Origin of the sequence: Proteus sp. STS61-E, from assembly GCF_040932335.1 — a bacterium.
Classification (GTDB): domain Bacteria; phylum Pseudomonadota; class Gammaproteobacteria; order Enterobacterales; family Enterobacteriaceae; genus Proteus; species Proteus mirabilis_B.
The window spans coordinates 1-57,671 of sequence record NZ_JBFQGE010000002.1 but is presented as its reverse complement, the minus strand read 5'-3'; the positions used below and the strand labels follow the sequence as shown (position 1 = coordinate 57,671).

Here is a 57,671-nt window from a genome sequence, read left to right as displayed (position 1 = left end):
TTCACAGATCATGGCTAATTGGCGATGGCTATCAATAAAGCCATGCTCTGCAGCACCAATGATAAAGTAAAAACCTTTCTTTTGGGCGTCAGATAATTCAATGATCTGCTTGGGTGCTATTTTTATCCGTGATAAAAGCTCTTGTACGGTTTCGCGTCGACCTTCACTTTCAACAGAAAAAATCACACTGCCTGAAAATTGTTCTTGGAATCGGCGTAAGTTATCTAAAGGTGATTTGCTTTGGGCGTTTATCGATAAATCAGGAAGAGGTTGATAGCCTAAATTGGTCTGTCCGGCTTTTTCTGGCAATGTTTCTGTTTTAAGTTGAATACGAGGCCACTGTTTTAGCTCTTTATTAAATTTATCAACATTCAGCCAAATATCATCCGGTGGTAACAGCGGTCGCATAGGATCAATGCGGCGGCTTTCAAAACGTTGATTGATGTCTTGCCAAAATTTTTCTGCAAAATCTTGCAGATCTTGCGTCACTATCAATGTGTTTTTAGGGAAATAAGCAAATAAGTTAGATAAAGGCTGTTCAAAAAATAGGGATTGCCAATATTCAATTCCCGTTGGCAATATGTGTTTACTGACTTGCTGATAAATATGTTCAGGATCACGTCTTACATCAAACCGTTCACGCCATTGGCTACGGAAAATTTCTATCGCATTTGCATCTGTTGGGAATTCATGGGCAGGCAGTAAATTAATTTGATCAACTTCTGCTAATGTCCGCTGTGTGTCGACGTCAAAAGTACGCAGGCTATCTATTTCATCATCGAAAAAATCAATACGATAAGGAAATTCACTTCCCATCGGAAATAAGTCTAATAATGCACCACGCGTTGCGTATTCCCCATGCTCTAAAACTTGTTCGACATGGCGATATCCCGCTCCATCTAATGTTTTACGTAAATTATCACGAGAAAGTATCTCTCCTTTTTGCATTACCAACGCATGACTTGCGAGATAATCTGTAGGGCAGACTTTCTGCATTAACGTATTGACAGGTAAGATTAAAATTCCCTTGAGAAGTGATGGAATACGGTATAGCGTAGAAAGGCGGTTTGAGATAATTTCTTGATGAGGCGAAAAACTGTCGTATGGCAGTGTTTCCCAATCCGATAATGTCTCTACTGGATAATCACAAAACTGACGGATTTCATCTTGTAAACGTAATGCATTTTGCATATCACGAGTAACAAGAACGACTAATCCAGAGTGACGTTTGATGATCTCTGCACATTCTAGAGCACAAGCGGCACCAGTCAGTTGACCTAGCTGACGAGTATCCCCTTGTTTTATAGGAAGTTGATAACGATATTCTGAGGACATAAGCGTGTAATGTGAACTCTTTGTTGTAGTTAACTCCCAACACATCTTTAGCTTAATGGCTAAAGCTTAAACTGGCGGGCAGGTTAAGATAAAAGAAAAAACCACAGTTTGGGAATAGAGTGGTTCCATTCAGTAAGACTACCCTTTATTATCCCTGAACACTTCGCATTAGCAACAGGAACAGCACAGATTTCATGTACAATTCTGTCTCATTTTATATAGGGCTCCGTTATATGCGGGGTCGTGCGGTCGATAAGTTCGGTCGCTTCGTCTCATGGCTATCCGCTTTAGGGATTATGTTAGGTGTAGCGGCACTGATCACAGTGACTTCTGTCATGAATGGCTTTGAACGTTCATTGCAAGAAAGCATTCTTGCTTACATTCCACAAGCAATAGTGACATCACCTAACGGGCAATTACCCCGAGATTCAAATATAGCTGAAAGTTTACTGACGCGTGAAGGTATCATAAACGTTACCCCTTTAGTAGAAGGCGATGTTGTTTTGCAAAGTAAAGACAATATCAGCGTTGGTGTCATGCTGGGTATAGAAAAAGAGCAAGATGAACCTTTAACGCAACATATTCGTTATGGGGATTTTTCTATGTTGAAAGCAGGCGATTATGGTGTGATTTTAGGAAGTGGCATTGCTAAACAGTTAAAAGCAAAAGAGGGTGATAGCATCCGCCTTATTGTGCCAAGTGTAAGCCAATTAACGCCAATGGGAAGATTACCTAGCCAACGGTTATTTACCGTTAAAGGTATTTTTCAAAGTGGTGGTGATGCAGATGCCTCACAAATTTTAGTGAATCAGCAAGATGCAGTGCGTTTAATGCGTTATCAGCCGGGTAATATTACCGGATGGCGTCTTTTCTTTTCTGATCCTCTTAATATTGAAAAATACAGTGCGCAGCCTTTAGATAAAAATCTAAGTTGGAGAGATTGGCGCGAACGTAAAGGTGAATTTTTCCAGGCCGTTAAAATGGAAAAAAATATGATGGGATTATTATTAAGCTTAATTATCGCAGTGGCAGCTTTTAATATTATTACCTCACTTTCTTTGTTGGTTATGGAAAAGCAAGGTGAAGTTGCTATTTTGCAAACGATGGGCTTAAAACGTTCTCAGATTATGTCCATCTTTATGCTACAAGGTGCAGGTGCAGGTATTTTAGGGGCAGTAGCTGGTGGTTTATTAGGCGCATTACTCTCAAGCCAACTGAACGTTATTATGCCAGCAGTAGGACTCATCCCTCAAGGTGTGGAATTACCCACAACACTTGATTGGGGACGTGTCTTTATGATTGGTTTCTCCGCTATTATCATTTCCCTTTTATCCACTTTATACCCGTCTTGGCGGGCCGCGGCTATTCAGCCAGCAGAGGCGCTACGTTATGAGTAATTCTTCTTTGAATAAACAGCCAATGGCATCAGAAAAACAAATGCAAATTAACAAAGATGGCTTATTGGATTGCCACGCCCTATGTAAACAATACCAAGATGGTTCTATTTCCACACAAGTGCTGAAATCAGTCTCTTTTAAAATGGATAAGGGCGATTTTCTTGCCATCGTGGGAAGCTCAGGCTCAGGAAAAAGTACCTTATTACATTTATTGGGTGGGCTGGATTCTCCAACATCAGGTGAAGTCTTTTTTAAAGGGCAATCACTTAATAAATTATCCTCTTCTGAAAAAGCGGATCTGCGTAATAGCCAATTGGGTTTTATCTATCAATTTCATCATCTATTACCGGATTTTACAGCGCTTGAAAATGTTGCTATGCCGCTGATGATTGGTGGTACAAGCGCTTCAATTGCAAAAGAAAAAGCGATGTCTTTACTTGAAGCCGTTGGGCTAAAAGATCGCGCTCATCATCGTCCTTCAGAGCTTTCTGGTGGTGAAAGACAACGTGTTGCGATTGCAAGAGCATTAGTAAACGATCCTGCATTAGTTCTTGCTGATGAACCGACGGGTAATCTTGATCAGAAAAATGCAGAAGGGATTTTCGAATTGTTGATTAAGTTAAACAGAGAAAAACAAACTGCTTTTCTAGTCGTAACGCATGATTTGTCATTGGCGGCTCGTTTTCAGCGCCAACTTGAAATGAAAGATGGTCAACTACAGTCACAAAACGCAATTTCAGGAGTGAAATAATGGCGCAATTGCCACTTGCATTAGTGACCGCATTACGTTTTTCAAGAGGACGAAAACGTGCGGGAATGGTTTCTTTAATTTCAGTTATTTCAACACTGGGCATTATGCTTGGTGTTGCTGTCTTAATTATTGGCCTAAGTGCCATGAATGGATTTGAACGTGAATTAAAAAATCGCATTTTATCGGTGGTGCCTCACGGGCAAATTTATTCAGTAGAACAGCCATTTGTACAATGGCAATCAGCATTACCTCGTATTGAAAACACTCAAGGTGTTGTCGCGGCTGCTCCTTATATTTTACTCACTGGATTGTTAGAAAAAGGAACAGAGTTAAAGGCTGTGCAAGTTATGGGTGTTTCACCTGAAAAGCAGGGTGATATCAGCCTGTTACCTCGATATGTCCAAAACAATGCATGGCAAGATTTTAAGGCTGGTAAGCAACAAATTATTATTGGTCAAGGTGTTGCTGATGCACTAAAAATCAAACAGGATGATTGGCTCACCGTATTAATTCCAAATAATGATGATCCCACAAAGCTTTTACAACCTAAACGTATTCGCTTACAAGTCAGTGGTATATTTAAACTTAGTGGTATGCTCGATCATCAATTAGCGTTAATTCCTTTAGCGGATGCCCAGCAATATATGGATTATGGGCAAGGCATTACTGGGATTGAAGTGAAAACGGTAGATCCTTTTTTCGCCAATGAAATTATTCATAATGCAGGTTTAAACAGTAAAGAATATGTTTATGCCAAAAGTTGGATAAGTGATTATGGCTATATGTATAGCGATATTCAGATGATCCGCAGCATTATGTATTTATCGATGATCTTAGTAATTGGTGTCGCTTGTTTTAATATTGTCTCAACATTAATAATGGCAGTAAGAGATAAAAGTAGTGATATTGCTATTTTACGAACATTAGGCGCACGAGATAGCCATATTCGTAATATCTTTTTATGGTACGGCTTATTATCAGGCATGATTGGCTGTGTCGCTGGTGTAATATTTGGTGTGTTAGTTGCTTATAATTTAACGCCATTAGTGTCTGTTATTGAATCATTAACGGGACATAGTGTGTTGTCTGGTGATGTTTATTTCGTTGATTTTCTACCTTCAGAAGTTCATTTAATTGACGTTTTCTCTGTATTTATTACCACTGTGATCTTAAGCCTGATTGCAAGTTGGTATCCTGCTCGTCGAGCCACTAAACTAGATCCTGCAAGAATTTTAAGTGGGCAATAAGTTTATTGACATACAAAGAAGAAAAAACGCTTAAACTAGTGAAGATAAAAAACGCGATATTTAAATTTGAAAACCAAGGATTGTAATAATGAAACTTAAACTTCGTCATCGTCGGCTTAGGAAGTTTCGTAAAATTAAGAATTTACGCAGACAACATTCACGTTGTCGCTATTTTCATCTAACCCATAAAACGGAACATGAAATGAATTTACCCAAAGTTGTCGTATTAACAGGGGCTGGCATTTCGGCTGAATCAGGAATTAAAACATTCCGATCAGAAGATGGATTGTGGGAAGAGCATCGCGTTGAAGATGTTGCAACACCTGAAGGTTATCAACGCAATCCCCAATTGGTTCAGCAGTTTTACAATGAACGTCGTCGCCAATTGCAACAACCCTCTATTCAACCCAATGAAGCGCATTATGCATTAGCGAAACTAGAGCAACGCTTAGGCAAAGAGAATTTTTTACTGGTAACTCAAAATATTGATAATCTGCATGAAAAAGCAGGTAGTAAACATATTTTGCATATGCATGGTGAATTGCTAAAAGTACGCTGCCCTCAATCTCGCCAAGTATTTGAATGGAAAGGGGACTTAGAAACAACAGATCGTTGCCATTGTTGTCAATTCCCATCACCATTACGCCCTCATATTGTTTGGTTTGGTGAAATGCCAATCGGCATGGAAGAGATTTATCGCGCTTTGGCTGAGGCTGATATTTTTATCTCTATCGGTACATCTGGAAATGTTTATCCAGCAGCGGGTTTTGTCCATGAAGCTCGGTTAACGGGCGCTCATACTGTTGAGTTAAATCTTGAACCCAGTTTGGTTGAAAGTCAGTTTGAAGAGAAACATTATGGCCCTGCGAGTCAGGTAGTTGATGAATATGTTCATAAATTGTTTGAATTAATTAATGATCCTAAAGCTGATTTGACGCAATAATTATTTTATAGAGTTCCCTATTATTGTTCTTAGAGAGATCTTAGGGGGCAAAATGGATAAATTATTAGAACGTTTTTTTGAATATATTAATTTTGATACACAATCAAAACCATCTTCAAAAATGTCACCAAGCAGTGATGGACAATTAAAACTAGCCAAGGCATTGGCTCAAGAATTAAAAAAACTGGGCTTTTCTGATGTAACGCTCAGTGATAAAGGATGTGTAATGGCGAGTTTACCATCCAATGTATCTTGGCCTGTGCCAGTTATTGGCTTTATTTCGCATCTTGACACAGCGCCGGATTTTTCTGGTAAGCATGTAAAACCACAAGTGCTTGAAGATTATCGTGGCGGTGATATTGCTTTAGGTATTGGTGATGAAGTGTTATCACCAGTAATGTTCCCAATCTTACATTCAATGATTGGTAAAACATTAATTACGACGGATGGCAAAACATTACTGGGTGCGGACGATAAAGCGGGTATTGCTGAAATTATTACTGCGATGGTGCGCTTAAAAGAAACAAATCGACCTCACGGGGATATTCGAATTGCTTTCACTCCTGATGAAGAGATTGGGCGTGGTGCGCATTATGTCGATTTAAAAGCATTTGGCGCAAGTTGGGCTTATACCGTTGATGGTGGTGGTGTTGGCGAACTGGAATATGAAAACTTCAACGCCGCATCCGTAAATATCAAAATTGTAGGTAACAATGTTCACCCAGGCAGTGCAAAAGGGGTGATGGTTAACGCATTAGGATTAGCAACGCGCATTCATCAAGAATTACCAGTTGATGAAACACCAGAAAATACCGACGGTTATGAAGGTTTTTACCATCTGCAAAGTATCAAAGGTTCGGTAGAAAGAGCGGAAATGCATTATATTATCCGTGATTTTAACCGTAACTTATTTGAAAAACGCAAACAGAATATGATTGCGATTGCAGAGAGAGTGGGTAAAGGCTTACATCCTGATTGCTATATTGAGCTAACAATTGATGATAGCTATTACAATATGCATGATAAAGTTGTTCAATTCCCTCACATCATTGAAATAGCCAAACAAGCAATGATTGATTGTGATATTGAGCCAAATATCAAGCCTATTCGTGGTGGTACAGACGGTGCTCAACTTTCTTATCGCGGATTACCTTGCCCTAATATTTTTACCGGCGGTTATAATTTCCATGGTAAGCATGAATTTATCTCTTTAGAAGGTATGGAAGCAGCGGTGAGTGTGATCATGCGTATCGCTGAAATTACAGCTGAAAGAGAAAAGGCTAAAGTGATTAATTAGTCGCTTATTGAGCTTCGAAAAATAAAATAATAGCCGATATTTCGGCTATTATTTTTTAGATACGCTTATTAATTACATTTCTGGGCTACATTATTAGCCACATTATTAGCTTAGATGATTTATTTACGCTCTTTGTAATCTTGCTCAACAGAAGATTTCCAATCTTCACTTAACTCTTTACCCTCAATTTTAGACTGAACGGCTTTATTAACCGATTCATAGGCATTTCCATAGCCTTTAGCATCTTGAATATATTGAGTTGAGTTGGATGATTTAATACCGATACTTTCCGCTGCACTTATCGCATCAAAATTGGCACCTAGAAAGATAAACTCCCAACCTTTCTCTTTTTCTGCTGAAGTAATTAATGATTTCACTTTTTCTAGCGAATATTCACGGCTACTATTTTCTTCGCCATCAGTGATGATCACCATCATGACATTTTTATAAGGTGAATTTGGTTTATTCCCTTCAGTGATCGCATTCCCCACCGCATCTAATAATGCGGTATTACCTGATGCAAAATAATCGTTAGCAGTTAGATCTTCTATCTTATTAATATCAATGCGGTTATGTAACTTTTTAGCCTTACTATCAAATAAGATAGTGGTGATATAGACTTTTTCTGGGCGATTTTTATTTTCAGCTAAAATGGTATTGAATCCGCCAATAGTGTCTTTTTCATACCCTTGCATTGAACCACTTTTATCTAACACAAAAATGATATCCGTTTGTGCTGGTGGCGCTTTCATACTTGCTATTTCTACTGTTTCTGCAAATACCATGGTCGGTAAAATAAAAGCAGCAATTAAAACAATAAACTTTTTCATAGACGACTCCATTGTCGAAAAAAGAAGTAAAGCAGTAAAAATCTAATTTTATCTTAGGGGGAATTGATAAAATAAAATAGGAGAAATGACTGAAAAATAGACAATACATTAATGAGTAAATGTACTTAATTAAAAATAGAATGATCTTGTAATGATGGGCTTACATATTATTTAATATTAAACTTTTAATATAGACTTAATATTAATAACTCTTTGATAAATTGATTTTGTTGAATATCTCTTATAATCACAGTGAGGTGAATAAATATAATATAAGGATATTGAATGGAAACCATAACAGGAGAAGTATTAAAACCTGTAATAGAAGAACAATTAAGTTCTCATAAAAAAGAAGTGATTAAAAAATCTGATCGACAGTCATTTATTATTATTTTGAGCTATTTTCTAATAACTCATTTAATCTCACTTTCTCTTTATGCAACAAATAGTAAGCATACGTTATTGCTTTTTTTCTTACAGAGTACATTTTTTGTTGCTATTCCTTTTCTCTTTCGTAATACAAGAGTACTTTTAAAAGAAGCAATAAATTATTTAATTCGTTAAATTTTAAAATAAGAAATATTTAAAATATCTAATAATAAAAAAGCCCTGTAATAAATGACAGGGCTTTATGGTTTATAATAGAATGAAAATTTTCATAACCAAAATCTTACTCTAAATTAAATTGCATTTATAATAATTTATTTTTTCACGAATTATAAACTAAATCACCAATAGATAAAAATCTCTTTTTAAATATTGTATTGTTTTCATAATCTGTGTATTTTAATAAAAAAAGGAGGTTTTATGGCTAATATTATATATCTTAAGTTAAATGGGAAAAAACAAGGTCTAATATCTAGAGCTTGTTCATCTATTGATTCTATTGGTAACAAGTATCAAAATAAACATATAGATGAGATATTAATATATGAATTATCTACGAGTCTTTACAGAGATCAAAATACATCATTTCAGCCTATTGATATAAAAAAACCTATAGATAAATCATCGCCACTTTTAGCTCAATCTTTAACAGAAAATGAAAAATTATCGTGTGAGTTCAATTTTTATAGAACTGCTTTAAATGGAGGACTGGAACTCTATTATAGAATCAAATTATCAAATGCAGAAATTGTACACTTAACATGTTATTATCCGAATTCTTCAACTCATAATGAATATCAACCACAAGAAAGTGTATCATTTAGATATGAATCTATAACATGGGAACATGTAATCGCAGGAACAAGTGCATATAGTATTTGGGAAGACAGGATTAATTAATGAAAAGTATTACTAAATTATTGCTTGAATCTGGGATAAAAAAAGAGATATAAAAGCATTGAGAAATGAATGTTTTTTTTCTGGGGTAGACTTTGAAATAGCTATAGAAAAATTAGCTAAAATATCATTTATAAGTGTAATAGGATATTTATTACTGGTGTTATTTTTATTATCCATTTTTAATTTTTTAGTTGATGATGGTTTTAGTGTCCAATCTTATTTATTACAAATATTATTGTTTGTATTAGTTCCTTTTTTATTTAGTAATGCAAGAGCTTCAATGAAAGAAGCTCTATTTTATAGTAAATTATTACTGAGAAAATAAAACTTTAAGATTTAGTGCATCGTTAAAAGTTTCTATTATTATTGCTGGTTTTGACATTGATGATAATCCAATTTTAAAGTCAGCTTCTAATGCTCGAAATAATCGTCCTGTATGTGTAGAATCATAATTTTTTAATATAAATGGACCAAGTTTAAATGTAGAGTTCAGTGAATTATTATTTACTATGGGATATTTTCCAAAAACTCCTTTCATTGAAAGGAGAAAATCAACAGAAACATATATTTTGTCTCCAGTTGTATCATTAAAACCCAACATATTTGAGGCACCTCTATAAAAATCTCGAACATATCCAGATGCATCTGCATTGTTATATTGAAAATATTGAATACTTTCATATATATTGTTCATTCCGTGACTAACAAGAAGAAAACCATAAGCCGGAGCACCAAATGTATAACCAGGAGGGGCGAACATTAAAGGAGTTCCTAATGCCACTTGTCCTATACCTCCAACAAACGCGGCACCTTTTATAATCCAGTTTCTTATTTTTTCTCTTTCTTCAAGTTCTATATATAAATATCTGACAAAATAATTATTTATCATACTCATATATTCATTTTTTAAAGATTCATCTTCTTTTTTTAATTCATTTATCGCTATTATTTTTTCTTCATGAGATTTATATGAGTCTTGTACTGTTCTGTATTTATACACAACTCATCAATTTCCTTCATAAATTTATGTTTTATTATTTCGTTATTTATATAGAATGCGGATGCTTTTAGTGCATTATCGCTTATACTTGATGAATACGCTCTTAATAAAGTGGTATAGTATGCTCTATCAGCATAGTCATTATTATATAAAAAACTCATAAATACTCCCATGTATAAGAAATGTTTATGAAATCATATCAGGTTTAAACTTCAATTAAATAAAATTTTATATTTATCATTAAAATAAAATTAAAAACAAACTTATTCTTAAATTTAAAAACTATAATATAAGATCTTTTTATAAAAAAGAAAGGATAATATGTATATTACATAATGAATGTGAATGATTTATTTTTCACATAAATTGAATTTTTCCAAAAGGATATTATGTTGAAAACATATAAACTAATTATTTCATTCTTAAATAATTATTCTATTTATTATTGAAAATAGTTACATGAAATAATATATTAAGTGAGTTTTGTTATCGAGAAGTGTTTTTATGAAAGATTATCTTATTATCAATAAAAAAGCCCTACCATTAATATGATAGGGCTTATAACTTATTATTGAAAATTAGTGATAATTAATCTTCAAAATACCAATAACCTTGATTAACTAACTGAGTTAATAAACGCACAAATTTTGGATCAGCTAATGCATCGCCCAAGTGTTGTTTATCAATATAATCATATTGGCAAAGTGCATCCACCGCTTCTATATGATCAGTATCCATCAATTGGCCATTTACAAAACAGTTATCGCCAACACGTAACGCACGAAGGCCATTTAAACGATGAAGTTGCTCACCTTGTTGCAGTAAATCGTGAATCTCTGCATTTTCATATAAAGGCTCTGGAACTGCGAGATCAAGTTCATGGCGAGATTGAGAAATAAATTCACCAAACCAATGACGAAATACTTCTGGTTGAGCAAGTAAATCTTCCATCATGTCATGAAGTTTATTTAACTCTTGATGTTGCACTAATGCTGGGTTTTCACGCGGTGTTAGATCTGGGTCGCTATAACGATAGCTGCCTAAATCATTTGCTAACACATAGTCAGCAAAACCACTGAAAAGTTCACGAGCATTAGGCGCTCTGAATCCGACAGAGTAGTTTAGCGATTCTTCAATCGCATAGCCTTCATGTGGGAATCCAGGTGGGATATAAAGAATATCACCCGGTTCTAATTCTTCATCAATAATTGCTTCAAAAGGATCAACTTGCAGCAGATCAGGGTGAGGGCAGTGTTGTTTCATTGGGATTTTTTCACCCACACGCCAGCGACGACGACCTTGTCCCTGAATAATAAAGACATCATATTGATCGAGATGTGGGCCTACACCACCACCGGGAACAGAATAAGAGATCATTAAATCATCAATACGCCAATCGGGTAACACTCGAAATGGCTTCATTAATGCCGCACTAGGAAAATGCCAGTGATCGACGGCTTGTACAAGTAAAGACCAATCTTTATCACCAAGTCCTTCAAAGTGCTCAAAAGGCCCGTGTTTGACTCCCCACTGTCCGTCTTGACAGCTAACAAGACGGCTATCTACTTCATCTTCCATTGCAAGACCAGCAAGTTCGTCAGGAGATAAAGGATCAACAAAACGAGAGAAGCCGTTTTTAATTAATAAAGGGCGTTTTTGCCAATGGCTTTCAAGGAATGATTGCCAATCTAAATTAAGTTTATAGTCCATTGTGTATATCCTGAATTCGGGAAGCCTGAAGCCATAGTATAATGAATTCTAACTTCCTGCTAAACATTCCTTTGAGCAATGTGAGTAATAGCGAGTAACACGATAATAACTGAACAGATATCATACATAACGCCGTATATTTGGCGGTAATGAAAAAAAAGAAAGAAGTTTCTTATCAATTGTGATTATTCACGCTCATTGGTAAGTTGCTGCTCAGCAAAGGTGACAGTGATACGAGCACCACCTAAAGGACTATCGGTAATAGTAATTTCACCACTGTATTGTTCAATAATATCTACCGCGATAGATAATCCTAAACCTTGACCCGGCCGCAGCGTGTCTGCTCTAGTTCCTCTCTGGAAAATAGCCTCTCTTTTTTCGGGGCTGACACCCGGACCATCATCATCGACAATAATTATTACGCTGTTTTCATTATTGCTAACATTGATTTCAACGAATTCTAAGCAGTATTTACAGGCGTTATCCAGAATATTGCCCATCACTTCCATAAAGTCATTTTTCTCACCTAACCACATGATTTCAGGTGAAACATTGAGTGTTAAATCAACACCTTTTGACTGATAAACTTTACTTAATGCACTACAAAGATTATCAAGTAATCCTGACAGTGAATGAAGTTTTCGCGTGGTAATATCGTGATCACCATGAATGGATGCGCGATGTAGGTAATAACCCACTTGTTGTGAAATTCGTTCAATTTGGTCGAGCATAATAGGTTCAGCTTGCTCTATCGTCATCTGCTTACCTGATCGTAAAGAGCGCAATGTTGATTGCAATACGGCAAGTGGCGTTTTTAAGCTGTGGGTAAGATCAGATAAACTGGTGCGATATTTACTGTAACGACTGCGTTCATTACGCAATAACACATTTAAATTACGGACTAAACCTTTTAACTCTGTTGGCGGGTTTTCATCCAAATCATTGCGAGTGCCTTTTTCTAATGCGCTGATTTGTTCAATAACTTGTTTTATGGGCCTTAAACTCCAATGTGCAGCCAACCAAATTAAGGGTACAACTAAAAATAGATTCGCAAGAATGATATATAAGAACCAGTCCCAAACTTGACTGACTTTTTGCATACGCTGAGGAATAGGATCGATAACTGCGATTGCCATATAAGGCATATTATCAGCTGCAGGATAATGATTAATCACAACAGAGTGAGTTAAAAACTCATTACTAGAATATTCGTCAAGGCGTTTGAGATAAACACGATATTGCGGTAACTGCTTTAACATTAAACGTGTTGTTTTGACATCAACAGCGATTTCAAATAGGCCTTCTTCATGTCGCCATTTATGTTTAATGCTATCAGGAATAGCTTTCGGCAAGTCGGGGGGCGTCCATAATACACTGCCTTTATCATCAAAAATAACCACCAGCGAGGTATTGTTATGATTAAGATTTGTTGGGAACTCAATATTCAGTTTGCTCTTATCCCACTGCGCTAAGCTGTAGTAAAGATTACTTTGACTACGCATCAACATAAAAGTGGTTTTATCCACACTGACAATCGAACCAACGATGGCAACTAACCCATAAGAGAGTGTAAGTGCCAAAATAATGGCACTCGTTGCAAGTAAAAAACGAGTTCGTAATGAGAGTGGAGAGCGCTGTTTTTTTTGCATATTAAGGTTTCATATCAAAACGGTAGCCTTGTCCGCGTACTGTAACCACCACGTCATCAGGGTATTTTTCTAAGATTTTTTTACGTAGTCTGCCCATCAGTACATCAATAGTGTGACTCTCTTTTAATTCAGCATCTGGATATAACTGACGCATTAATGCATCTTTACTAACAACTTTATTTTGATTGCGCATCAATGTTTCTAAAATTGTATATTCAAATGCGGTTAACTTAATCTGTTCTCCTGAAATCATGAACTCTTTACGTGACAAATCCAATTCAAAAGGTTCAATAGCAAGAGTTTGCGATGCAATTCCCATGTTTCTTCGCATTAATGCCTGAATACGTGCAACAATTTCCTCAAAATGAAAGGGCTTTGTCACATAGTCATCAGCACCTGCATTTAATGCTGAGACTTTTTCTTGCCAACTTTCACGCGCCGTTAAGACCATTATGGGTAGGGTAATATTATTTTCTCGCCATCTACGAATAAGGCTAATACCATCTTCATCTGGCAATCCTAAATCTACAATGGCAACATCAGGTGTACCTTCTGCTATAAAACTATCTGCTTCTTTGGCATCTTCTGCTGCATCAACCTGATGTCCAGCATCACGAAATTGCACAGATAAGTGATGGCGAAGTAAGATATTATCTTCAATAATTAAGATCCGCATTATTCCACCTTGAGTACAATCAGCAAAGTTCACTGTTGTAAAATAAATGTAGGAAATGATAGTCAAACTATCATATAAAATATGGGCTTATCATAGACAATCTATCGCTTAAAAAACACTGTATCCAGCAAAGTGTTTAAGTTATAGATAGTTTTCTCTGTGTTTTGGTTATAAAAAAAGGCAGAAATTATCTGCCTTTTTAGAGAGGTAAATTAGTTTAATTTATCAACAAGTTCAGTTGCGAAACCAATATAGCTTTCAGGTTTCATTGCTTTTAAGCGTGTTTTTTCATCTTCTGGTAGTTCTAAACCATCAATGAAAACGACCATATCTTGTTCTGTGATGCGTTTACCACGAGTAAGCTCTTTTAGCTTTTCGTAAGGCTTTTCAATGCCATAACGACGCATTACAGTTTGAATCGGCTCTGCTAACACTTCCCAGTTGCAGTCTAATTCTTCACGAAGATGATTTTCATTCACTTCAAGCTTATTAAGACCTTTCATGGTTGATTGATAAGCAATCAGTGCATAACCGATACCAACACCTAAATTACGCAGTACTGTTGAGTCTGTTAAATCACGTTGCCAGCGAGAAACAGGTAACTTGCTAGAAAGATGTCCCATAACGGCATTTGCTAACCCTAAGTTTCCTTCAGAGTTTTCAAAATCAATTGGGTTTACTTTGTGAGGCATGGTTGATGAGCCAATTTCACCCGCAATCGTTTTTTGTTTAAAGTGATTCAGTGCAACGTAACCCCAAATATCACGGTCAAAATCGATCAAGATAGTATTGAAACGGCTAATACAATCAAAAAGCTCCGCAATATAATCGTGAGGTTCAATTTGAGTTGTGTACGGGTTCCATGTAATGCCCAGTGAAGTGACAAATTCTTCACTAAATTGATGCCAATTTACTTCAGGATACGCAGCTAAGTGAGCATTGTAGTTACCTACTGCACCGTTGATTTTACCTAAGATCTCAACTTGTGTTAGTTGACGATATTGGCGTTCCATACGGTAGGCAACGTTAGCAAACTCTTTACCAATTGTAGACGGTGTTGCTGGTTGACCATGAGTACGAGAAAGCAATGGTAAATCACGGTATTCTTGAGCCATTTTACTAATGGTATCAATAATTTCACGCCATGCAGGTAATAAGATCTCTTGGCGTGCTGTTTCCAGCATAATGGCATGAGACAGGTTATTAATATCTTCAGAAGTACAAGCAAAGTGGATAAATTCAGAAACCTGATGTAAAGCAGGGATGGTCGCCACTTTTTCTTTTAAGAAATATTCTACGGCTTTTACATCATGGTTAGTGGTGCGTTCGATAGTTTTAATACGTGCTGCATCTTCTTCATTGAAGTTAGCAACAATCGCATCAAGGTAATCGTTTGCGTTTTTTTCAAAGGCTGGAACTTCTTTAATGTCGGCGCAAGATGCCAGCTTTTGCAGCCAGCGAACTTCTACCTGTACACGGAATTTCAGAAGACCGAATTCACTAAAAATAGAACGTAACGACGAAGTTTTACTACCGTAACGACCGTCAATCGGTGAAATCGCTGTCAGCGAAGATAATTCCATTGTTGGCAACTCCCAGGTTGAATTTAAAGTATTAACATTGAGCGAGAAAATCATCAGCTTGTCGCAGAATAGTCTTTTGATGCAGTAAAAAATCAAAACGACGACCACCTACTTGACGCCAGAGCACAGCACTACGAATACCAGTTAATAATAACGCTCTAACTTTAGCTTGAATAATAGGGTTCTTTAACAGATCTATTGCGCCGTGAACCTGAATGCGAGGGCCAACAGGGCTAACTGCATCAACATAAACACCCGCAAGTGCATTAAATACACCTTCAGACATAGGTTCGAAATAACTTTTTTGGCGCTCTAATTGAGAAATTTTTTGCGATAAATGAGAGCTATAATCATCATTTCTATTGATAAGACGCTCTAAATTGATTAAGCCTTGCTGATAAGTCATCAATTCAAGCGTTAGCTTTTCTCTTCTTACCGCCTGATGAATGGCCTTCAGTGTTTGAAAGCCTAATTTTAAGTGGCTGATTTGATTGCCATAAACATCTAGTGTTGAAGTTGGGTTGAGATTAAAAACACTGTTAACCATTACTTCAACATCGTTCTCGTTCGCACTACCTTGGTAAGCAATTTGCTGAACGAGACGACTTGCTTGGCAGATACCTGCCAATGCAAGTGTTATATCACGAAAATCTTTAGCCACATCTACTCCTGAATACGTGTTTCAATGATCCCGCCACCTAAACAGACTTCGTCTTGATAAAAGACGGCTGATTGCCCCGGGGTTACAGCAGCAACAGGATAATCAAAGCGGACTTCAATTTTATCTTCACCTAGAGGTGTTACTGTACACGCAATATCAGGTTGGCGATATCGTGTTTTAACAGTACAGCGGAAAGCTTCAGTTATAGGTTCTCTTGATACCCAGTGTAACTGCTGAGCAATTAGACCAACAGACATTAATCTTGGATGTTCATGACCTTGAGCGACAACAAGAATGTTGTTTTCAACATCTTTATCAACCACATACCAAGGATCTTCTCCGCCATCTTTAGTACCACCAATACCTAAACCTTTACGCTGACCTAATGTGTGATACATCAAACCTTGGTGTTCACCAATAGTTTCACCATCAACAGTCACGATAGCACCGGGTTTTGCAGGCAAATAGCGCGATAAGAAATCGGTAAATTTACGTTCGCCGATAAAACAAATACCTGTTGAATCTTTTTTCTTTGCTGTTGCTAAATCAAGCTTTTCAGCAATTTTTCTGACTTCAGGTTTTTCCATTTCACCAACAGGGAAAAGGCTTTGTGCAATTTGCTCATGACTTAATGTGTATAAGAAATAGCTTTGGTCTTTGTTATTATCAACACCGCGAAGTAATTGACTTTTACCATCAATATCACGACGACGAACGTAGTGGCCTGTTGCAATGTAATCAGCACCTAAATCTTCAGCTGCATATTCTAAAAATGCTTTAAATTTTATTTCTTTATTGCACAGAATATCTGGGTTTGGGGTGCGACCAGCTTTATATTCGGATAAAAAGTGTTCAAAAACATTATCCCAATATTCAGCAGCAAAATTGATGGTATAAAGCTCAATACCAAGTTTATCGCACACCGCTTGCGCATCGGCAAGATCGGTAGAGGCTGAGCAATATTCTGTATCGTCGTCTTCTTCCCAGTTCTTCATAAACAGACCAACGACCTGATATCCCTGTTCCTTAAGAAGATAGGCTGAGACGGATGAATCTACGCCACCGGACATTCCTACGATGACTTTTTTTTGGCTGTTATCTGACATGACTGGATCTCACTGCGGAAAAATAAGCGCCATACTTTACCATATCACTGACACAGGTGCATCAAGTCTTACTCTGTTTTTGATGCTTTGTTTTTTCCTTTTCTATTATTTAGTTAAAGGGGGTTCCAAAGCTACTCAAGATAGAGAGGGGATAGCGTTCACCTTGTTGATAACATAACAGGCTTTCCCTCACCAGTGGTGAGCGTAGTTGCTGGCTATGAATAATTTCATCAGCACTAACCCAGTGACAACAATTAATATCGCTATCTTGAGGCAGTGTTTCAAATTGCTCTTGCGCCTCAATAAGAAAAAGGAAACGTAGGAAAGGGGTTTTATCTGGCGCAATCCATTGATGTAATTTAAGAAAGTGTTGAACAGGGAGTGTTAACCCTGTTTCTTCCCATAATTCACGCTGAACAGCCTGAATAAGTGTTTCATTGGCTTCTAGGTGCCCAGCAGGTTGATTCCATGTTGCTTTTCCATTGACCGTTTCTTCAACAACAAGAAATTTATTTTTTGCATGAACGATACACGCGACAGTCACATGAGGTTTAAACAAAATCAATCTCCTTCCATTCACCGGGTAATAAGTTATCCAATGTAATATTTCCCATACTAAAGCGGATCAAACGCAATGTTGGATAACCGATATGGGCGGTCATTCGTCTCACTTGACGGTTTTTACCTTCAAATAACGTTATTTTTAACCAAGTTGTCGGGATAGTTTGACGTTCTCTAATTGGAGGGTTTCTCTCCCATAGCCATTCTGGCTGTTCAACTATTTCGACTTGTGCAGGTAAAGTTTTGCCATCTTTAAGCTCTAATCCATCTCTAAATTGTTGTAATGAGACAGTGTTTGGAACGCCTTCAACCTGAGCATAGTAGATTTTTCCTGTTTTTTTACCCGGCTGTGTTAATTTTGCTTGTAGCTTCCCATCATTTGTTAAGACTAAAAGTCCTTCACTGTCTCTATCTAAACGTCCTGCTGCATAAATATCACGGATAGGAATAAAATCCTTTAGTGTTTTTCTGCCATTTTCATCCGTAAATTGCACAAGAACATCGAAGGGCTTGTTGAAGATAACGACTTTACGCTCACCTCTTGGGCGCACTGGTTTTCTTTGTGCTGATGGAGTGTGGTGTTTTCTCGATTTAGCGCTATTTTTAAGTTGATTTGCCATAGTTAATTTTTGTAAAAAATGGGAGATTGATTATACCTTAAAAGAGAAGCGATTGGCGTTAGCTGAATAATCAAGTAGTATTGACAGGTCTCTTACAAAAAATTAACAAAGCGTGCGCTTACATGAAAGGAGAGGTAAATGGAAAGCAAAGTAGTTGTTCCGGCTAATGGCGCTAAAATTACACTAGATGCTAAAGGTAAGCTTGTTGTTCCAAATAATCCGGTTATCCCTTATATCGAAGGGGACGGTATCGGTATCGATGTCACGCCAGCAATGTTAAAAGTTGTTGATGCAGCAGTTGAGAAAGCTTACGGTAAAGAACGTAAGATTGAGTGGATGGAAGTCTACACCGGCGAAAAATCAACGCAGGTTTATGGTAAAGATGTTTGGCTACCAGAAGAAACCTTAGATCTTATCCGTGAATATCGTGTTTCTATTAAAGGTCCTCTTACTACCCCAGTTGGTGGTGGTATCCGTTCATTAAACGTTGCATTACGTCAACAACTAGACCTCTATATTTGCCTACGTCCAGTACGTTATTACAAAGGCACTCCAAGCCCAGTTAAACAACCTGAACTAACTGATATGGTTATCTTCCGTGAAAACTCAGAAGATATCTATGCTGGTATTGAGTGGAAAGCGGGCTCTGCAGAGGCAGATAAAGTTATTAAATTCCTACAAAATGAAATGGGTGTAACCAAAATTCGCTTCCCACAAGATTGCGGTATTGGTATCAAACCTTGCTCAGAAGAAGGAACTAAGCGTTTAGTTCGTGCTGCAATTGAATACGCTATCGATAACGATCGTGATTCAGTTACATTGGTACACAAAGGTAATATTATGAAATTTACCGAAGGTGCCTTTAAAGACTGGGGTTATGAGTTAGCACGCGAAGAATTCGGTGGTGAATTATTAGATGGCGGTCCTTGGGTTAAAATCAAGAATCCAAAATCAGGTAAAGAGATCATCGTTAAAGATGTTATCGCTGATGCATTTTTACAACAAATTCTGTTACGCCCAGCAGAGTATGATGTAATCGCATGTATGAACCTAAATGGTGACTATATTTCTGACGCATTAGCAGCTCAAGTTGGTGGTATCGGTATTGCTCCGGGCGCAAATATTGGTGATGAGTGCGCTTTATTTGAAGCAACACACGGTACAGCACCAAAATATGCAGGTCAGGACAAAGTTAACCCAGGCTCTATCATTCTTTCCGCAGAGATGATGTTACGCCATATGGGCTGGACAGAAGCCGCTGACTTAATCATTAAAGGTATGGAAGGCGCGATTGCCGCTAAGACTGTCACTTATGATTTCGAACGTCAGTTAGAAGGCGCTAAATTGCTGAAATGTAGCGAGTTTGGTGACGCAATTATCAAACACATGTAATATAATTAGCGTTGCGAATTGATTACGGGAACTTAAGGGTTCCCGTTTTTGTTACAGGCTTTCTTATGAGTTTGTGTAACGTGTTGATGCGTGTTTTTGTGTTAAAAATAACCAGATGTAGCAAAAGCAAACAAACAATGAATAAAATGTCAGCGTTAAAATCAAGCAATAGAAATAGGCGATAAGGTTTTATTTACGGTGAAATGGAAAAGAAGAAAAATAATCTGCAAACTGCATGATAAAAGTGGCGAAAATTATCATTTGCAGATTATCTGATGGATTAAAATAAGGTCAGAAATAAAGTTAACACGCGATGGTTATCCATTCCTTGCCTCTAACATTGTTATAACGATCAGTTTGTGCACGAGTCGCATGCCCTAATAAAGCTTGTGTATCGATACCCTGCTTTCGATACAAACGTTCTGATAATGAACGTTGTTCATGAAAGGAGGCTGGCATTCCTTCCCCCCAATCAATATCGGTTTTATTTCTCGCTTTGGTAAAATTCGTTGTCATCGTATTTGCTGTGACAGAGCCTCCTCGTTGTCCTTGCGATGTGGTTCGAAAATAGTGAATTAAGTAGTGGCTCACCACTCGATCACGACAGCGCTCAATGATTTCTTTAAGTGAAACATTAATTGCCTGATTGCGTAAAGAAAGGGGAATGGCCACTTTAGCGCCCGTTTTACCTTGAACAACATGCAAATGATCATCCCAGATATCTTGAAAGCGCATCCGTGAGATATCGCTAATACGTTGACCTGTTACGAGTGCAAGGAGCATCGCATTGCCCATATAACGATGTTGCTTGTCAGCTAAATCATAAATTTGATGCCACTCATCTAAAGTTAATCTTTGGCGCTTAATCCGAGTTTTTGGCCTTTTGGTTGCCAATGCGGGGTTATAACCTGGTGGAACTTCACCTGCATGTTGCGCCTCTTTAAAAATATCACTAAAAACTGATCTAACAACTTGTGCCATACGCGATTGTCCTACGGCTTTATACTCATCGAGAATACTAACCAAATCTCGAGTGCCCACTTTTGCTAGTGGAAGTAAAGCCAGTTTTTGGCGCATGAGGGCGATGGGCTTTTTCTTTTGCCGATAGGTGGCAAGTTGTATCTCTCCTTGATCTAAACGTTCCTTTTGGATATTCCAATAACGATCTAACCATGTAGCAACTGTAATTGACTCATCTTTGTCAGTTGCAATACGATCACTAATGGCTAAAATTTGGCGCGTTCTTTGTTCTGCAATACGGCTATTGGCTTCGATGGCAATTAATTGCGCTTGAGTTTCATCAGCGCCCAAGGAATGAAATTTACCCGTTATAGGGTGGCGATATCGCCAATACATTTTTCGCATTCTTGGATGATACGTTGTATATAAATTTGGGATATCAATGTTTTTCTCACGAGGTCGTCCGGTCATCTTTTAGTATCTTCCTTAATATTGGATCATCAAAGGTATTGATTGAAGGGGTAGCTAACATGCCGACTAAATCAGCATCTTCTCTTACTCGCCACATACCACCTTCTTTCCTTGCAGGTGGACAGAAAAAACCTAGTCGTGCATAGCGACTTAACGTGGTGAGAGACGGCGGACGACTTTTGTATCGTTTCTCAGCCCATTCTTTTAATGTTAATACTTGCATTATTCTTTCCTTGTATTATTAAAAATGAATTAATAATGATTACTCCCTTATTTCAAATAAATGAATACTGTATTTATTTGATGGCTAATTAATACGTAATTATATTTTTCATCTTTTATTTCCTTATGGTTTAAATGAGTGAGTGTTTGTTGCTTGCGATTAATTGTACTCTATGTTTCTTTATAGGCAATAACACTGTGAGGGGAAGTACATATTGAGCTGAAGTGATCCAGCTCAATAAATTAAACGAAATAAGTTAAAGTGTTTGAATAATTTGTATCACATAACCAATAATTTGATAATCATGAGTTAATAATATAGGTGTAAAGGCGGAGTTTAATGAAACCAAATAAAGATGAGGTGGTTCTGATATTAATTTCTTAATTACCACATCATGGGTGATGTTATTTTTCGCGATGATTATCTTTCCATATAATTCAATATTATTTTTAAATTCTGGCTCGATAATAATGGTTGAACCTTTTGGTATAGAGGGGAGTGAGTAAGGGTTAGTCATTGATTCACCTTGATACACAAGCCCATAAGCTTGCTCAGAAACAGGTACTGTCGCATAACACCAAGTTTGAATATCACTCAATCTTAATGTCTCATAACGTGTTTTCCAATCAAGGGTTTGCTCTAGGGTGATAACGGGAATTTGACGAATATTCATTGTCTTACGTGTGATTATTAACGCATCAGCATCGGATGATGTTCCACCATAAAGTAACCATTCGGGTGAAACTTCAAGCACTTTAGCCAGCATTTGTAAGTTTTCACCGTCGGGCTCTGTGACTTGAGTTTCCCATTTTGTAATAGAAACTCGGCTGACACTTAACATCTTTGCTAATGATTCTTGCGTTAAGGCTAATTGTAATCGACGCTCTCTAATTCGGGTATGCATTTTGTTTCTCATGTAATTCCCATTTCCTTTTATTTAAGTAAAAATGATTTGCGTGTCCATTCTCGATTTGTTAATTTTAATGGCATAAATAGATAACGGATTAATTTAATATATGTAGCTATAATTTAAATTAATTCTATTAATTAGATTAATGATGGTTTCAAAGCTAATAATTTGTTTTCTATTTTTTTAAATGAATGAGTTAAAATTAACGTAACGGAATATTTTACAAAACAAAGTTCGGATTACCATCTTTTGTTATTTCTTCTATTAAATTATTTTTAATTTAATGCCTACTTAGTTTTAAAAAGAGTGAAAAAGGAATTTATATGAAGTTATTAATGGAAAAAACACGCCCTCAGATAGTGATACCCGAATTAGCTGTTCAAATTGGATTATATGAGGCGGTTGTTTTACAACAATTACATTACTGGATCACCGAAACCACATCAGGTATTGAATATGAAGGGCGACGGTGGATCTACAATACATTATCTAATTGGCATTTACAGTTTCCCTACTTATCGCTTTCAACGTTAAAACGCGTATTTACTCATCTTAGAACTGCAGGGTTGATAGAAGTAAAACAGCTTAACAAACATCTTCATGATCGCACTAATTTCTATAGCATTAATTATCAACATAAGATCTTAAAAGCAGAAGATGAAGGTAAAAATGTGGCTGGAGAGGGTGAAAAGAGTAAAACCAAAATTAGTACATTCGATGAGAGCAAACAGGAACAATGGAAGGGATGCAAAAGCCAGGCACAGAGTGGTTCAAATAGGGCTCATCTTACAGAGAGTACAACAAAGATTACTACAAAGAGTAACCTTAAAAGATCTTGTTCAGATTGCTCATTGTTAAATCGTGAACGGCCTGAAATAGAAGTTATTCGCTATTTTAATAAAACAACCCACTCTCATTATCGAGAATGTCAAACCACATTGGGTTATATTCGAGCTAGGCTGGCTGATGGTTTTCAAGTTGATGAATTAATTTTAATTACGGATTATCTAACAGCAAAATGGCTCAACGATAATAAAATGCAGGATTATTTAAGACCTAAAACCCTGTTCCATAAAAACAATTGTGCAGAGTATCTTGATAAAGCTAAAAAATGGCACTTAAAGGGCCGCCCCGCTTACCAAAATGGACGGTGCTTAAAGGATGGCGATATCCCCATTGAAATCGATTGTGTTGAAAGAGATAACACATTTAGTTTGTTATTTAGCTCAGGATGGAAACCCAAGACAGCTCTTCAAATTCTAGCTAAAAAATGTGCCTTACAACGTGGTTTAGGGCGAATGCATATTCATAATGCAAAAATGCTTTGGAAAGAAATTTGGTATCAATCAGCACAGTTAATTGCTCGTTCAACATATCAAGATAGTATTGCGTAAAGGTCTTTGCGAAATGAGAGATATACAGCAAGTATTAGAACGATGGGGAGCTTGGGCATCAGATGTGCAAAGTGGTGTGGATTATTCTCACATTGCAGCTGGTTTTAAAGGAAGACTACCTTATCAAACCTCATCACGTATAAGTTGTTGTGATGATGATGGATTGATTATTGATTCCACCATAGCGCGCTTAAAACAAATGAGAAAAGAAGAAGAAGTGAACGCACTTATCTTACATTATATCTATCAGCACCCTAAAAGAAGTATCGCAAGGCGTTGGAAAATGAGTGAAAGTCGAGTACGTCAGCTAATACAAGTGGCGGAAGGTTTTGTTGAAGGAGGATTGGCCATGTTAGAAACACACTTAGAGATGGATCATGAGGTCCATAACTATAAGAAAACAAATTAAATAAAAAAGTATTACCGCGCTACGCAAATTAGCTGTTAATCTAATAAAAATAAAGATATTTACTTAGATTATATTTAATTAAAAATATTAATATTAAATAATGAAACATCAAATACTATTTAAATTAATATTTATATAGCCTAAATTTGTTAAGTAATGCTTAATTTTTAATATTTGAACTCTTATGATATAAATTTACATCTTCATTTAAAGCGTTAGAATTATTATGATCCCTAAAAGACTAAAAACGGCGAGGGCAAGAGCTGAATTAACTCAGGAAGAGTTGGGTATTTTAGCTAGGATAGATCAAGAGTCTGCTAAGATAAGAGTTTGTCAATATGAATCTGGCACACATCGTCCTAATTTTGAAACTATTTGTCGGTTTTCCAAAATATTAAAAGTACCAGAAAATTATTTTTACACATTAAATGATGAATTCGCAGAAGAGCTAATTCTTATTTATAATGAAAAATATAATATACTATGATGTTTGTTTTAAAAAAGTGCTATACACGTTTTTTTACTTTATGATATAAAATAAATATATTACTACAATAACAATGCCACATTTACAGAGTTTACCAAGTTTTTATTATAAGGAGGATAATAAACATAAAAATTACAAAAACATTATAAATTTAATATACTGATTAGTTTTTAATTATGGTTCCTATTAGATTGAGATATGCCCGTAAAAGGGCAAAGTTGACTCAGGCAAGATTAGGTGCTTTAGTTGGAATGGAAATAGCTAGTTCTCGTTCTAGAATTTCGCAATATGAGTCTGGGTTACATAAACCAAGCTTTGATATGGTATGTAAGCTAGCCAAAGTACTTAATTTGCCTGAATGTTATTTTTATACTGTTAATGATGATCTGGCAGAAGATATCATTAAAATATATTATAATAAATATTGCTAATGATGAATTTATTCTTTATTTCTATCATTAAACTTTTGTTCTCTTGTTTTACGTATGATTTGATTTCCGTTTTCATCGAAATATCTTTCGGGCCATATTGCTGAAGGTGGTAAATCAAGTTTTTGAGCTATAATTTGTTCGCCTTTAGGCCATGGACGGGACAACGCATTAGCTAGAGTAGAGGAGCTTAAACCTGCACCTCTGGAAATCTCTGCTAATGTTGTCCCTTTTTTCTTTAATGATGCAATAATATCTGCTGCATGCCAATTTTTATTAATCATAATATATCCATATGGTTTTAATAAAACGATAGTTTATAAATAATTTGTTAATACATCGGTTAACATTTTTTATTTTAAATAATTATTAAGTTTTTTCAATTGAAGTAATTCCTATTTTTAAATGTAGCAGATTAGTATTTCTATTTATAAAAATATCTTAAATATATAAATTAGTATTTTTGTTTTTATAATTATCAATAAAGTTATTTATTTAAAAATAATCTGATAAAAGAACTTGCTGTTTATAGGATGAAGAGTTACACCTTTAGATATATTATTTTCTAAAGTAAAGGTGTGAAATATCATGATAAAACAGACTGATATAACTATTCAGGCATGTGATATATTAGAAATGATATCACAAAGCACAGGTAAGAATATAATAGAAATCATAAGTGAATATAAACTCAGTTATGAAAGTTGCGAGTTTTTATTAACTCAATTGGAAATGGCAGGATTAATTTCAAACCAAGATGGTTTTTATAGGCGAACAAGTAAGAGAGCTATTTAAATACTTTATATTATAACAAAAGATATCAGTTTATATTTTTCTTGCATAAAAGATGAGTTTATACTTGATGAGTCGTAAATAAAGATAAGATTGAATAATTACTTTATAAATGAAAATTTAAGATAAAGCTTTTCGATTAATTGACGATATACATAATTACTTATCTTAAATTAGAGATTGAACTTGTGAAAAAAATCTTATTATTATCACTGCTGTTTAGTTCTTCTGTGTTTGCTCAAAATGTCGATGTGGGGCAAGTCTGTAAAGCGTCTGCGGCAACCATGTTTGGTCGAGATCATAAGATTATGCAATTAGATACTATTGAAAACGGCATTGCTTATGTTCATTACATTCGTTCAGTCGATAACAGTCGCTGGGCTATTAAATGTAAACTAAACGGTGAAAAGGTCATTTGGGCATCAAACAATGCTGATAGTTCGGGGCGATGGAGAGACGATCCTTTAGATAGTATTGTGAAATATTCTGTAAATAATGGAGATATCACGATTTCTGAAATTTATAGTGATGGTTCTAAAACAGAAAAAACATATCCAATAAAAGAGCTATAAATTATCACCTGTTTTTGCACTCTTTTATGTTAAATATAAATACAAGTCAGAAGCTTGATAATTTCTGGCTTTTTTTTGCCTCAATAAAGGATGTAGATGCAATTATATAATAATGACGCATTGGTTGTGCTGAAAGCGTTACCAGAGAATTGTATTGATTTGATAGTGACTGATCCCCCTTATTTTCGGGTTAAATCTTGTGCATGGGATAATCAGTGGGTAAATGAAGCTGAATACTTAGCATGGCTAGATGACGTATTAACTGAGTTTTGGCGAGTATTGAAACCGAATGGAAGCTTGTATTTATTTTGTGGCTCTAAGCTTGCCTCTGATACTGAATTATTAGTAAAAGGGCGATTTAGTATGCTAAGCCATATTATTTGGGCTAAACCTTCTGGCCCTTGGCGACGCCAGAATAAAGAAAGCCTACGTGCATTTTTTCCTTCGACAGAGCGAATACTGTTTGCAGAGCATTATCAAAGGCCTGTACAAGCGAAAGGGGCTGAGTTTGTTATAAAGTGTCGTGAACTCAAACAACAAGTATTTAAACCTCTTATGGATTATTTTATCGATGCACGATCAGCATTACAGGTTAGCGTTAAACAAATAAATAAAGTAACAGGAAAGAAAATGGCAAATCACTGGTTTGGTCGCAGTCAGTGGCAATTACCATTAAGGGATGACTATCAAAAGTTACAAATATTATTTTCACAACGAGCTACGCATATTGATCAGTTATCACCGCTATCACGCACCTATGATAATTTGTTGTCAGAACATAAAGTTTCTCAGATACGTTATCAAGCATTGGTTGAAGAATACGGATTATTGAAACGTCCTTTTTTTGTTACGGCTGATGTACCTTACACAGACGTATGGACATATCCTCCAGTGCAATATTACCCCGGCAAGCACCCTTGCGAGAAACCATCAGATATGATGGAACATATTATTCGCTCTAGCAGTCGTGAAGGTGATTTAGTGGCTGATTTCTTTATGGGATCAGGGGCAACGATAAAAGCGGGATTAAAGTTGAATAGAAAAGTGCTGGGCGTGGAGTTAGAGAAGGAGAGATTTGATATGACGAAAGAGGAGATAAATAATTATTTAAGAAATATATAAAATATAAATAACTTCTTAATAAGAGTTATTTTCCCTAAGTATAATTTAAATGTTTTTAATTTTAATAACGCAATAAAACAATTGAATATTATCCAGTTATTTATATAGTAAGTAATATTTTATTGTTAAATAATTCTTAATTAAATGGGCTTTAGATTTTCTTTATTAGATGTCTATTAAATGATGGATTATCATTTTCTATAAATGGAGATATATAAATTGGCAAATATTATTTATTTAAAATTAAATGGAAATAATCAGGGTTTAATTTCAAAAGGGTGTTCTACATTTGATTCCATTGGTAATAAATATCAATCTGGTCATGAAGATGAAATTTTAGTTTATGAATTTTCATCAAATCTTTCAATGCATCAAAATGTAAGTTTTCAACCAATAGATATACGTAAGACAATTGATAAGGCATCCCCATTATTATCTCAATCATTGGTCTCTAATGAGTTATTAACATGTGAATTTTTCTTTTATAGAACATCCGGTAATAGTGGATTGGAGTTATATTACAAAATAAAATTAACGGATGCTTCAATAGTAAATATTAGTTGTTTCTATCCTAATTCTATAACACATAATGAAGTTCAACCCGAAGAGTCATTATCAATACGGTTTAAGTCAATAACATGGGAACATGTAACCGCAGGAACAAGTTCTTATAGTATTTGGGATGAAAGGGTATTTTAATGTTTTTTAGTTTTGAAGAAAAATTTGAAAGATATGCTAATGATATTAAAAGATTATCCGAAGTATCCGCAAGATACCTACTTACAGATGATTACTGTAAACAAGGATATAGGAGTGAAATAGCAGAAGTTGTAAGGTTAATACGAGCTGATTTTTGTCGTGCTATATATCAGCATAGAGAAAGACATAATCGTGCTAACAGCTTTAGAGAAAAAGCAAAAGAGGCATTTGGTGTGGGTTATCTGCCAGAAATAATGCAGTATCTCGATGAAATAGAAACTGAGTATGAAACTGAAATGTCTGCTTATTCTCAATTAAGAAAACGGAGCAAAGAGGTTTATGAACTAACTAAAACTTTTTCTGGAACGGGATGGTATTTTTATCTTAAAGGTAGTCAAACTATTATAGGAGGAGGAATACAAAGTGCTTTTGGATATTTAAGTTTTAAAACAGGCCGTAAAATTAAAAATAAAGAAATGCAAGGTGCTGGGATTATTGGTTTATCTCTCGGTGGAGGCAAGGTTTTTGACGGTGTATCAGATATAGTGTATGAATTTACTGATGGCGATATTAATTTTGGTGGAGATCCCGTTAAAGAGAGAATTCAGAAAGGATTTGAATTTTTAGGCTTGAATGAGAGTCATGGTGAGATAGGTTATGATGTTATTGATATGACTGTTAGCGTATATAATGGATTCGCTGCTTTTGCTAAATATGATTCACCTAATCGTATTATTCATTTACCTGTCACGATGGGCGGGAGAACTTATAGAGCAACACATTTTGATCGGTTGTTTACCAGCAAAGGTACTCGCTTATTTCGTTGGAGTTCATTAGATTTTAAGCGAAAATTTAGTGTTCATAGCAATCCTATATTACTCACTACTTTAGGCTATAATATGGGAAAACTTATCCTAATATTGAAAAAATATAATAACGAAGAATCAGCTATTGAAAATATTCAATAAATTAGATTAATGCTCTAATTAAAAATAGATCATTTTTTCATTATATAGGTCGTTACTGCAATTCTCTTTACTCTAAAAAATAAAATTAGTGATATTTTATTCTTAATACAATCATAGATAGTAATTACTAAACTCATGGTGAAGTAAATAAAAACTAAAACTAAGAATGAATAGAATAGATGAGGTGTGGATCCTGATGTAATTATGCAAATAAAAACTATAGTAAGTGAAATAAATAATCCTTCAAATAAGATACGATCAAAGATAAATGTGTCAAAAAACCATTTTTTAAAACTTTCTTCTTTATTGGTTTGGTTGTTATAAGTTTGATTTATTTTTTTTATATCTTTGTCTGATAAGTTGCTCATTATTTTATCTATATCGAATTTTTTCATTATGTTTTTATCTCTAAATTATATCTTTATATTCAATAATAACATAATTAAATATAAAGTTGAATTATAAGATTTAATTATATTTATGAAGTGATACTTTTTAATAAAAAGGATTTTAAGTGCAATTAAAACGAAAATCAGTTGTATTAAGTAGCACGAGTGCCATTACTATAGCCTTAAGTCTTATTAGTTATTTGGAAGGAATAAAATACAAACCCTATTATGATGTCACAGGTGTTTTGACAGTTTGCTATGGTCATACTGGTAATGACATTATTCAAAATAGAATATACACACAGCAAGAGTGTGATGCTTTATTACAAAAAGATTTTATTAAAATACAACGACAAGTCGATGCTTTAATCAAGGTATCTCTTGATAATCACATTAAAGCTTCTTTATATTCTTTTGCTTATAATGTTGGAATAACAGCATTTGCACGTTCTACTTTGCTCAAGAAATTAAATGCAGGCGATCAACATGGTGCCTGTGAAGAAATGAAACGTTGGGTTTATGCTGGTGGAAAAGTATGGAAGGGTTTAATTAATCGCCGTGAAATGGAATATACTTTATGTCATGGAAATCTTTAATTATTGTCTTGTGCTTTATTATTACTCTTTTTCTTATTGTTATCTTCAGCTTTTATCTTTCCATTGATCCTTCTTGTTCTAATGATAAAGCGAGTTTAGCTAAACGCTGTCAACGCGCTATTTCTCATCATAGGTATTAATCAATAATGAATTGGAAGTTTTATATCGCGATTATGGCGATAGTTATTATTGCGGGTGGTTATATGGTGGTAAATGAGCAATCAAAAAAAATGAATAAATTAAATGATGCTAATAAGGAGCTAGCCAGTCGTTTAAAAGAGCTAGTGAATATAAATTACAATTATCAAAAACGGGTAACTCTATTAAATCAGCTAGATATTAAACACACTAAGGAATTAGTTAATGCGAAAAAGGAAATTGATAGGTTGCGCATTCTGGCTGAGCATAACCCTAAGCGGGTGTATATCAGAGCCGAGTGTTCCTCCCGTATCACTACAAATTCCGCCTCCAGCATGGATGATGCAATCCCCTCCAGACCTACTGACACCGCTATCCGAAATTATTGGTTACTCAGAGAGCGAATTACAGAATCAGAAAGAATGATTAAGGGGTTACAGGAATATATAAGATATGTGTATTCACAATAATTAAAAATATTCAAATAAATTACAAAAATAAGTTGAATAATAAAGGAAGCTATGAGTAATCTTAAATAGAAATAAATACTTTCACAATGCGTGGTTAAAATCAGGTAATTATGCATTACTGAGTGTTAGTACTATCGAATATTAATATATTAATCAGGCATGAGGTTATATATGGGAAACTATGGTAAAGCAGCAGTACAGACTGTATTGAATTACGATAATAAAGTAGATTTGCGTGAACAATGGATGAATGCAATATCAAAAGAAACAACTAGCAAATCATCAATTAATAAAGGATGTCCTAAAAGTGCATTTCTTGGTTTATGTGAGCTTGGTTTAGTGAAAAGCATCCCACCAAATGATTATAAAGCGGGCGCCGATAATAAACGCCATGCAAAAGAACTTTTAGCATTAGCAATAGAGAATCCAAACATAACAGCTACCGAGTGTTTTCGACTATATCAAAAAAGTAATAATGATTTACCTAAAAATCATAATGGGCAAGCCGATGTAGTTATTAGCCTTTTAGAAGCAAATCTTATTAAATAATATAATTAGACTGAAGAACAGTTAGTTAATTGAAAAGGTACTCCCAATAGCTTCCCTTCCCACGGGGCGGGGGCTTCGCGGGAAACGCCAAATTTTTTCATTTTATTTCAGCATCATCACTACATAATCAACCTATTGATTTTTAAATATATAAATAATAAGTGCTGATAGTTTTGAACGTTTTTTGTTCATCAACATGTTTTACGTTTCATTATTTTCCACAGGAATTTCTCTTAATATTCATAAGAATGTGGTGTAGTAACTTGTATTTATTACATTCAGCACGTATATCATAATTTATTATTCACAATGGAATTTTCATAATGAAACTTGAAAAGAAATTAATGTTACGTGTTTTTGGTGCAAGTAAGCGTGGTAAAACACAAACACTAATTCAATTGATTAGAAAATTAGGATCAGATAAAAGCTATTCTGTTCGTTTAGAACCAAAAGAAAATCCTTTTGCTAAAAATGACAAAATAGCTATTTTTGAGAAAAAAGGTTTAAAAATAGGGATATCCACAGGTGGTGACAACGAAAAAATTATAAAAAAAGCAGTAGAAGAGTTAATTGGAGAAAATTGTAATTTCATAATTTCTGCAACAAGAACTAGAGGCCAGACAAAAAAAGAACTTTATAAACTGGTCAACGAACATGAATACCAAAAGCAATGGTTCAAGAAAAATACCAATATAGATTATTGGTGTAATAAATGGCCTCATAGAGGTGAAGATTTTAAAGATAGAAAAACCGAATATTTTAAAAAATTAAACGAGATAGACGCTCAATTTCTTTTTGACTATATTGATTCCCTAACACAATAAAGTTAAATAGCACTGTGAACACCCGCTTAATGCGGGTTTTTTTATTCACTATTTACATGCAATGATGGATCAAAAACTCAAACAGCTAAAACTCAATATTAGTCAGATAGCTACATTATCAGGAATACATCGGCAGACCGTTTCATCACGCCTTAAAAACCTCACACCCGTTAATACCAATAACTCAAATCTCAAACTTTATACACTTACCGATATTTTAGCCGAAACAATGAAAGCTCCTGCATCTATTGATAGCCAAGAAATGCAACCTCAAGATCGTAAAGCGTGGTATCAGTCTGAACGAGAACGATTGAAGTTTGAGCAAGAAATAGGTGAATTATTACCTGCATCCGATGTTGCTCGTGAATATGCTGCTTTAGCGAAAGCCATGATACAAGTGTTGGAGACGTTACCAGATATATTAGAGCGTGATTGTGCATTAACACCTTCGGCGGTTTTTCAAATACAAGCGGTGATTGATGATCTACGTGATCAAATTGCGATAAAAGTGCTAGCAGACGATGAGCTTAAGGAGGGTTAAAAGGAGGGGAAATGGTTAAACCAATATCTGCCTCTTTGTTACGTAAAAATGTGGCACAACTCATTAAAGCACCGAGACGAATGCTGGTTGCAGATGCAGTGGCAAAATATATGCGAGTACCAGTAGGTGCGGGCAATTCTGTTCCTTGGGTGCCTGCTGTATCCCCTTACATTGTTGAACCTATGAATTGTTTATCGTCACGGCTCTATGATGCAGTGATATTTGTGGGGCCAGCAAGAACAGGAAAGACAGTTGGGTTAATTGATGGATGGGTAATTTACAATATTGTATGTGATCCGTCTGATATGTTACTGGTGCAAATGACGCAAGACAAAGCACAAGAGCACAGTAAAAAACGGCTTTCTCGCACCTTCCGTTGTAGTCCTGAAGTCAGTAAGCAACTCAGCCCTCGTCGTAACGATAATAACGTGTTTGATAAATACTTTTTATCGGGCAGTTTTTTAAAAATGGGGTGGCCATCGATTAATGTGATGTCCTCATCTGACTTTAAATGTGTGGCACTCACCGATTATGACCGTTTTCCTGAAGATATTGACGGTGAAGGAGATGGCTTTTCTTTAGCCTCAAAACGGACAACTACTTTTATGTCAGCGGGTATGACGTTGGTGGAAAGCTCTCCGGGGCGAGATATTACTGATACTAAATGGAGTCGTTTATCCTCTCACGAAGCTCCGCCCACAACGGGTATTCTATCGCTTTATAATCGGGGGGATCGCCGTCGCTGGTACTGGCAATGTCCTCACTGCCACGAATATTTTCAGCCTATTTATGATGCGGTAAAGGGGTATCGTGATAATCCAGATCCCGTAGAAGCAAGTGAATCTGCGTATGTGGAATGTCAGCACTGTTTAGGTCGCATCGAACCCCATCAAAAACGGGATCTCAACAATAAAGGGGTGTGGTTGATTGAAGGGCAGTCCATTGATAAGCAAGGAAGAATATCAGGTACTGGACGTCGTTCGCGTATTGCTTCTTTTTGGATGGAAGGACCTGCTGCTGCTTATCAAACGTTGTCTCAGTTAGTTTATAAATTACTGACGGCAGAACAAGAATACGAATTAACCGGCAGTGAAGAAACCCTAAAAGCGGTCACCAATACAGACTGGGGCTTGCCTTATTTACCGCGCACAGCACAAGAGCAACGCCGAAGCGATGAATTAATCAATCGTGTTGAAGACTTAGGCGAATTGATTGTTCCTGATGGCGTACGATTCTTGGTTGCCACCGTTGACGTACAGGGCGGTAAAAAACGACGCTTTGTGGTGCAAGTGGTCGGTTATGGTGAAAAAGGCGAACGCTGGGTGATTGACCGCTTTGAAATCACCCAATCCCTACGTTATGACAACAACGGTGAATGCCGTCGAATTGATCCGGGCTCTTATCCTGAGGATTGGCAAGTATTAATCACGGATGTATTAGAGAAAACCTATCCATTGCAACATTATCCTCACCATGAAATGGAAATCATGATGTTGGGCGTGGACTCTGGTGGTGAAGATGGCGTTACTGATAATGCTTATAAATTTTGGCGTCGCTGTCGAAAAGAGGGATTACACCGTAAAGTCTATCTCTTTAAGGGCGACGGGCATAAACGCAGTAAGTTAATTACTAAATCATTCCCTGATAACACCAGTCGTTCTGAACGGCGTGCCCAAGCGAAAGGGGATGTGCCTCTTTATTTACTGCAAACGTATCAACTCAAAGACCGGATCAGTTCTGCGTTATCGCGCGATACCGTCGGACCTAATTATATTCATTTCCCTGATTGGCTGGATGAATCGTTCTATGACGAGTTGACGTATGAAGAGCGTGATGAAAAAGGGCATTGGGAAAAGCCGGGTCGAGGTGCTAATGAGGCATTTGACCTGATGGTTTACGCCCATGCCTTGGTGATATTAAAAGGGTACGAGAATATTAATTGGGAAAAACCGCCTAAATGGGCGAGATTGCCTGATGTAATGCTTTCCTCATCCCCGCCAATTGCCGATATCGCCACAGAGCCTGAAATAAAACCCTCACCCGAAACCCAAAAACAGGAAACGCCTGCCGTATCAGCATGGGCACCGGTATCAAACAGCGGAGGCTGGATATGACGAAAGAAGAAATTGAACACATGATTGAGCAATACCGTTTAGCGGAAGAGGCGGTATTAAAAGGAAAATCCATCACCTTTAATGGACAAGCCATGACAATGGAAAATCTCAACGAGATCATAAAAGGTCGTGAGCGTTGGGAATCTCGTTTGTCGGCGTTGATATCGAGAAAACGAGGCAATCCGATGTATAAATTAGCGAGGTTTAGATGACATTATTAGACAACGCCATTGGTTATTTCGCCCCAAACTGGCAAGCCTTGCGCCTCCGCTCTCGCTTACAAATTAAAGCCTATGAAGCCGTTTTACCCACTCGTACTCATCCCGCTAAACGTGAAAATCGTAATGGTAACCAACTGACTCAATTTGGTGGCACATCATTACGGGAGCAAGCCCGATGGCTAGATAACAATCATGATATCTCTATCGGCATTCTCGACAAGATGGAAGAACGCATTGTCGGGGCAAAGGGCATTATTGTTGAGCCTCAGCCCTTAGGTGGCGCAGGGCAAATCCATGAGGATTTAGCGTCGCAAATTCGTCAAGCCTGGGCGGAATGGTCCGTGTTACCCGAAGTGACAGGGCAATTTAGTCGCCCTGTATTAGAACGTTTATTGGTGAGAACGTGGCTACGTGATGGTGAAGTCTTTGCTCAGCTCGTCAAAGGTAAAGCCAAGGGGTTAGATCCTCAAGCCAATATCTATTTTTGGCTCGAAGCCTTAGAGCCTGACTTTGTGCCTATCCACATGAATATGCCTGAAAGTAAAATTATCCAAGGCATTAAATTTAATGAATGGGGGAGACCCACAGGGTATCAGGTATATAAAAACCTCCCTCAATTTAGTGCCAATTTGGATGATATCAAAACCATCGATGCCGAAAATATGTTGCACCTGAAATTCACTCGCCGGCTCCATCAAGCGCGAGGTGTCAGTTTATTTTCGGGGATCTTAATGCGCTTAAGTGCGTTAAAAGATTATGAAGATGCGGAATTAACCTCTGCACGTATCGCAGCTTCATTGGGCATGTACATCAAGAAAGGGGATGCAGGTTCCTTTCCTGACGGCGAATACGATGAAGATGAGCAACGTAACATCGATATTCAGCCGGGCATGATTTACGACGGTTTAAAGCCGGGTGAAGAAGTGGGCATGATCAAATCAGACCGGCCCAATCCTAATCTACAAACCTTTCGCAATGGACAATTACGTGCGGTTTCTGCAGGTAGTCGTGGCAGTTATTCCAGTATCGCCCGTGACTATAACGGCACATATAGCGCACAACGACAAGAGCTGGTGGAGTCGTTTGAAGGTTATAACATTTTTCAAGATACCTTTGTGGCGGGTATTAGCCGTCCTATGTATCGCAATTGGTTAAAAATGGCGATAGCCAGTGGTGTGATCGAAGTGCCTCCTGATGTTGACGCTAAATCACTGTTTAATGCGGTTTACAGTGGCCCTGTGATGCCGTGGATTGATCCGAAAAAAGAGTCTGAGGCATGGAAAACCTTGTTACGTGGTGGTGCGTCAACAGAAAGTGACTGGATACGTGCTAAAGGAGGCAACCCTGCAGATGTGAAGCGTCGTCGTAAAACTGAAATTGACGAAAATAAACGATTGGGACTGGTATTTGATACTGATCCTTCTAATGACAAAGGGGCACAAGATGCTAAGCAACAAGAACTTGATGACGATGCCTAAAATGTCGGGGCCAGTAAATCAAAAAAGCTGGTTTCGCATGCAGGCTAAAGAAGACCAAACGGCGGATATCTATATTTATGATGAAATCGGCGGTTGGGGAATTAGCGCAAGACGTTTTACGGAAGATTTAATCTCACTGGGGAATCTCAGTCATATCAACCTTCATATTCATTCACCGGGTGGTGAGGTATTTGATGGTATCGCTATTTATAACCAACTTAAAAACCACTCGGCAACAATCACGGTTTATATCGATGGTTTGGCTGCTTCAATGGCATCGGTCATTGCGATGGTGGGTGATACGGTCATTATGCCGAAAAATGCCATGATGATGATCCACAAACCGTGGGGCGTTTCATGGGGTGACGCGAATGATATGCGTGAATATGCTGACTTGCTCGACAAGTTAGAAAACGTACTCATTCCTGCTTATGTGGCTAAAACAGGAAAAACAACAGAAGAAATTACTGCCATGTTAGAGCAGGAAACATGGCTGGATGGTGACGAGTGTGTTGAACACGGTTTCGCCGATAAAGTGATTGAGCCAGTAAAAGCAATGGCGAGTCTTACATCTAAACGAATTGAGGAATTTTCATCTATGCCAAGTGCAATTAAAAATCAAATTACCCCTAAAAACACCACGAGTCCTACACAACCTCATCCAACTCCAGTGCCAGCACCGGAGCCACAACCTAGCGCCACCTATGCTGACGAGCAAGCGCGATTAAATGGGATTAAAGATTTATTTGCCATGTTCGGTGGGCGTCACAATGATTTGATGATCACTTGTTTAGCGGATGCGAGCTGTTCTATTGAGAAAGCGCGTGAGCAATTACTTAACACGGTTGCACAACAACAAAATCCTGAACCATCAAATAAAGGTAATGCGCATATTTACGCTGGAAACGGCAATATCGTGGGCGACAGTGTGCGTGCCTCTGTGATGGCGCGTGCGGGTTATCAAGATTATGAAAAAGATAACGCCTTTAATAGCATGACACTGCGTGAATTAGCGCGCGCATCATTGACAGAACGTGGTGTTGGTGTGGCTATGTATAATCCGATGCAAATGATTGGTATGGCCTTTACGCATAGCACGTCTGACTTCGGTAATATCCTGCTGGATGTCGCGAATAAAGCTATTTTGCTTGGCTGGAAAGAAAACGAAGAAACCTTTGAAAAATGGACGAAAAAAGGACAACTTAGTGACTTTAAAACCGCACATCGTGTTGGTCTAGGTGCGTTCCCTTCATTACGTAAAGTGCGTGAGGGGGCTGAGTATAAATACGTTACACTGGACGATAAAGGCGAAACCATCGCGCTGGCGACTTACGGTGAGTTATTTAGCATCACCCGTCAAGCCATTATCAATGATGACATGAATATGTTGACGGATGTACCAAAGAAATTAGGTGAAGCAGCGAAAGCCACCATCGGTGATTTGGTGTATGCGGTGCTTGTCGACAATGAAAAAATGAGCGATAAAAAAGCGCTGTTTAGTGCCGATCATAAAAACATGATTACCGGCGGGATGGATGTAGAAACTATCAGTGCAGGTCGCACCGCGATGCGTCAACAGAAAGAAGGTGAACGTACACTCAATATTCGACCGGCATTTATGTTGGTACCGACCACACTGGAAACACAAGCAACCCAAGTGGTTAAATCAGGTAGCGTGAAAGGTGCGGATGTTAATTCTAATATTATTAACCCAATCCGTGATTTAGCGGAAATTATCGCTGAACCTCGTTTAGATGATGCGAGCGAGAAAGATTGGTATATGGCTTCACGTCAAGGTAGCGACACCATTGAGGTAGCGTACTTAAACGGGATTGATTTACCGTATATTGATCAGCTTGATGGTTTCACTTCTGATGGTGTCACGACAAAAGTGCGTATTGATGCGGGTGTAGCACCAGTTGATTATCGCGGTCTACTGAAAGTAACGGGTAAGTAAGACGTCTTTTTTCTTCGTTTTATCCTGATGCCCTGATGGGCTTTTTTTATATCTAAAATCTGGTACTTCGGTATTGGAAGGAGTTTTTATGGCTAAAAATTATGTACAAGCAGGAAACACCATTGCCATACATAATACGACCCAACATGTGATCAAAAGTGGTCAGCTAGTTTTTGTGGGGAAAATTGCCACGGTTGCATTGACCGATATTGCGATAAAAAGTGTGGGGGATGGGATCACGGAAGGCGTTTTTTTGCTTAACAAAAAAACAGGGATCACACTAAAAGCAGGCTCGGTAGCATTAATTAAAAACAATGAAGTTGTTGATGCAGAAGGAATGCCCGCAGGGATGGTATGGCAGGATGTTGAAGTTTCTGACAGTACCATTGCCGTGAAATTAAATGTTGGAATACCTAAACACGAATAGAAGGAACAATGAGCGTATTTGAATATCTGCGTCATCAAATGGATAGCCTTACTGCAAAACGGATTGGAAAAAACATCAGAATAAATGGGATCGCTTATCAAGCTATTGACGCTTACTTTATGGCTGAATTAGGCCCGATTCAGGGTAATAGCGTGAGTTATATCGTGTTTTCCCAAAATTATCATCCTCAACGTGGTGATGAGGTTGAAGTGGATAATCACATTTACAAAGTGACTCGCTATCAACAATTTAATGGGAAACCACATATATGGATAATATAAGGAACAAATATGAAAGGACTCGATCAGGCAATAAAAAACCTTAACAGTATCAATGGTCAAATGGTTCCTAAAGCGACGGCGCAAGCGATTAATCGTGTTGCAACACGGGTGATCAGTCATAGTGTAAAGCGAGTAGCGAAAAAAACAGGCGTACCACAGCGATTAATCCGACGGCGTGTCAAACTCAATAAAGCCAAAAGTAATTATACAAAGCCCCGTGCAAGGATGGTGATAAACCGAGGCAACTTACCAGCCATAGCATTAGGTAAAGCTCGACTTCAACTGTCTCGAAAACAACGATACCAAAAAAATCAGGGGAGCGTTCTTAAAGTGGGGAAGTTTTCTTTCCCCGATGCGTTTATTCAGCAACTTAATAATGGGCGTTGGCATGTGCTTCAACGTGTTACAAAGGATCAATATCCCATTGATGTTGTAAAAATCCCACTCGTTATACCTCTAACCCAAGCCTTTCAAGAAAAAACTCAACGATTAATGCATTCAGAAATGCCGAAAGAAATGGGGTATGCCTTGAAGCAACAATTGAGACTCTATATTAACGGGAGGGTGAGATGAGTAAACATGCTCAAATACGACAGAAAGTGAAAGACGCGATAATACCTTATGTAACAGGGGTGACATTTTTTGATGGACGCCCCTTTTTTATTGATGCACAAGAATTACCCGCCATTGCGATTTATTTAACAGATTCGATCTCGATTAGCGACACGCTTGATACGGATAGTTGGCAAGCGATTATCCATATTACTCTTTTTCTTGAAGCGAAAAACCCAGATACCGAATTAGATCAATGGATAGAAACACTAATTTATCCGGCTTTGAATACGCTACCTTCGCTCATCTCTTTAATTGATGTTATGACACCTCATGGTTATGACTATCAACGTGATGATGATGTTGGCTTATGGTGTTCTGCTGATCTTACCTACCATATACAGTATGTATTATAAGGCGATTATGACTACAACCCCACTGACGCCGATTAAAGGTACAGGTACCACATTATGGCTTTATCTCGGTGAAAATAACCCATTGGAAGCCCCTTTTTCAGATACAGATTGGATAAAAATAGCCAAAGTTAAAGAACTTCAACCCGGAGAAATTACCGCTGAAAGTCAAGACGACACTTATCTTGATGATGAAAATGCGGATTGGAAAATAACCATGCAAGGTGAGAAATCAGCGGGTGAAGCGAGCATTACACTGGCATGGTTGCCTAATGAACTAGGGCAAAAAGAGATCATTCGTTGGTTTGATAAAGGAAGTGTTCGTTACTATCGCATTCGTTTTCCTAATGGTGCTGTCGATATTTACCAAGGTTGGATAAGTGCATTAGGTAAAACGGTTACTGCCAAAGAAATGATCACTCGCACAATTAAAATTACCAACAATGGCCGTCCTACATTGGCTGAAACTTTGCCTAGCTCATCTGTAATAATAAAAAAAGTAACTCAACTTACTGAAGAAGAGGAATAAATTATGTTTTTAAAACAAAAAACACTCAGTTATGGTGAAAATAATATTGTGATACATGAATTATCAGCACTACAACGAGTTGAATATTTCGATTTTCTTGTTGAACAATCGGAACACAAAGCGCCAGAGAAAAACAATGATGATATTAAACGCACGGCTTTTTATTTACGTTTATCCGTAGAAGCAAATGCTTGGTTAGTTTCTTGTGCATTACTACAACGAGAACCTCAAGAGGTAAATGATGTTTACAAAGAGGTTATTAATACATGGCCTCCTAGCATGTTAGAGAGTGTGGCAAAAGAAGTGTTATTACTGAGTGATATGTTACCCAGTAACCCTTCATCAGAATCTTCTCCTCCAGAAGAAAATGGAGAACCCACATCTTATGAGTCATTGGAAAAGTAAGAACCCGCGAACATCAATTTATTTTACGTTTAGCTCATGAATTCAGGCGATTAGATTGGCATAAAATGCTGAGTGAAATGTCGTCTAGTGAACTTGCGGACTGGGGGCGCTATTTCGGTGAAGTGCCGTTTACGCTCCCTTTTTATGATTGGGTGTTTGCGGGATTAAATTGCACCATAATGATGGCATTAACAGGGAAGGAAAATTGCTCATTAGCCGACTTTACCTTATTAAATAAGGAAGATACTGATGAAATGAAGGCTGAAACAATGATGACAATTAGCGAAGGAATGGCGGGCGGAGTGCGATATGAGCCAACAAATTGCCGATCTAACGATGAATTTAAGTGCGGATACAGTAGAGTTTGGTCAGCAAATGGGGCGTGTTGAACGCCAGTTACAAGAAACAGCAGAAAAAGCCGAAACCAGTCAACGGCGTATGGCTCAATTAGTTGAACAGCAAACGCAATCTGCCCGTAGTTCAGCAGAAAGCACTGCACAATCTCTTCAAGAGCTTAATAATCAACAAGAAATTTCTCAGCAACAACGTGCAGATTATTATCAGCGGATCGCTCAGGAAGAAGCGAGTGCAGCTATTGAATCACGCAAACAAGCAGATGCCTTTATAGAGCAAGCACAAAGTGTTGGTCAAACGAGAAACGCGCTTGAGCAACTCACTGATATTTTAGATAAATCAACAAAGGCTTATGACAAGCTCAAGATTACAGGTGAACAGTTCGCCGAAGTTCAGAATGTCACTAAATCAAGAATAAAGGCAATACAAGATCAGCAAGACGCGAATACTGAGAGATATTATAAACAAATTGAAGCCGTTAAAGGGTTATCAGGTAGCGAATCAGCATTAAAGGCCATTCAAGCTCAGTTAAACCAAGAAGTAAAAAAAGGCACCATTCATCAGCGCGATTATCAGGTACTTATTTCTGCCATTACTTCAGAGTCAATGAAGTTACGCCGAGAAGAAGAGTCTCTGACACAACAAAAAACACGATTTATTCAGCGGTTAAAGGAGCAAGTTGCTACTCAAAATTTAAGCCGTGAACAGATGTTGCGCTATCAGGCCTCTCAACTTGGTGTGAGCTCTTCAGCCGAGATCTATATTCGTCGATTATCTGAATCAAGCAAAGAAACCAAAGAGTTTGATAAAAATAGCAAATCATTATCTGGTCGCCTTCAAGGTATTGCTAACTCCTTTAATATGGGCTCGCTGGTTCGTGGTGGTATTTGGGGAGGGATCACTGTAGGTTTAACGGGCGTTGCAAAATTAGCTTATGATGCAGAAAGAGAGTTTTCTCAGTTTAATAAACAACTAATATTAACGGGTAACTACGCCAATAAATCTGCCAGCCAATTAAATGAAATGGCACGAACCCTTGCTGGTGGCAGTATCACTCGCGGTGAAATGGCATCATCAATTTCGAGTGTCGTCGGTACAGGTGCATTTTCTAATAATGAAATTTCCCGCGTTTCAAAAGCGGCCGCACAGATGAATTACATCACAGGGCAGGCGATTGATACCACGATTGATCAGTTTAAACGCTTGCAAGATGAACCGCTTCAAATGTCGCTTGAATTAGAAAAAGCGAACCACCACCTCACCGCATCTCAATTGGAGCAAATCCGAACTCTCGAATTGCAAGGCAATAAAACTGAAGCAGCTCGATTAGCGATTGATGCTTATGCACAATCTATCAATGATGGTGCTAATGATATTATTGAGAATCTTGGGTATTTAGAGTCAGCATGGGTAAGTATAAAAAATACAGCTAAAAAAGGCTGGGATGCCATGCTCAATATCGGGCGTACAGAGACATTAAACGATCAAATTAGAGAGCAAGAGTCATTATTAAAGAGCCTCAGTAATATTGTGATAACTCCTCAATATCGTCTTGATGAAATCAGAGCAAAAATCGCCACTTTAAAAGAGCAAGTGAGCGATATTGATCTTAAGAATGCACAAAAACAAGCAGAAGTGGTGGCAAATCAATTAGAAGTGAACCAAATCAGATTACAAGAGAAATGGCGAAGTTTTTATAGTTGGGAAACACAACGGCTAAAAAAATTAGCTGAATTAGAAAAAGAGAAATATGCCTTAACCAAAGATCAGTATGAAGAAGCTAAAGCGATGATCAATTATCGATTAAGAGATCGTCAAATACCAGGAAGGGGACGAGGAAGTGATAATCGCGTCTCTGCTGGAAAGCGCGAAGAGGAGAACGCCTCGCGTGATTTATTCGCATTACAAGCCCAGCTTGATGTACTCAGAAAACATCACAATACGCATCAACAAATTAGCCAACAACGTAAAGACTTTCAAAAACAACAAGCGCAATTTACCCTCTTAGAACAAGCTTCTCAGTCTCGACAATTAACGGTAACTGAAAAATCGTTATTAGTTCACAAAGATAATATCCTCTCACAAAAAGAAAAATTAGCATTAATTGGCGATGAAATCGCATTACAGCAACGCGTAAACAAGATGCAAGCGCAAGCTGAAAAATATCTCACTCAACAAATTAAAAAACGTCAAGCAATAGAGGCAAACGCAGGACTTTCTCGCCAAGAAACTCAACGAAATAATCAGCGAGAACAACTATTAACAGACAATAAAGATAATCCCCAATTATCCATGATGGTCGCAGAGCAACAAAAAATATTTGAAGCGGAGGACGATCAACGAAGCAACTGGTTAGCAGGGGCGAAAAGTGCGTGGGCTGATTATCGTGAGACAGCATTAGATGTTAACACGCAAGTTAAAAATGCCACATCAATGGCATTAGACGGATTTAGTGGCCAGTTAACAGATGTATTAGTAGAAAGAGAAGCCGATTTTAAAGCATTCACTAAATCGATATTTAAAATGATCACGAATATCTTAGTTAAAATGGCTTTAATAAAAGGTCTAGAAGCCTTCGGTTTTGGTAGTTTTAGTGCACCTGTCGCTAATGCAAAAGGTGGTGTTTATTCCTCATCAAGCCTTAGCCGTTATAGTGGGCATATTGTTAATCGCCCTACATTATTTGCTTTTGCTAAAGGTGCAGGAGTGATGGGTGAAGCTGGGCCAGAAGGTATTTTTCCTCTTCGCCGAGGGATTGATGGCAAATTAGGCGTTGTTGCTAAAATACCGAATCAAGGTGCAGGATTCACTCAAATCAATAATGTCACTATTCAAAATGAAAGCAGTCATGGGCAAATAGGGCCTCAAGTGTTGAAAAAAATCTATGAAATCAGCAAGCGAGGTGCTCAAGATTACATTTTAAATCAGCGTCGTGACGGTGGTGGAATATAGGAGGTATATGGACGTTTTTAAATGGAAAGTGAAGCCCGATATGACCAAAGTATCTGAACCTAGAGTGAAATCGGTAAAACTGGGGGAGGGTTATGAACAACGACGACCTGACGGATTAAATTCTAATACAGCCAAATATAATGTTACATTTCTATCGACACACGCTGAATCACAAGAAATCGATCGTTTTTTAGCAAAACATCAAGGTGTTAAAGCCTTTCTTTGGCAACCTCCATACCAAGCTGACTATATCAAAGTGATTTGCCGTAAATGGTCAGAACAAGTCAAACTAATGCGCAGTGAAATTGAAGCCGAATTTGAGCAAGTGGTTAATTAATAAAATTAATTATTAATGTGTAATCAGTCTGAAAATAAAGGATAGAAGAGGAAAATGATTTTTTTGTCTCTGATACATGTATAGAGTATGCTTACATTTTTCTTTTATAGCGAGATTAGTGTGGGAGAATTAATAATGTCGAAATTCACTTTAGAGGGTAATGAAGATTTACCTGCTGTGTTTGGTGGCTATTTAGTGATTTTAAAAGACAATCAAGAGCTTGCGGTTGTGAGTGTACCTTCATTCAATTTACTTGCTGATAGATATAGAGATAGTGTCATTGAAAATGATGATTCATTTGAAGATGATGAGGGTAACGAATATATGATAAATATTTATTCTTCAAATACAGGTATCGATTGGAATTTAGAAATTGGATCACAGAATGAGGAGATATTAAACCATATAAAAGTGGAGTATCAACCCAATGACTACTAATAATCCATTTTATAATATATTTCGATCAGGGATTGAAAATATAAGAAATCAAAGCAAAGATCCTTTCCATAATAAATTATATTATTCTAATGTGGTCAGCTTAATGGAACAGTATTTATCAGGCTTATTTATCAATGAGATTACAAAAAATAGAAAATATCTGATTAAATTATCTTCTCATGGGAAGTTTAATACCGATAACCTACCGTTAGTTAAAGCAATAAATCTATCAATGAATGATATTGATAATATTCTTATTGATAAGATGAAAAATTTAGTTTGGCATCGCTTAAATGATATAGAAGGATACTTTAAACATGTTTTTAATATCAAGTTTAATATCAGTAGAGAATTACTTTCTTTATTAGAAACGAGACATGATCTTATTCATAGGAATGGATTTAATATGGATGGTCAAGAAACGCAAATCACAGAAGATAAACTAGTAAATTGTATTAGGGTTGTTGAAGATTTTATAAATGATATTGATAAAAAGTATAATTCATTTCTTAACTCTCATTGATAAATAATTGTTGTATTTAAATGCTCATTATTTTATTAATTTAAACTAGTAATCAAATAATTATCTACAGATATAATTTATAAAATAATCGAAGGCGTTTATGGATAGAATTACATTTTGGGCTATGATGGGAACTTCATATAAATCAAAGCTAAAACCCAATGAGAGTAGTGAAGAAAAGAAGAACAAACCGAAAGATATTATTGTGGCAAGAAAATTTAGTGTATTACAATCTGTAGATAGACGAAGAATAAAATAATTAGAATTGTAATTATTTATGCCTTTAATAAAATATAATTATTAATATAAGTCAAACTAGTCTATTCTATAGTTAAAATGATTTATTTTATTCTGGAGAATTTATGCGAGTTTTCGGTGCCATATTAATAGCCTTTGGATTATTGGCTATTATCTATGCATTAAATATGAGTGTAACAGTAAGAGTTTCATCAAGTTATGGTGAAATAAATAATATGGGATTAATCGCAAGTAAAAATAATACCTTGATGTTAGGATGTTTTATCACATTAATGGGTTTTATTTCATACTGCACGGCTATTATAAAAGAAACTATCGAAAAGAGTGTTATAGGTAGCTTTATTCATAACAATAATAAAGTTGAGATAATAGGAAATAAAAAGCCTGATGCTCTTGAAGATAAAGAAAAATATGAAGTACCTGAAAAGGTTGATATAAAATCTTTATTAATACCTAAAAAAGATGGTTTTATGATTGATGATGAGTCAATTGCAAAACTTGCACTAAGTATTATTCAGCATAATCCTGATGTGAAAAAGGAGAAATTATTTCTACATTGCGAAGAGTTAATAAATAATATTGAATCCTCTTTACCTTCTGAAGTACGAATAACATTTATGCGACGTATAAAGTATTGGTTAGAAAATTAAAAAAATATTGTGATACTGACCCGCTTTGGCGGGTTTTTTATTGGAGCTAATATGCAACATATTCCTCCTGAAATGCGAATTAGTGTTACCGAACTCTCTTCCAGTGATGCTCTGCTTGAACTTTACGAGTTTGATTTAACTAAAATAGGCGGTATTCGGTACCGCTTTTTTGATGGACTCAATCAGCGTAAAGAGCCGCTAATCTGGCAGGGAAATACCTATGAGCCTTACCCTGTAAAAGGTGAGGGGTTTTCATTTAATGGTAAAGGCCCTTCAGGGCGACCCACTATTACATTGTCTAATTTATTCGGGCTGATTACTGGTATTGCGAGTCAGTTAGATAGTGCAATTGGTGGGCTGGTGGTACGTCGCATTGTCAGCACCCAATTTTTGGATGCGGTAAATTTTCCTCAAGGCAATCCTAATGCTGACCCATCACAAGAAATTGTGACACGCTGGATCATTGAGCAGATGACTAGCTTAAATTCAGTCACCGCTACCTTTATGCTCGCTACACCCAGTGAAACAGATGGATTGATGCTTCCCGGTCGCGTTATTTTGTCGGATATCTGCCCTTGGGGATATCGTTCTGAAGAGTGCGGATATAAAGGGCCTCCTGTTGCCGATGAATGGGGAAAGCCAACCACCGATCCATTAAAAGACAAATGCGGTAAACGCCTTAGTGATTGTAAGTTACGAAAAAACGAATCACGTATAGGCGCGTTTGTCTCCACTTCCCGCATTGGTAATAGTTAATTCCCTCCTAAGGTATTTCTTATGATTGAACAGGCAATTTTGGCGCATGCAAAAGAGCAAGCGCCCTTGGAAGCGTGTGGCTTATTGATAAGTACTGCTCAGGGTGAACAGTATTTGCCTTGTGTTAATCAGCACGCTGATCCGAAAAACCACTTCACGATTTCTTTTGATGATTTTATTCGTGCTGAACAACAGGGCGAGGTGATTGCGGTTGTGCATAGCCATCCTGACGGTCAGCCTTATCTCAGCCCTTTAGATCGACAACTGCAGGTGAACAGCGCGTTGCCGTGGTTCGTGGTTTGTGATGAAAAAATTCACTGCTATCAACCGGTGCCTCATCTATTAGGTCGCCAGTTTATTCATGGCTCAACAGACTGTTATGGGTTGTTTCGAGATGCGTACCATTTAGCAGGGCATGAACTACCAGATTTTGAGCGTCACGATAATTGGTGGCGCGAAGGCAAAGAATTGTATCTCGATAATATGGTGAGCAGTGGCTTTCGACAGGTAAAAAGAGAAGCCCAGCCCGGCGATATTATTTTGTGTTGCTATGCCAGCTCTCGCGCTAATCATGCGGGGATCTATTTAGGCAACCAAACGATTTTGCATCACATACCTAATCAACTCAGCAAACGCGAGGAGTATAACGAACGATGGCAACGAATGACTCACTCAATCTGGCATTACCGCGATTGGCAACCTTCCGACTTTACGGGAATTTGCAACGATTTGGACGTCGCTTTGATTTGAATGTAAGTACCGCTTCTGAAGGGCTTCATGCGCTTTTTATTCAAATTCCAGCATTACGTTTAGCAATTCGTGATGGTTGGTATCAAGTGCGCATTGCCGGTACCGATATTTCCCCTCAAGAAGTTAACCAAAAATTCAATGAGACTTTACCGGATAACGCAGTCGTCCATATTGTGCCGAAATTATCAGGGGCTAAAAACGTCGGTGTTTTTCAGTTTGTTGCGGGTGCTGCCTTATTTTCTTTGGGATGGTGGGGGCCTGCGTGGATCTCCGCAACAGTAGCCACTTCCTTAATGGCAGGTGGTGCAGCCATGATGATTGGTGGTGTCGCTCAAATGCTGATCCCATCCCCTAAGCCATCTAATTTATCTCGTAGTGATGAAGAAAAAGGCAACACCTATTTTAGCAATCTTGATAACGCGGTTGCTCAAGGAATGCCTGTTCCTATTGCCTACGGCGAAATCATGTGTGGTTCACGGGTCATTTCACAATCTGTTGAAATTATGGATGACAGTGACGGTGAAGATATCGATGCAGGCAAACACGGTGGATAAGAGGAGTTCGTATTATGGGTAAAGGTGGTGGCGGTCAAAAAACACCGTATGAGGCACCAAATGATTTAACATCACGCCAAAAAGCCTCATTAATTGATTTAATCAGCGAGGGCCCAATCGAAGGGCCGATCCATGTTCAAGGCTCGATGGATGATTTAGGGTGTATTTATTTAGATGATATACCGGTGATAGACGGTTCTGGTAATAGCACCATTAATGGGATGTATGCACAATGGCGGGCGGGAACGTTAGAGCAACCAGCAATGAGTGGCTTTACGGCATCTGCGAATGAAGTGCCCGTAGGGATTGAGGTTAAATATAACTCACCCGTTACTCGTACCATTACCTCGCCTAATATTGACCGCTTACGCCTAACCTTTGGTACACAAGCACTGGTTGAAACAAAAGATAACGGTGATCGTGTACCCACTTCTGTTCAATTGCAGATCCAAGTTCAGCGCAAAGGGGCATGGATAACAGAGAAAAATGTCACGATTAATGGCAAGCGCTCTAATTCGCCTTATTTAATGGCGGTTGTGTTGGATGATTTACCGCCCGTACCGTTCAGTGTACGCATGATCCGTATCACTCAAGACAGCACTTCTGACAAAATTCAAAATAATACCGTTTGGTCGAGCTATTCTGAGTTAGTGGATATTTCACAAACTTATCCGGGTTCTGCTGTTGCGGGATTAATGTTTGATAGTGAACAGTTTGGTAATAAATTTCCTCGCCGTAACTATTTAATTAAAGGCCGTATCATTCAGGTACCGAGTAATTATGATCCGGATAAACGGATTTACTCAGGTATTTGGGATGGCACCTTTAAACCTGCATTTACCAACAATCCCGCATGGATATTATGGGATTTGTTAACTCACCCCCGTTATGGTATGGGGAAACGCCTCAATATCAGTGAGGTCGATAAATTCGCTCTGTATGCAATCGGTCGTTATTGTGATGAGCAAGTTGATGATGGCTTTGGTGGAAAAGAGCCACGTATGACGTGTAATGCCTACATTACGGATATGCGCAAAGCCTATGATGTGATGGGTGATATGTGTGCCATGATGCGCATTATGCCTGTCTGGAATGGGCGAACATTAACCTTTATTCAAGATAGACCGTCTGATGTGGTGTGGCCTTATACTAACGCCAACGTGATTGATGGCAACTTTCAATATAGTTTTAGTGCATTAAAATCGCGTCATACTGCCGTCGAGGTTCGTTTTATCGATCCCGATAATGGCTGGAAAACTAGTGTTGAGTTGGTTGAAGATGATGCCAGTATTGCCCGCTTTGGGCGTAATGTAATGCGTGTGGATGCCTTTGGTTGCACTAGCAGAGGACAGGCTCATCGTCATGGTCTTTGGTTATTAACGACTGAGAAATTAGAGACACAGACGGTTGAGTTTACTGTTGGTAGTGAAGGCTTGCGTCATATGCCGGGTGATATTATCGAAATTGCTGATAATTATTATGCGGACAATCAAATTGGTGGACGGCTAACACACATTGATTATGCCTCTAAAACGTTAACTTTAGATCGCAATATCGACACACCCAAAAGCGGTAAATCAAGCGTCACACTTATCAATGCACAAGGTGATCCGCAATCTTATGAAGTGCTGAACTATCCCGCATCCAATCAAATAAAGCTAGATACCTTCCCGTTAGGGTTAAAAGAAGGTGGAGTTTGGACGTTAACACTCCCGTCTTTACGTCGTCGATTATTTCGTGCTATCAGCTTGGCAGATAATGGTGATGCTAGTTTTACAGTTATCGCAGTGCAACATACCCCAGAAAAAGAGGCAATTGTCGATAAAGGCGCTAAGTTTGAGCCAAAACCCGATACACCATTAGGTGGGTTTATTCCTCCCGTTGAAAATCTTTCTGTGGATATCGAATCGGATGCGAGCGCGTGGCAAGTTGAAGCCAGTTGGAATACGCCTTATTCCAGCCGAGGAGTCGATTTTTTATTAAAACTCACTACGGGTGATCGCATTGTCGGCACTGCGTCAACTACGGACACGATGTATCGTTTTGGTGGTTTGCCTCAAGGAAATTACGTTTTATCAGTTGTACCTCAGAATGATAGGAAACAAAAAGGCGATGTGGCCACAACCTCATTTGCGATTAATCCACCATTGCCACCGAGTTATATTGAAGTGGAGTCGGGTTATTTTAGTTTGGGTATTATTCCGCGTTCTGGCGGTCAAAATAGCCTACGTGCGCAGTATGAGTTTTGGTTTTCAGAAAAACAGATCACGGACATTCGCGAAGTGGAAAGTCGTGCGGAATATTTAGGTGTTAGCTCTATGTGGGTTATACAAGGGCGTAATCTAAAAGCAGGGCATACCTATTATATTTATGTTCGTAGTGTGAATGCCGTAGGGTATTCAAAATTTGTGGAAGGAAGAGGGCAACCGGAGAGCCACACTCGAGAAATATTAGAGAACTTAAATAAAGAATTACAAGAAACCCAGGCATGGAAAACACTGAGTGAAACTGTCGATTGGAATGAAACTACTGTTAAAAGACTCCGTTATAATGAATATCACTTATCTCGGAAATTTGAAAAATACAGTAAACAGACAGGAGAAGATATTAAGGAGATCCGAACTCAAATAGAAAATACGGAAGCGGATATTATTACCCAAAAGGAAGCTATTTCCTCAATAACACAAGCTCAATCAACTTATCAACAACAGGTTCAAGCCAAGTTTAATCAGCAGTCAGGCATTGTTAATCAAAAGATGAATGCGCAATTTACGCAATCAAGTGGATATGCGAGGCATTCAATGAACATTACTATTATCCAAGATAATATTAAATATAATGCTGGTGGCCTTGTGGTAAGTGCTGAAATTAAAAATAAGAAGATCACTTCCTATATTGGATTTAATGCGAATAACTTTGCCTTTTATAATCCTAAAAATAACCGAATGGAACTGTTTATGTCAGCAAAAAATGGACAGTTTTTTATTCGAGATGCGTTAATTGATAAAGCTATGATCAGAAAATTAGTCTTATCAGAAGCTATTACTTCCAATAATTATTATCCCGAGGAGTCTGGTTTTATTATTGACGTAAAAAATAATAAATTAGAATTTTATGGCGGTAATGGTGGTACTTCCCTCACAGAACAAAATTTATATGTCAAAGATGAGTTTGGAAATAACGTTGTTATTATTGGTGATATCAGCAATGAAGAATAAATATGGCATACTGGTTAGATCAGCAATCTATGATATGGATTTATTAAATACTACTGACAGAGTAGGAAGAATAGTAGGTTATCATGATATAACACCCATCCCACGGCATACTCAAAAAGAGTATATTTTTGATCATCAAAATTTAAATAAATATGGCAAGGTTTTCGCTTGGTTTGGCTCGGCATTTTTGATGGGATTGGCAGGTGATATTAAATTAGAGATAAATAATGGGATCATAAAACTTGAATTAAAAAATATGTATACCAATGGATTTGATGGTGAATATGAAGATATTATAAAACTCTACTATGGTGTTTATTAATGAAAAATAAATATGGAATAGTCATCCGCGGTGAAAATAGGCAAGTTCAGATCGATAGCCATAATCAAGTGATGTGTTGTCTTGGTAGAAGAGTCATAAGAATGACTGGTGGGATAACATCAAATAATGAAGGTTATAGCCAAGAATTTACAATACCACCGCACCCCAATACAAAGTTATTAGCAATATCACCTAAACATGCATTTATTAGGATCACCTCAAGAATTGTAAATAACAAGATGAAAGCGGTTTATATATCACAACCTTGCTATGATTCAGAGGGTATTGTTGATATTTATGAGTTTGGTGATCAGCCCAATAATATTTTTAATGAAAAATATGGATTAGTTGTAAAAAACAGCAAAACAAAAAAGACGGTTTATAATTCAAACTGGGGAATACTAAAAATAGTTGATTATTTTATTGTTCCACAAAAAGAAAATATAAATTATCCGCTACCGAACATAAAGGATTTAGCCTTTGTTTTTGGTGGCGGTATGGCTGGAATTTGCGAAGATGGTTTTGAAGGTGCTTTGATGGAAACTTTTATTCGAAGAGAAGAAAATGTGCTTCAAATTCGATATAAAGAAATTATTAAATGGGCAACAAACGTTGCAAGAGAAGAGATATCGAGATTTCCAGCAACATGTTTGGTAGTTGATGTGGAAAACATAAATAGGGTTTTGTAGTTTGCTTTAAATTGTTTATTTTTATCTGGTCTAACATCATAATACCTTAATGAAAATTAGGTTTTTAGAGGAGATTAAGTATGGCGATTGATTATGGAAAAATATCAATACAAGTAATTAAATTGTATAGCAAAGGTGATGATATTTATGCTATATGGGAGAAAGAGCATGGTAAACAAAGTGATAAAAAGATTAAAAGCTGCCCTCGAAGTGTTTTTATAGCATTATGCGAATTAGGGTATATAAAACATATTCCCAAGAATAAATATTCAAAGAGAAATGTGAATGAATCAAAAAAGCATGCTAATAACCTAATTTATTTGATGAAAACTAATCCAACAATATCTTTATCAGAATTAAGAAAGCAAAAGAGTGGCGCGCAATCACGAGCTTCTGTTGTATATTCGTTATTTAGAGAAGGTTTATTAATCATCTAACCCATCCTTGGATTAGTATCCTTGTTATTTATCTTCCACAAGGAAATGCAGACATTAATGATTTAACAACTAAGGACATACCTGAAGAAGAGTCAGGTACTCTGTTATTTAATATGTATTTAATAACTCCTTTATTTAGAGTTACTAGGGTAGCATCAATAGGAGGACAGTAATAAATTCCTTCACCAGAATCATATATACCAGCAACATATCCTTGGAAGATAGATGCATCCATAAGCTCTTTGTTGGATAACTCTCCTTTTGTATAAGCCTTATTTGAAGCAATTGCGAATCTTTTTATTTCTCCTGCTGTATATGCTGAGGAGAATGCGGATGGAGATATGGTTAATAAAATTAAAAAGATGATTTTCTTCATTGATCTAATATTCTATGTTTTATTTGGTTAGAGGTTAATCTAGCTATCGGTTTGTTCTCGTTCAAATTGTCAATCTAAAGTATTAGTATATTTTGCATTATACATGCTTTAGTAATTGTACAAGCATTTATTCTGATTTTTTCAGTGTCATATAAATATTATAATTTTAAGTGAGTGGATAATATGAAAACCAGAATAAAAAAGGTTAGTTAGTGTCTACGGATTGGTGGCTATTCGCTTAATGCATTGCAATACTTACAATTTATGTCTATTTTTTACATCAAATAATCTATAAGCAAGTTGAAGAAAAGGTAAAAAACTGACCTCATAATCGAACATAACTATTATTATGATATTTTTAGCTAAAATGTGTATTAATAATAGGAAGCTAGGTCAGAAATAAGGACATATGAATTAATGGATATTTTGGCTTTGAAAGAATTGCTTCGTCCAGAAGTTGGAAATTTAAACAGTTATTGCACTCACCAAGAACTTCCTGAATTTTGCCGTCAATTGGGATTGCCGATACCAGAGGATAGTGGAAGTAAGCGTGAACGATTATATTCAGCTTTTGACTTATTTGATGACGTAGAATTACCGAGGTTTGCAGAAAAACTGTTAGCACAACAAATTCTAAATGAAAGAGTTCGTAACCAAATCCAAGATTTGTTGTGGGAGGATGAGTTAAGCATCGAGATCTCGAAAAGACATCGTCGAGAATTGGCGGTAGTTTTACAACCGCTAAAACTTTTTCATCACTGGGAAAATTTTAAGCAGCTAATTAACGATATCTTTATTATTCCTGTTGATTTAAGTTCAATGTTCTTAATGCCTGAAACAGGTATTTTGGCAGAAATTGAACGACGTTTTGTTAAATGCCCTGAACATGCTGATGTAGAATGGCTATTTGATGAATTGGGTGTGGTTGAATTATCCCATTCACGTTTTCGCCGATGGTTAGAAGGCTTAGTATCTGCGGACGTGCAAATTGATATTGAAATACAATTGGCTATTGTCACAACTATTAACACTGTTTTGAGAACATGTGGAGCTGAGCTAAGTCATGTATCAGATGTCGACGGCTATCCAGTTTTTAACTTGATCTCCTTGCGGGGATTACGTACACGTCCCAAGAATATTATTTTCGCCTCCCTTGCCAAACCTGATATTCGTTTGAGTAACTCTCTTGATAATGAAATTGAAATTCTTTCAGATCTAGATGAGGTACTAATCTACGATAGGCCATTAGGCCCTGAAGGATTAAGTTGGCGAGACCTGCAAATATGGTGGGCTGATTTAACTGATGAAAAGGATAGCGAACAGGCAAAAAAAACGCTTTATCGTCGATTACTACAAGGTTTACCTGATACATCACCACCACAAAAAATATTTTTTAGAGAATTTTTCCACCAATTTGGTCAATTAGTTTATGACCTACCTGCATTACTACCTGAGGTTTGGTTGCACTGGGATCCAAAAACTATTTCTGAGCGAGGAGCTCAAGCATTGCTCAATCATCGTATGGATTTTCTTATGTTATTCCCTGCTGGTGGCAGGGTTGTGATAGAAATCGATGGAATTCAGCATTATGCAGATGGTATGCATAGAGCAAGTAGAAGCAAATATGCCGATTTGGTTGCAGGTGATCGTAGCTTAAAATTAGCAGGTTATGATGTTTATCGTTTTGCAGGCATTGAACTTCAGAGGGATGATGTTTCCTCTAAAGTAAAGGTTTTCTTCAATGCTTTATTTAAGCGTCATGGAATCAAAATCAATTGTTAAATAATTCTAAATAGTGCTGCTATTGCTCTAACTTTTAGAGTGAGTGTTATTTACGATAGTCATCGTTAACAGTAGCTACAAGTGATTTTGAATGAGGAGCAAATAATAAATTGGGAACGCCTGCCCTATTTTTATACCGTAACACAGGTAAGGGTAGTATCTATCTCATAATTGGATTTATATAATAGAATTTATTAATCAACAATTAAGAATAGAAAATCTTTTTTATCGCCTTGTATAAGCTGGGACTTAATAAATGAAAACCGATCTGTTTATTTCGTATGCTTGGACTTCTGATATCCATAGGGAATGGGTTAGAACAATCGCAAGTCATCTCGACCTTATTGGTTATACGGTTAAAATCGATGAATCTGTTAATTATGGTTCAAGTTTAAATGGTTTCATGCAAGAGGTTGTGGCAACGAATCATGTACTGTTGATTGTTGACGAAAACTATGTCGAACGAGCTAATAATAAACCGAACTCAGGTGTTGGTATCGAGAATAAATGGATAAAAGATGCTTTTACAACCAAGCCAGCCACATGGTTGTCTGTTATCTTTGTTCGAAATCCTGAGCGAAAATTACCTAATTGGCTAGAGGAGTATAATCCAAAGGGCTTTGATTTTAACTCAAGTCCCGATAGAAATGAGTTTCCTGGTTCTATACAGATAGATGCTATTTGGCGTTGGATTGAAGGACTGCCAGCAAATAAAAAACATGCAATTCCATTATCAGTTGTTCGTCAACGAGACATACGGCTTGAACATATTGATATTCTTCGTGATCCTGCTCATTATGCCAATCCAGCGCTTAAGGGAAGCGTGATTTTTCGATTCAGAGATCATGCCTGCTATACAGTTGGTTACGGAGAGTACCAGTTTAAAATAGCATTTAGTGGATGTTCATATAGTAGTGTTTACCTCTATACAGATGAAGGACTCAAAGCTGTTGGACTGATTACAGTTCCAAATTTTGATCCTCTGACTGTCGATTCTTTTTTAACTCCAGGTAGGGCTGTTACGCCGAGTGTAGGGCAAAAGGCTGTTCTACTAAACACCAATGGGGTTCTCTGCGTTATAACAATTGATAATGTGCAGTGCGAAATTAATTCAGCAGAGTATGTTCATCCTCATGTGGAGTTCTCTTATGAAATACTTGAAAAACACTAGTGAAATGTTGGGGAATTAATTGATGATACTTATAGTTTTTCGTTCCAACAACGATCGCTTCTGGTACTAAACAGTCCGTATACAGAATTCGAAGGGCTGTTTTGAGCGAAGAGCGAACATTCACGGTCGGGGAATGAGGACCTTGTTTATCGAGAAGGTTAATCTGATTAACCCAACATAGGCATAAATGATGAAGTTGACCAAAAAACAGGTTATCAATACACTGTCGTTGCCACTTATATTACCCAGCCCCCACCTGATGTTCTCGCTGTTGATAGAGGATTACGAATAATTCTAAGCCCCAATAAATGGGGGCTGGCTAAGCTGTTTGACCGTGAATTACTTCCGATCCTCTTCAAGTACGATAGATTTTAGCAGAAACGGATTCGATGAATAATGCCGCAGTGAGTACTGCGACATTATGAGGTTGCCAGTTCTGCCCGTCATTTAAAACAGGGGGGGAGGAAAGGAGGCTCATGGGATGTATACTCAAACAAGCTGCTCCTTGCGTCATTCCAAGCCTGAATGATTTCCTCCGAACAATGCATCTTCCTTAATGTGTTTATAATGTGATCATATACCCTTATTCATTCAAACTGTAGGTTGCGCTCAGCCTACAGCTTGAATTACGTTGGGTATATATACCGGATTAAAATATCAACTAAGTAAGGTAACTATTGTATTTTGAATAAATAACTTTTTTAAGATTTGTAGTATTGGAAGGCATATTGAGAATAACG

65 protein-coding genes and 1 pseudogene (1 of these 66 running past the window's edge) are annotated in these 57,671 nt (G+C 37.1%); 48 read left to right on the top strand and 18 right to left on the bottom strand.

The annotated features are described in order from the left end of the window. Positions 1-1,335: the start of a transcription-repair coupling factor gene (gene mfd, locus AB4J89_RS06015; protein ID WP_368468530.1), read on the bottom strand. The gene continues 2,109 nt to the left of window position 1, outside the view; only the first 1,335 of its 3,444 coding nucleotides appear in the window; it begins with the start codon at positions 1,333-1,335; the stop codon falls past the left edge of the window. Between the two features lie 194 nt (positions 1,336-1,529). On the opposite strand from mfd, the gene lolC reads away from it, so the two are divergent. The 5 genes from lolC to pepT all read left to right on the top strand — a co-directional run bounded on the left by lolC (position 1,530) and on the right by pepT (position 6,970). Further along, complete coding sequence (gene lolC, locus AB4J89_RS06010; protein ID WP_368468528.1) at positions 1,530-2,732, top strand: lipoprotein-releasing ABC transporter permease subunit LolC; 1,203 nt, start codon at positions 1,530-1,532, stop codon at positions 2,730-2,732. Positions 2,733-2,778: 46 nt separating this feature from the next. After that, positions 2,779-3,483: a lipoprotein-releasing ABC transporter ATP-binding protein LolD gene (gene lolD / locus AB4J89_RS06005; protein WP_088495945.1), complete on the top strand. Its 705-nt coding sequence runs from the start codon at positions 2,779-2,781 to the stop codon at positions 3,481-3,483. After that, positions 3,483-4,730 (top strand): lipoprotein-releasing ABC transporter permease subunit LolE, encoded by a 1,248-nt coding sequence (gene lolE / locus AB4J89_RS06000; protein ID WP_088493176.1) that lies wholly within the window; start codon positions 3,483-3,485, stop codon positions 4,728-4,730. Before lolD ends, lolE begins: the two co-directional genes overlap by 1 nt. A gap of 88 nt (positions 4,731-4,818) precedes the next feature. Then, positions 4,819-5,673: a Sir2 family NAD+-dependent deacetylase gene (gene cobB / locus AB4J89_RS05995; RefSeq protein WP_193775113.1), complete on the top strand. Its 855-nt coding sequence runs from the start codon at positions 4,819-4,821 to the stop codon at positions 5,671-5,673. Positions 5,674-5,725: 52 nt separating this feature from the next. Further along, positions 5,726-6,970: a peptidase T gene (pepT, locus tag AB4J89_RS05990; protein ID WP_088493174.1), complete on the top strand. Its 1,245-nt coding sequence runs from the start codon at positions 5,726-5,728 to the stop codon at positions 6,968-6,970. Between the two features lie 119 nt (positions 6,971-7,089). On the opposite strand, the gene AB4J89_RS05985 is transcribed toward pepT, so the two are convergent. After that, entirely contained in the window at positions 7,090-7,812 is a 723-nt protein-coding gene (locus AB4J89_RS05985) for a vWA domain-containing protein (protein ID WP_265331820.1), read from the bottom strand. Between the two features lie 273 nt (positions 7,813-8,085). Between AB4J89_RS05985 and AB4J89_RS05980 the strand changes: the two genes are divergently transcribed. Together AB4J89_RS05980 and AB4J89_RS05975 are read left to right on the top strand one after the other, a co-directional pair. Continuing rightward, positions 8,086-8,364, top strand: coding sequence for a hypothetical protein (locus AB4J89_RS05980; protein ID WP_368468525.1), 279 nt, complete (start codon positions 8,086-8,088; stop codon positions 8,362-8,364). A 243-nt stretch (positions 8,365-8,607) separates the two neighbouring features. Then, positions 8,608-9,087, top strand: coding sequence for an Hcp family type VI secretion system effector (locus tag AB4J89_RS05975; RefSeq protein WP_088493171.1), 480 nt, complete (start codon positions 8,608-8,610; stop codon positions 9,085-9,087). Positions 9,088-9,397: 310 nt separating this feature from the next. Here the strand turns inward: AB4J89_RS05975 and AB4J89_RS05970 are convergent, their stop codons facing one another. The 9 genes from AB4J89_RS05970 to rluE form a co-directional block, all read right to left on the bottom strand. After that, positions 9,398-10,087 carry a DUF4225 domain-containing protein gene (locus AB4J89_RS05970; RefSeq protein ID WP_368468523.1) on the bottom strand — a complete coding sequence of 230 codons (690 nt, stop codon included), beginning with the start codon at positions 10,085-10,087 and terminating at the stop codon, positions 9,398-9,400. 588 nt (positions 10,088-10,675) lie between these two features. Next, on the bottom strand, positions 10,676-11,797 hold the full coding sequence (locus tag AB4J89_RS05965; RefSeq protein ID WP_088493168.1) for a cupin domain-containing protein: 1,122 nt from the start codon (positions 11,795-11,797) through the stop codon (positions 10,676-10,678). A gap of 185 nt (positions 11,798-11,982) precedes the next feature. Continuing rightward, positions 11,983-13,446 carry a two-component system sensor histidine kinase PhoQ gene (phoQ, locus tag AB4J89_RS05960; protein WP_088493167.1) on the bottom strand — a complete coding sequence of 488 codons (1,464 nt, stop codon included), beginning with the start codon at positions 13,444-13,446 and terminating at the stop codon, positions 11,983-11,985. Between the two features lies 1 nt (position 13,447). Beyond that, positions 13,448-14,122 carry a two-component system response regulator PhoP gene (gene phoP / locus AB4J89_RS05955; RefSeq protein WP_075672656.1) on the bottom strand — a complete coding sequence of 225 codons (675 nt, stop codon included), beginning with the start codon at positions 14,120-14,122 and terminating at the stop codon, positions 13,448-13,450. A gap of 212 nt (positions 14,123-14,334) precedes the next feature. Further along, positions 14,335-15,705: an adenylosuccinate lyase gene (gene purB, locus AB4J89_RS05950; RefSeq protein ID WP_088493166.1), complete on the bottom strand. Its 1,371-nt coding sequence runs from the start codon at positions 15,703-15,705 to the stop codon at positions 14,335-14,337. 31 nt (positions 15,706-15,736) lie between these two features. After that, positions 15,737-16,366, bottom strand: a complete 630-nt coding sequence (gene hflD, locus AB4J89_RS05945; RefSeq protein WP_088493165.1) for a high frequency lysogenization protein HflD — start codon at positions 16,364-16,366, stop codon at positions 15,737-15,739. Between the two features lie 2 nt (positions 16,367-16,368). Beyond that, positions 16,369-17,472, bottom strand: a complete 1,104-nt coding sequence (gene mnmA / locus AB4J89_RS05940) for a tRNA 2-thiouridine(34) synthase MnmA (RefSeq protein ID WP_088493164.1) — start codon at positions 17,470-17,472, stop codon at positions 16,369-16,371. Between the two features lie 109 nt (positions 17,473-17,581). Next, entirely contained in the window at positions 17,582-18,031 is a 450-nt protein-coding gene (locus AB4J89_RS05935) for an NUDIX hydrolase (RefSeq protein WP_368468519.1), read from the bottom strand. Next, the gene (gene rluE / locus AB4J89_RS05930) at positions 18,024-18,653 is read right to left on the bottom strand and encodes a 23S rRNA pseudouridine(2457) synthase RluE (RefSeq protein WP_318619788.1); all 630 of its coding nucleotides are present in this window, start codon (positions 18,651-18,653) and stop codon (positions 18,024-18,026) included. Before rluE ends, AB4J89_RS05935 begins: the two co-directional genes overlap by 8 nt. Before the next feature lie 138 nt (positions 18,654-18,791). Between rluE and icd the strand changes: the two genes are divergently transcribed. Next, positions 18,792-20,045 (top strand): NADP-dependent isocitrate dehydrogenase, encoded by a 1,254-nt coding sequence (icd, locus tag AB4J89_RS05925; protein ID WP_006537208.1) that lies wholly within the window; start codon positions 18,792-18,794, stop codon positions 20,043-20,045. A gap of 303 nt (positions 20,046-20,348) precedes the next feature. On the opposite strand, the gene AB4J89_RS05920 is transcribed toward icd, so the two are convergent. The 3 genes from AB4J89_RS05920 to AB4J89_RS05910 all read right to left on the bottom strand — a co-directional run bounded on the left by AB4J89_RS05920 (position 20,349) and on the right by AB4J89_RS05910 (position 22,615). Beyond that, positions 20,349-21,476, bottom strand: coding sequence for a phage integrase Arm DNA-binding domain-containing protein (locus AB4J89_RS05920; protein WP_368468516.1), 1,128 nt, complete (start codon positions 21,474-21,476; stop codon positions 20,349-20,351). Then, on the bottom strand, positions 21,457-21,699 hold the full coding sequence (locus tag AB4J89_RS05915) for an excisionase (protein ID WP_161710472.1): 243 nt from the start codon (positions 21,697-21,699) through the stop codon (positions 21,457-21,459). Before AB4J89_RS05915 ends, AB4J89_RS05920 begins: the two co-directional genes overlap by 20 nt. Positions 21,700-21,955: 256 nt before the next feature. Next, positions 21,956-22,615 (bottom strand): helix-turn-helix domain-containing protein, encoded by a 660-nt coding sequence (locus AB4J89_RS05910; protein ID WP_161710471.1) that lies wholly within the window; start codon positions 22,613-22,615, stop codon positions 21,956-21,958. 317 nt (positions 22,616-22,932) lie between these two features. On the opposite strand from AB4J89_RS05910, the gene AB4J89_RS05905 reads away from it, so the two are divergent. From AB4J89_RS05905 to AB4J89_RS05890, 4 genes are all read left to right on the top strand, one after another. Next, entirely contained in the window at positions 22,933-24,003 is a 1,071-nt protein-coding gene (locus tag AB4J89_RS05905; protein ID WP_368468513.1) for a conserved phage C-terminal domain-containing protein, read from the top strand. Between the two features lie 13 nt (positions 24,004-24,016). Continuing rightward, a complete protein-coding gene (locus AB4J89_RS05900; RefSeq protein ID WP_196715034.1) occupies positions 24,017-24,412 on the top strand; it encodes an antiterminator Q family protein in 396 nt (131 codons plus the stop codon). Positions 24,413-24,638: 226 nt separating this feature from the next. Beyond that, on the top strand, positions 24,639-24,899 hold the full coding sequence (locus AB4J89_RS05895) for a helix-turn-helix domain-containing protein (protein WP_161710468.1): 261 nt from the start codon (positions 24,639-24,641) through the stop codon (positions 24,897-24,899). A gap of 176 nt (positions 24,900-25,075) precedes the next feature. Further along, on the top strand, positions 25,076-25,330 hold the full coding sequence (locus tag AB4J89_RS05890; RefSeq protein WP_161710467.1) for a helix-turn-helix transcriptional regulator: 255 nt from the start codon (positions 25,076-25,078) through the stop codon (positions 25,328-25,330). Positions 25,331-25,338: 8 nt separating this feature from the next. Here the strand turns inward: AB4J89_RS05890 and AB4J89_RS05885 are convergent, their stop codons facing one another. Then, positions 25,339-25,611, bottom strand: a complete 273-nt coding sequence (locus AB4J89_RS05885) for a helix-turn-helix transcriptional regulator (protein ID WP_235365965.1) — start codon at positions 25,609-25,611, stop codon at positions 25,339-25,341. Between the two features lie 304 nt (positions 25,612-25,915). Between AB4J89_RS05885 and AB4J89_RS05880 the strand changes: the two genes are divergently transcribed. The 5 genes from AB4J89_RS05880 to AB4J89_RS05860 all read left to right on the top strand — a co-directional run bounded on the left by AB4J89_RS05880 (position 25,916) and on the right by AB4J89_RS05860 (position 29,480). Continuing rightward, the gene (locus AB4J89_RS05880) at positions 25,916-26,122 is read left to right on the top strand and encodes a winged helix-turn-helix domain-containing protein (RefSeq protein ID WP_368468510.1); all 207 of its coding nucleotides are present in this window, start codon (positions 25,916-25,918) and stop codon (positions 26,120-26,122) included. A gap of 185 nt (positions 26,123-26,307) precedes the next feature. Further along, positions 26,308-26,691: a hypothetical protein gene (locus AB4J89_RS05875; protein ID WP_161710465.1), complete on the top strand. Its 384-nt coding sequence runs from the start codon at positions 26,308-26,310 to the stop codon at positions 26,689-26,691. 96 nt (positions 26,692-26,787) lie between these two features. Beyond that, positions 26,788-27,813 (top strand): site-specific DNA-methyltransferase, encoded by a 1,026-nt coding sequence (locus tag AB4J89_RS05870; RefSeq protein WP_368468508.1) that lies wholly within the window; start codon positions 26,788-26,790, stop codon positions 27,811-27,813. Between the two features lie 219 nt (positions 27,814-28,032). After that, positions 28,033-28,512 carry an Hcp family type VI secretion system effector gene (locus AB4J89_RS05865; protein WP_036913626.1) on the top strand — a complete coding sequence of 160 codons (480 nt, stop codon included), beginning with the start codon at positions 28,033-28,035 and terminating at the stop codon, positions 28,510-28,512. Beyond that, the gene (locus tag AB4J89_RS05860; protein ID WP_161710463.1) at positions 28,512-29,480 is read left to right on the top strand and encodes a DUF4225 domain-containing protein; all 969 of its coding nucleotides are present in this window, start codon (positions 28,512-28,514) and stop codon (positions 29,478-29,480) included. Before AB4J89_RS05865 ends, AB4J89_RS05860 begins: the two co-directional genes overlap by 1 nt. A 29-nt stretch (positions 29,481-29,509) precedes the next feature. Here the strand turns inward: AB4J89_RS05860 and AB4J89_RS05855 are convergent, their stop codons facing one another. Then, positions 29,510-29,875 carry a hypothetical protein gene (locus AB4J89_RS05855; protein ID WP_368468506.1) on the bottom strand — a complete coding sequence of 122 codons (366 nt, stop codon included), beginning with the start codon at positions 29,873-29,875 and terminating at the stop codon, positions 29,510-29,512. Between the two features lie 119 nt (positions 29,876-29,994). Here AB4J89_RS05855 and AB4J89_RS05850 point away from each other — a divergent pair, with 119 nt between their 5' ends. The 29 genes and pseudogenes from AB4J89_RS05850 (at position 29,995) to AB4J89_RS05710 (ending at position 53,602) form a co-directional block, all read left to right on the top strand. Then, the gene (locus AB4J89_RS05850) at positions 29,995-30,465 is read left to right on the top strand and encodes a lysozyme (protein WP_368468504.1); all 471 of its coding nucleotides are present in this window, start codon (positions 29,995-29,997) and stop codon (positions 30,463-30,465) included. Positions 30,466-30,611: 146 nt separating this feature from the next. Further along, positions 30,612-31,073 carry a lysis protein gene (locus AB4J89_RS05845; protein ID WP_368468502.1) on the top strand — a complete coding sequence of 154 codons (462 nt, stop codon included), beginning with the start codon at positions 30,612-30,614 and terminating at the stop codon, positions 31,071-31,073. A 171-nt stretch (positions 31,074-31,244) separates the two neighbouring features. Next, positions 31,245-31,622 carry a hypothetical protein gene (locus AB4J89_RS05840; protein ID WP_227336773.1) on the top strand — a complete coding sequence of 126 codons (378 nt, stop codon included), beginning with the start codon at positions 31,245-31,247 and terminating at the stop codon, positions 31,620-31,622. A 323-nt stretch (positions 31,623-31,945) separates the two neighbouring features. Continuing rightward, a complete protein-coding gene (locus AB4J89_RS05835) occupies positions 31,946-32,446 on the top strand; it encodes a hypothetical protein (protein WP_368468500.1) in 501 nt (166 codons plus the stop codon). A gap of 64 nt (positions 32,447-32,510) precedes the next feature. Next, on the top strand, positions 32,511-32,987 hold the full coding sequence (locus AB4J89_RS05830; protein WP_368468498.1) for a DUF1441 family protein: 477 nt from the start codon (positions 32,511-32,513) through the stop codon (positions 32,985-32,987). Between the two features lie 11 nt (positions 32,988-32,998). After that, a complete protein-coding gene (locus tag AB4J89_RS05825; protein WP_368468496.1) occupies positions 32,999-35,101 on the top strand; it encodes a phage terminase large subunit family protein in 2,103 nt (700 codons plus the stop codon). Beyond that, positions 35,098-35,313 carry a hypothetical protein gene (locus AB4J89_RS05820; protein WP_004247869.1) on the top strand — a complete coding sequence of 72 codons (216 nt, stop codon included), beginning with the start codon at positions 35,098-35,100 and terminating at the stop codon, positions 35,311-35,313. Before AB4J89_RS05825 ends, AB4J89_RS05820 begins: the two co-directional genes overlap by 4 nt. Beyond that, a complete protein-coding gene (locus AB4J89_RS05815; RefSeq protein WP_368468494.1) occupies positions 35,310-36,800 on the top strand; it encodes a phage portal protein in 1,491 nt (496 codons plus the stop codon). Before AB4J89_RS05820 ends, AB4J89_RS05815 begins: the two co-directional genes overlap by 4 nt. After that, on the top strand, positions 36,766-38,757 hold the full coding sequence (locus tag AB4J89_RS05810; RefSeq protein ID WP_368468492.1) for a ClpP-like prohead protease/major capsid protein fusion protein: 1,992 nt from the start codon (positions 36,766-36,768) through the stop codon (positions 38,755-38,757). The genes AB4J89_RS05815 and AB4J89_RS05810 overlap by 35 nt, the downstream gene beginning before the upstream one ends. 88 nt (positions 38,758-38,845) lie before the next feature. Then, a complete protein-coding gene (locus tag AB4J89_RS05805) occupies positions 38,846-39,184 on the top strand; it encodes a capsid cement protein (protein ID WP_161710452.1) in 339 nt (112 codons plus the stop codon). 8 nt (positions 39,185-39,192) lie between these two features. Beyond that, positions 39,193-39,465 carry an ATP-binding protein gene (locus tag AB4J89_RS05800; protein WP_161710451.1) on the top strand — a complete coding sequence of 91 codons (273 nt, stop codon included), beginning with the start codon at positions 39,193-39,195 and terminating at the stop codon, positions 39,463-39,465. A 9-nt stretch (positions 39,466-39,474) separates the two neighbouring features. Continuing rightward, positions 39,475-40,038 (top strand): phage tail protein, encoded by a 564-nt coding sequence (locus tag AB4J89_RS05795; RefSeq protein ID WP_368468490.1) that lies wholly within the window; start codon positions 39,475-39,477, stop codon positions 40,036-40,038. Continuing rightward, complete coding sequence (gene gpU / locus AB4J89_RS05790) at positions 40,035-40,433, top strand: phage tail terminator protein (RefSeq protein ID WP_368468488.1); 399 nt, start codon at positions 40,035-40,037, stop codon at positions 40,431-40,433. Before AB4J89_RS05795 ends, gpU begins: the two co-directional genes overlap by 4 nt. A 4-nt stretch (positions 40,434-40,437) precedes the next feature. Beyond that, positions 40,438-40,896 (top strand): annotated as a pseudogene (locus tag AB4J89_RS05785) (phage tail tube protein); the annotation flags it as partial. 66 nt (positions 40,897-40,962) lie between these two features. Continuing rightward, positions 40,963-41,364 carry a phage tail assembly chaperone G gene (gene gpG / locus AB4J89_RS05780; protein ID WP_161710448.1) on the top strand — a complete coding sequence of 134 codons (402 nt, stop codon included), beginning with the start codon at positions 40,963-40,965 and terminating at the stop codon, positions 41,362-41,364. A gap of 65 nt (positions 41,365-41,429) precedes the next feature. Continuing rightward, entirely contained in the window at positions 41,430-41,753 is a 324-nt protein-coding gene (locus AB4J89_RS05775) for a phage tail assembly protein T (RefSeq protein WP_368468485.1), read from the top strand. Continuing rightward, positions 41,674-44,670 (top strand): phage tail tape measure protein, encoded by a 2,997-nt coding sequence (locus AB4J89_RS05770; protein ID WP_368468483.1) that lies wholly within the window; start codon positions 41,674-41,676, stop codon positions 44,668-44,670. Before AB4J89_RS05775 ends, AB4J89_RS05770 begins: the two co-directional genes overlap by 80 nt. Positions 44,671-44,677: 7 nt before the next feature. Further along, positions 44,678-45,007, top strand: a complete 330-nt coding sequence (locus tag AB4J89_RS05765; RefSeq protein ID WP_161710446.1) for a phage tail protein — start codon at positions 44,678-44,680, stop codon at positions 45,005-45,007. Between the two features lie 135 nt (positions 45,008-45,142). Next, on the top strand, positions 45,143-45,445 hold the full coding sequence (locus AB4J89_RS05760) for a hypothetical protein (RefSeq protein WP_368468481.1): 303 nt from the start codon (positions 45,143-45,145) through the stop codon (positions 45,443-45,445). Continuing rightward, a complete protein-coding gene (locus AB4J89_RS05755) occupies positions 45,435-45,968 on the top strand; it encodes a hypothetical protein (RefSeq protein WP_368468479.1) in 534 nt (177 codons plus the stop codon). The genes AB4J89_RS05760 and AB4J89_RS05755 overlap by 11 nt, the downstream gene beginning before the upstream one ends. A 100-nt stretch (positions 45,969-46,068) precedes the next feature. Then, the gene (locus AB4J89_RS05750) at positions 46,069-46,227 is read left to right on the top strand and encodes a hypothetical protein (protein WP_368468477.1); all 159 of its coding nucleotides are present in this window, start codon (positions 46,069-46,071) and stop codon (positions 46,225-46,227) included. A 103-nt stretch (positions 46,228-46,330) separates the two neighbouring features. After that, positions 46,331-46,876, top strand: coding sequence for a hypothetical protein (locus AB4J89_RS05745; protein WP_368468475.1), 546 nt, complete (start codon positions 46,331-46,333; stop codon positions 46,874-46,876). Positions 46,877-46,927: 51 nt separating this feature from the next. Beyond that, positions 46,928-47,632 (top strand): phage minor tail protein L, encoded by a 705-nt coding sequence (locus AB4J89_RS05740; RefSeq protein WP_368468473.1) that lies wholly within the window; start codon positions 46,928-46,930, stop codon positions 47,630-47,632. Positions 47,633-47,653: 21 nt separating this feature from the next. Then, on the top strand, positions 47,654-48,382 hold the full coding sequence (locus tag AB4J89_RS05735) for a C40 family peptidase (protein WP_368468471.1): 729 nt from the start codon (positions 47,654-47,656) through the stop codon (positions 48,380-48,382). Beyond that, positions 48,286-48,936 carry a tail assembly protein gene (locus AB4J89_RS05730; RefSeq protein ID WP_368468469.1) on the top strand — a complete coding sequence of 217 codons (651 nt, stop codon included), beginning with the start codon at positions 48,286-48,288 and terminating at the stop codon, positions 48,934-48,936. Before AB4J89_RS05735 ends, AB4J89_RS05730 begins: the two co-directional genes overlap by 97 nt. A 14-nt stretch (positions 48,937-48,950) precedes the next feature. Then, a complete protein-coding gene (locus AB4J89_RS05725; protein ID WP_368468467.1) occupies positions 48,951-52,154 on the top strand; it encodes a phage tail protein in 3,204 nt (1,067 codons plus the stop codon). Then, a complete protein-coding gene (locus AB4J89_RS05720; protein WP_368468465.1) occupies positions 52,144-52,476 on the top strand; it encodes a hypothetical protein in 333 nt (110 codons plus the stop codon). Before AB4J89_RS05725 ends, AB4J89_RS05720 begins: the two co-directional genes overlap by 11 nt. After that, complete coding sequence (locus AB4J89_RS05715; RefSeq protein WP_368468463.1) at positions 52,476-53,165, top strand: hypothetical protein; 690 nt, start codon at positions 52,476-52,478, stop codon at positions 53,163-53,165. Before AB4J89_RS05720 ends, AB4J89_RS05715 begins: the two co-directional genes overlap by 1 nt. Before the next feature lie 80 nt (positions 53,166-53,245). Then, positions 53,246-53,602 carry a hypothetical protein gene (locus AB4J89_RS05710; protein WP_368468461.1) on the top strand — a complete coding sequence of 119 codons (357 nt, stop codon included), beginning with the start codon at positions 53,246-53,248 and terminating at the stop codon, positions 53,600-53,602. Between the two features lie 28 nt (positions 53,603-53,630). On the opposite strand, the gene AB4J89_RS05705 is transcribed toward AB4J89_RS05710, so the two are convergent. Further along, complete coding sequence (locus tag AB4J89_RS05705) at positions 53,631-53,978, bottom strand: Rap1a/Tai family immunity protein (RefSeq protein WP_368468459.1); 348 nt, start codon at positions 53,976-53,978, stop codon at positions 53,631-53,633. Between the two features lie 432 nt (positions 53,979-54,410). Between AB4J89_RS05705 and AB4J89_RS05700 the strand changes: the two genes are divergently transcribed. Continuing rightward, a complete protein-coding gene (locus tag AB4J89_RS05700; protein WP_368468457.1) occupies positions 54,411-55,760 on the top strand; it encodes a hypothetical protein in 1,350 nt (449 codons plus the stop codon). Positions 55,761-56,016: 256 nt separating this feature from the next. Beyond that, complete coding sequence (locus tag AB4J89_RS05695) at positions 56,017-56,931, top strand: toll/interleukin-1 receptor domain-containing protein (RefSeq protein ID WP_368468455.1); 915 nt, start codon at positions 56,017-56,019, stop codon at positions 56,929-56,931. A gap of 355 nt (positions 56,932-57,286) precedes the next feature. Here the strand turns inward: AB4J89_RS05695 and AB4J89_RS05690 are convergent, their stop codons facing one another. Further along, the gene (locus AB4J89_RS05690) at positions 57,287-57,424 is read right to left on the bottom strand and encodes a hypothetical protein (protein ID WP_196556791.1); all 138 of its coding nucleotides are present in this window, start codon (positions 57,422-57,424) and stop codon (positions 57,287-57,289) included. Positions 57,425-57,671 lie beyond the last annotated feature (247 nt).

Coding starts and splice junctions, on each gene's coding strand:
- AB4J89_RS05905 (WP_368468513.1), top strand. CDS start 22,933: ATGAAGTTATTAATGGAAAAAACACGCCCTCAGATAGTGATACCCGAA.
- AB4J89_RS05745 (WP_368468475.1), top strand. CDS start 46,331: ATGCGAGTTTTCGGTGCCATATTAATAGCCTTTGGATTATTGGCTATT.
- lolC (WP_368468528.1), top strand. CDS start 1,530: ATGTACAATTCTGTCTCATTTTATATAGGGCTCCGTTATATGCGGGGT.
- phoP (WP_075672656.1), bottom strand. CDS start 14,122: ATGCGGATCTTAATTATTGAAGATAATATCTTACTTCGCCATCACTTA.
- AB4J89_RS05900 (WP_196715034.1), top strand. CDS start 24,017: ATGAGAGATATACAGCAAGTATTAGAACGATGGGGAGCTTGGGCATCA.
- AB4J89_RS05965 (WP_088493168.1), bottom strand. CDS start 11,797: ATGGACTATAAACTTAATTTAGATTGGCAATCATTCCTTGAAAGCCAT.
- AB4J89_RS05760 (WP_368468481.1), top strand. CDS start 45,143: ATGTCGAAATTCACTTTAGAGGGTAATGAAGATTTACCTGCTGTGTTT.
- rluE (WP_318619788.1), bottom strand. CDS start 18,653: ATGGCAAATCAACTTAAAAATAGCGCTAAATCGAGAAAACACCACACT.
- AB4J89_RS05870 (WP_368468508.1), top strand. CDS start 26,788: ATGCAATTATATAATAATGACGCATTGGTTGTGCTGAAAGCGTTACCA.
- AB4J89_RS05830 (WP_368468498.1), top strand. CDS start 32,511: ATGGATCAAAAACTCAAACAGCTAAAACTCAATATTAGTCAGATAGCT.
- AB4J89_RS05755 (WP_368468479.1), top strand. CDS start 45,435: ATGACTACTAATAATCCATTTTATAATATATTTCGATCAGGGATTGAA.
- AB4J89_RS05735 (WP_368468471.1), top strand. CDS start 47,654: ATGATTGAACAGGCAATTTTGGCGCATGCAAAAGAGCAAGCGCCCTTG.
- AB4J89_RS05720 (WP_368468465.1), top strand. CDS start 52,144: ATGAAGAATAAATATGGCATACTGGTTAGATCAGCAATCTATGATATG.
- lolE (WP_088493176.1), top strand. CDS start 3,483: ATGGCGCAATTGCCACTTGCATTAGTGACCGCATTACGTTTTTCAAGA.
- AB4J89_RS05845 (WP_368468502.1), top strand. CDS start 30,612: ATGAATTGGAAGTTTTATATCGCGATTATGGCGATAGTTATTATTGCG.
- AB4J89_RS05725 (WP_368468467.1), top strand. CDS start 48,951: ATGGGTAAAGGTGGTGGCGGTCAAAAAACACCGTATGAGGCACCAAAT.
- AB4J89_RS05695 (WP_368468455.1), top strand. CDS start 56,017: ATGAAAACCGATCTGTTTATTTCGTATGCTTGGACTTCTGATATCCAT.
- AB4J89_RS05890 (WP_161710467.1), top strand. CDS start 25,076: ATGGTTCCTATTAGATTGAGATATGCCCGTAAAAGGGCAAAGTTGACT.
- gpG (WP_161710448.1), top strand. CDS start 40,963: ATGTTTTTAAAACAAAAAACACTCAGTTATGGTGAAAATAATATTGTG.
- AB4J89_RS05770 (WP_368468483.1), top strand. CDS start 41,674: ATGAGCCAACAAATTGCCGATCTAACGATGAATTTAAGTGCGGATACA.
- AB4J89_RS05835 (WP_368468500.1), top strand. CDS start 31,946: ATGAAACTTGAAAAGAAATTAATGTTACGTGTTTTTGGTGCAAGTAAG.
- cobB (WP_193775113.1), top strand. CDS start 4,819: ATGAAACTTAAACTTCGTCATCGTCGGCTTAGGAAGTTTCGTAAAATT.
- phoQ (WP_088493167.1), bottom strand. CDS start 13,446: ATGCAAAAAAAACAGCGCTCTCCACTCTCATTACGAACTCGTTTTTTA.
- mnmA (WP_088493164.1), bottom strand. CDS start 17,472: ATGTCAGATAACAGCCAAAAAAAAGTCATCGTAGGAATGTCCGGTGGC.
- AB4J89_RS05740 (WP_368468473.1), top strand. CDS start 46,928: ATGCAACATATTCCTCCTGAAATGCGAATTAGTGTTACCGAACTCTCT.
- AB4J89_RS05715 (WP_368468463.1), top strand. CDS start 52,476: ATGAAAAATAAATATGGAATAGTCATCCGCGGTGAAAATAGGCAAGTT.
- AB4J89_RS05910 (WP_161710471.1), bottom strand. CDS start 22,615: ATGAGAAACAAAATGCATACCCGAATTAGAGAGCGTCGATTACAATTA.
- AB4J89_RS05915 (WP_161710472.1), bottom strand. CDS start 21,699: ATGCAAGTATTAACATTAAAAGAATGGGCTGAGAAACGATACAAAAGT.
- AB4J89_RS05775 (WP_368468485.1), top strand. CDS start 41,430: ATGCTGAGTGAAATGTCGTCTAGTGAACTTGCGGACTGGGGGCGCTAT.
- AB4J89_RS05825 (WP_368468496.1), top strand. CDS start 32,999: ATGGTTAAACCAATATCTGCCTCTTTGTTACGTAAAAATGTGGCACAA.
- AB4J89_RS05815 (WP_368468494.1), top strand. CDS start 35,310: ATGACATTATTAGACAACGCCATTGGTTATTTCGCCCCAAACTGGCAA.
- AB4J89_RS05840 (WP_227336773.1), top strand. CDS start 31,245: ATGGGAAACTATGGTAAAGCAGCAGTACAGACTGTATTGAATTACGAT.
- AB4J89_RS05880 (WP_368468510.1), top strand. CDS start 25,916: ATGATAAAACAGACTGATATAACTATTCAGGCATGTGATATATTAGAA.
- AB4J89_RS05985 (WP_265331820.1), bottom strand. CDS start 7,812: ATGGAGTCGTCTATGAAAAAGTTTATTGTTTTAATTGCTGCTTTTATT.
- AB4J89_RS05765 (WP_161710446.1), top strand. CDS start 44,678: ATGGACGTTTTTAAATGGAAAGTGAAGCCCGATATGACCAAAGTATCT.
- AB4J89_RS05805 (WP_161710452.1), top strand. CDS start 38,846: ATGGCTAAAAATTATGTACAAGCAGGAAACACCATTGCCATACATAAT.
- AB4J89_RS05710 (WP_368468461.1), top strand. CDS start 53,246: ATGGCGATTGATTATGGAAAAATATCAATACAAGTAATTAAATTGTAT.
- AB4J89_RS05885 (WP_235365965.1), bottom strand. CDS start 25,611: ATGATTAATAAAAATTGGCATGCAGCAGATATTATTGCATCATTAAAG.
- AB4J89_RS05855 (WP_368468506.1), bottom strand. CDS start 29,875: ATGAAAAAATTCGATATAGATAAAATAATGAGCAACTTATCAGACAAA.
- AB4J89_RS05750 (WP_368468477.1), top strand. CDS start 46,069: ATGGATAGAATTACATTTTGGGCTATGATGGGAACTTCATATAAATCA.
- AB4J89_RS05730 (WP_368468469.1), top strand. CDS start 48,286: ATGGCAACGAATGACTCACTCAATCTGGCATTACCGCGATTGGCAACC.
- AB4J89_RS05920 (WP_368468516.1), bottom strand. CDS start 21,476: ATGACCGGACGACCTCGTGAGAAAAACATTGATATCCCAAATTTATAT.
- gpU (WP_368468488.1), top strand. CDS start 40,035: ATGAGTAAACATGCTCAAATACGACAGAAAGTGAAAGACGCGATAATA.
- AB4J89_RS05820 (WP_004247869.1), top strand. CDS start 35,098: ATGACGAAAGAAGAAATTGAACACATGATTGAGCAATACCGTTTAGCG.
- AB4J89_RS05975 (WP_088493171.1), top strand. CDS start 8,608: ATGGCTAATATTATATATCTTAAGTTAAATGGGAAAAAACAAGGTCTA.
- AB4J89_RS05795 (WP_368468490.1), top strand. CDS start 39,475: ATGAAAGGACTCGATCAGGCAATAAAAAACCTTAACAGTATCAATGGT.
- purB (WP_088493166.1), bottom strand. CDS start 15,705: ATGGAATTATCTTCGCTGACAGCGATTTCACCGATTGACGGTCGTTAC.
- AB4J89_RS05800 (WP_161710451.1), top strand. CDS start 39,193: ATGAGCGTATTTGAATATCTGCGTCATCAAATGGATAGCCTTACTGCA.
- icd (WP_006537208.1), top strand. CDS start 18,792: ATGGAAAGCAAAGTAGTTGTTCCGGCTAATGGCGCTAAAATTACACTA.
- AB4J89_RS05705 (WP_368468459.1), bottom strand. CDS start 53,978: ATGAAGAAAATCATCTTTTTAATTTTATTAACCATATCTCCATCCGCA.
- AB4J89_RS05980 (WP_368468525.1), top strand. CDS start 8,086: ATGGAAACCATAACAGGAGAAGTATTAAAACCTGTAATAGAAGAACAA.
- AB4J89_RS05860 (WP_161710463.1), top strand. CDS start 28,512: ATGTTTTTTAGTTTTGAAGAAAAATTTGAAAGATATGCTAATGATATT.
- AB4J89_RS05810 (WP_368468492.1), top strand. CDS start 36,766: ATGCTAAGCAACAAGAACTTGATGACGATGCCTAAAATGTCGGGGCCA.
- AB4J89_RS05895 (WP_161710468.1), top strand. CDS start 24,639: ATGATCCCTAAAAGACTAAAAACGGCGAGGGCAAGAGCTGAATTAACT.
- pepT (WP_088493174.1), top strand. CDS start 5,726: ATGGATAAATTATTAGAACGTTTTTTTGAATATATTAATTTTGATACA.